We start from the raw sequence: 57,671 nt of genomic DNA, 5'->3' as shown, positions 1-57,671 counted from the left end.
ACCTCTAACTTCATATTTAGAGAAATCTCTTGCCACACCTTTAGGAAAAGTAAATTTACCTTTTTGTGTGTAAAGTACTTGTTCCAATGTCATCGCACCATACAAGCATCCATTATAACCATTGGCAATAATATGAATTCCTTTATCATCTGCCTGTAATAAATACCCTTCTTTTCCAAGTGAGTATACATCTTTTGTTGCTGACTCAATGACAATGTCATTTCCATTCCCATTTTGTCCACTAACAATCGAAAGTTCCATTCCTGTAATCTCTTTTAAATCTTTTTGTAGACGTTTTGCAATTTTATTCACATTCAAATTTGCATGATCTTTTACAATGATGCGAGAGTCTTTGCTAAGTTGCACTTCTCCATTATATCCATACCACTCCTGTATACTTGGTATGACTTTTGGTTCAGCATTCTGTTTTTCTACTTTTGGAAAAAGTTCAGCATGCTTCTGTGTTTTTTTCGGCACAGACACTTGGAAAGTTTTTTGCGCTTTATCATTTTCATCTTCTTTATTTACAACTTCTAACATAATTTCCATATTGTTATAGTCGTAGATATTGTAATCTGTAATCTTTCCATCATCGGCAATAACCTGTGGGAATTCACTTCCTTTCACATGAATTTCATACCCTTCAGGCACTGTCGGAAGTGGAACTTCTGCCATATCTGCTGTGATTTGTTCCAATCCTTTTATAGCATCAATAACTTCCTGTGCCGATTCTGCTTCATTTGGTACTTGCACCTGCGTTCCATTAATCTCAATTTCACGCACAGAAACACTATTTCCTCCTGCGCTTGTATTTACTTTATTAAATTCAAAACGAACATATTTTTTTAGATTTTTTACATCGGTAATGCTTACCTTCTTATTCTCATCTTTTACATCACCGGAAGGTTCACATTTAAATGTTTTAATAGGCTCTCCCCAAGCATCATTTTTATTTTCTTTTGTCTTGATAACAAAATCTGTTGAAAATACTTTTTTAAAGAAAGTCACATCAATACTTGTAATATCTGTCACTTCATTTCCAAGATTGATTTCAAACCATTGCATTGTTTGATTTTGATTCGGAGTTGTTCCGTTCTTCATCTTAGGTGCTGACCATCTAGATGTATCGCTTGTTTTATCTCCATCTACAGCCAATTCTGCTTTAAACTGTTGTGCTTCTGCTTCTACACCTGAAGCTTCTACTCGTTTTCCCTTAGCAATATTTCCTGTAATTGTGTTTGGTTTATCTGGACTATCCAATTCCCCATGCACTTCGCATTCATAAATACCAATACTTCTTTTTAATGCATTTTGATTTGCAGAAGTAAAACGAAGACGTACATATCTAGACACTTGTGTAGGTTTTCCATTCTTTTTCAAATCTACTGTTTTGATAATATTAGCAGCATCCCCTGATGGAATATCCAGTTTCCCTACCTCTGTCCATTTTGCCTGATCTCCGTTGCTATCTGAAGTTTCAATAACAAAATTTCCATATAACTTTGCAAAAAACTTTACTGTTATATCTGAAACCTTTGCTGCATTTCCTAAATCTACTTCCAACCATTGTTCTGTAAATGTATCGTCATCTCCACTTTGCCAACGACTATGCATACTCTCTGAAGTCTGATTATCCCCTTTACCATCAAATGCAAGACTCGGTAATCTCGCTGGATTTCCATCTGTTTGTCCTAAATATTTTGAAGCTCTTGCTGGTCTATTTAAAGCAATATTTTTTTCTGTCACACGTTTCGTCATGGCTTCTTGTTCTTGCGTAATCTCTTCTCCTGCTGCCTGTACCATATGAATGGAAGATAGATTTCCCATAGTTAACGTAGCCGCTAATAAAAGTGCCAACACTTTTTTCTTCTTCATTTCCCTTCCTCACTTTCCATATTGCTATCTTATTTAAGTCTATTTACTTTATCACAACCTTGTTTTTATCTTTTTTTCTTTTGTAAGAACGCAATAATTGCCATACTCACCATTCCTCCCAATCCAGCTATTCCTGGAACAGATGTATCTGCTGTTTTCGGTACATTTCCTTGCTCTTCTTGCAACATATTCCCCTGTGTTTTTTCGTCTTTTGGTGGATTTTTTATTTCCACCTCTTTCATTTCAGCAATAGATTTATTTAATTTCATTATAATTGTATCCAATTCTTCTACTGTTACGTTCTCTTTAGCCACTACAACTTTTCCTTCTTTAATGACTTTACGCAATACCGCTATACTTTCTTCTGTATATTTATTTGTATTATCATATTTTTCTGCTTTTTTAAGCAACGTATTGACTTCTTCTATCTTCCTTTGAATTTCTTTAGAAACTTGTGGTTTTTCAGGTTCTATCTTTTCTTCCATTGCAGAAATAGTAGTATTCAGTTTTTCAATAACTCTATCCAATTCTTCTACTGTTACACCTTCTATTTGTACTGTCTTTTCTGCTTCATTAATAACTTTACGTAATATTTCTACACTTTCTTCTGTATACTTATCCACATCTTCAAATTCTTTGGCTTTAGCAATAACCTCTTTTGTTTCCTTTAATTTTATTTCCAATGCTTTCACATCTTCAAATTTCATTCCATTTATTTTCGCAAATTTTTCTGCTTCACTATTTCTTTGTCCGCAAACAATTACTTCTTTCAAATCCACAGCATTGAAAGATTCTTTCGCAATATTTGTTACAGATGCAGGTATGTAAATTTTCTTCAAACCTGTACATCCACTAAATGTATATGGTGGAATATTTTTCATTCCGTCTTCTAGAATAACTTCTTTTAAATTCTGTTTTCCATTCAAAGCAATATTATCTAAAACAACAGTTCCAGGAATATAAATTTTATTTTTTCCCTCTGGAACTGTAAGAAGCATTGTTTTTTCTTTATTATAAATCGCCCCATCATAAGAAGAAAAAGTTTTATTTCCTTCTTCCACTAAAATCTCACCTAACTGTGGCGTTTTAAATGTTTCTTTTGAATCATATTCTCTTACTTCTTTTGGTATAACAAAACTTCTTTCTTCCTTTGCAAAAGGATACATTAAAATTCTAGAAAAATCTTTTGTAAATAACACTCCATCTTTAGAAGCATAATATGTGTTTTCTTGAGGAACTTTTATACTCTTTAACATTTTAGATTGACTTTCCACATCCACATTTGTAACTTTTTCAGTTAATATAATATTCTCAAGTGCATATTTTTCATCAAACACTGTATATGCCACTGATGTAACATCAGTTCCATTATATTTCTTTGGAACAGTTAATGTTTTTATCCCATTTTTCACACCTATAACAGCCATTCCTTTATGAAATCCCAAAATAACTCCATTCTCATCTGTGGTAAAAACTTGTTGTACATCTAAAACCATATGATCCTTAGCAAATTGTTCAAATCCATAATCAAACCATTTTTCATCACTACTTCCCCATGTACTATCGGAAAAAAACCATTTTCCATTCGCATATACCATATTCCATTCATGAGCACCTGCTGATGTATTTCCTGTAACTAATACAGATGGAATTCCCTCAAGATTTAACATAGCTTTATACAAATTAGAATATCCTCCACAAACCGCAACCTTATATTTAAAAACATCGTATGGTCTTAATCCTACATTTTGATCCTGTGGTCTTGCATATCTAATGTTTTTCATAATCCACTCATAAATTTTTTTTGCTTTCTGATAATCATCTTTTTCATTTTTAATAATATTCTGATCTAAAAATGATTTAATCTCCCTTGCCTCTTCTTCTGTCATTTTAGCAATAGACTGATCCCACGTCTTAAATGTATCAGGCTTTAGTGATTTTACAAATTCTAATGCTAATCTATTATATTCTTTTGGAGAAATGTTTTTTTTCTCATTTGACATCGTTTGCATATACTCTGTTTTTGCATATACTTCCCTTTGATTAGGTATTGTCGTTACTGAAATACTTACTGCAGATACCATGATTCCTAATGTTAGCCATATTTTTTTTCTTTTCATAAATTTTCTCTCTTTCTTATTCCATTTCAATTTCCATCAATTAGTAATTATGACGAAATTATGCATCAATTCTCATACTCTTCATGATACAACGCACACCAAAATAGGTCAATCTGATAATATATACAAAAAAATAATAATTTTCAATCATTTTACCCGTATATATTGTGCAATACAAACATATTCCTCCAAAAAAAGCGTCACGTAATAAATGAACTCATTTATTGCGCAACGCTCTTTTCATATCTAACTAAAAATTATTTTCTTTTTCTTTTAAAAATGACAACTGCACCTATTCCAAAAATTGCTACAACCATCATAGTAATAGGAATTACAACATTCGCTGAATCTCCTGTTTTAACTGGATGAGAACTTGTAGTTGTATTATGTTGTTGTCCGCTATTTGAGGTATTTCCTTCAATTTTATCTGCATTTGGTTTATTTGGCTTTTCAGGATTTGGTTTACTAGCTGGCGATACTGTAATATCAATTTTTACACTCTTTCCAGCATATGTTACTGTCACCTGTTTATCTGTTTCTGTTAAAGACTTATCAAGAGTTGGGGTAAATGCAAAATCTTTTGCTGTTGCTTCTGAATAAGCAACCTCTTCTTCTGTCTTATCATTATAAACAAGTGTCAAAACAAGTCCTGATGGAGAGAATTTTTCTCCAACTAAATAATTCTTTTTCGGATTTTCTTTCACAAAAATACTAGATATCTGTTTTGGTGTTTTTGTAATTGAAAATTCTTTAGAAACTTTTCCAGAATAATCAATCATACCTTCTACAATTACTTTCGCTTTGCTTCCATTTGTAGAAAAAACTGTGTTATTTTCATAACCTACTTTATAATCAATTCCCCATTTTAGAATATTTCCTTCTTTATCCGTTACTTTTACTGCTGGTTTTACTGGATTTTCCGCATTAACTACCGGAACTTCAATTTCACCTTTATCATTTAATCCAAGAACCTCAACTTTAATTCCATTTTCTGGTTTTGAAAGATCTATTGTTTCTTTTACTGTTCGCGCACGAAGTTCTGCAGCCGCCATATGTTTATCTGGCTTACTATCTAACCATGTGTGTACCCCTACTAAACGAACTTGCTTTACAGTAATCGGTTCAAAAGTAGCTAATTTCCATGAAGAATCTTCTTTATCCCATGTTCCTGTCTCTGCTGTAGAACCGTCTGGTTTTAAAATTGGAGCTACTTTCCAATCTGCATCATCAGTTGCTTTGTATTCTACCTTATATTCTGTTACAGAACCATTATTTCCATCTTTTGTTCTTGGAAGATAACGAAGCGCATCAATTTTAACTGGTTTTTCAAAATTAAAACCTATCCAACGTTTTTCAAGAGGCGTATCTGGATTGCCGTTTGACCAGTCTGTATGCCAATGTGTATCTGCTTTTCCATCAATTACATATTCTTTAGAACCTTCATTTTGTGTTGGATTTGGAAGTTCATTTCCAGCAATTACCCTACCTTTTAATTTGCTAATCGGATAATCTAAATTTGAAGAATCTGGTCTCTGATTTGCTTCTTGATTCAATTTGATTTCAAAAACATTTCTAGTTGCATGATCTTCTGATTCAATAATTACTCTTACTACTTCTTTATATTCTGGAAGAATTGTTACCGCAGCATTATCAGCACCCTTTACATTTTCTAAATTAGCAACAAGTGCCGGTGTGGAATATGTTCCTTTTTCTAAAACATCACTTGGTAATACTTCTCCATTTAATGTTAATGATTCTAATTTTGCAGTTGCATTTGTAACAAATTTTTCGTTAGCCTTTTTCAACTCTACTTCTGTAATTGCAGTACACGGCTTACGATTTCCGAGATTTTCTTCTTTATTTGTTAAACAGATTTTAACAAATGTAGCACCATATGGTGAACTAAAAGAATATTTGTATGGTTTTACCCCTGTATTTGCTACAGGTCCGGCAACTTCTTGTCCCATTGTTTCATTAGCTTCTACCTTTATCCAACTATTGGCTTCACCGGAAGCAGATACATATATTTCTGTTTTTCCTGCATCTGGATATCTAGCAGACCAACTATCTTTTGCAAAGTGAATGACTACTTCACCTAACGCAAATGTTGTATCATAACGGAATGTTAATTCTGCCTTGTTTACTCCATCCGCACCTTGTGAATTTGCATAGTTTGACCACAGACTTGGATTTGGTGTGTTTTCTCCTACAGCCTGATATTTTGTATTTCCATCATGAATTGCAGCCAATGTATCTGATATCTTCTTGCAATTTTCTTTTACTTCCGCTGCATCTTTAGAAACACTGCTGCCAATATCAAATTGTGCCTTTTGTACGCGAATAGATGCTGTTACTGGCAATTCTTGTCCTAAGACATTTGCTTTTCCTTTCACAACAACTGTTTGCTCTTTGTTATATACTTCATCCTTCGGTTCATCCCAGTTCACCTCAAATGTTGTAGTTAACACTTCGCCATTTGCAAGTACAACTGGTCTACGTTCTGGAAGTACTGGTTTTTTCCCAAGTGGTGTTGTCGCAGAATAATTTAGCATACCACCTATTTCATCAATCACATTTACATTTACAGAAACTTTTCCAGCATCTTCTACGACACCTTTTACAACAAATGTTCCTGTCTGTGTAAGTTTATCTGCAGGAATTTTATCCCATGTAACTTTTTTACTTGCTTTTGTTCCATCCGAATAACGAACTTCAATTGTATCTGCAAGTTTTGGTTCTACATTTGCTTTCACATAATAGTTCTTTGCCATGTAATAGCTATCTATCTGTTTTTCTACACTATCGCTTTTCACCGGTGTTGTTTTCACCTTCACTTCAGAAGATTTTAATCCTTCTGCTGATGCAGTCACTGTAAATTCTCCTGCTTTTTTTGTGGATTTTACGATTGCAAGTACTTTTCCACTAAATGCTCTTCTATTATCTGCTTTGTAAGAGTCATGATCTGGAGAACTTCCATTGTCTACACCTACTAAAACTCCATCTCCCTTTACAGTAAATTTCACACGGTCATCTGCATCTGGAACTATATTTCCTTTTGCATCTGTTACATCAACTGTAATGTAAGAAAGATCTTTTCCATCTGCTACGATTTCTTTTCGATCTGCACTAACAGATAAATTCGCTTCTTTTTCTGCTGTTTTTACTACAGAACGTCCCTGTGTTTTTTCAATTTTCTTTCCACTTTCATCATAAGCAATCGCTTCCAAAGTTCCTGCTGCATACGGAACTTCCCAAGTCATGTATAAATTTTCATGACTATCTCTTGTTCCTTTTACCTTTTTATAAGTATATCCATCTTTCGTTGTTTTTGTTTCAAATTCTTTTGTACCTAAACTTTTTCCATTTAACTTCAATTCTACCTTAGCTGCATCAGAATATACAACAACTTCTACGTTTCCTTTGTTGTCTACTACAAGACCATCTTTATTCCATGTTGGAAGAACATGAAGTGTATTTACCTTATCATTCCATTGACTTTGATAAAAATAATAACTATCTTTTGGGAAACCTGCTGTATCAATAATTCCAAAGTAAGAATTTTTCGGATTTGTTTCAAAATTGTTTGTGTCCATTTCTCCTGGATAAGTTCCATTCCAAGGAGTTGGTTCACCAATATAATCAAAACCTGTCCATACATATTCTCCTGCTACGAAATCTCTTGTGATAACATCATACCAAGCTTCGCTTGCCAAAGCTCCCCAACCTACCTTTGACTTATCATAGGAAGTCAACTGTCTTGTTTTTTCATATCGTCCACCTGTACCTTTATGGTAGTAAACGCCACGGCTATTTATAGATGATGCAGTTTCAGAACCATAAATTTTCCATGTCGGATGTGCTTTATGTGCCTCATCATACTGTTTGTCCTTTGAATAGTTTGTTCCAGAAGCCCCCCCTGCTTTTGTCAATAAATCGGCAATATTTGCATGCTCTCCAGTAGCTGCACCTTTTACCGCATTACTTCCGATTGTTACCATTCTTGTACTGTCAGCTTCCTGAGCCCATCTAATTAAATCTGGAGCTTTTTGCTGGAAGCCTGTTTTTCCACCTGTACCTTCTTGAATCTCATTTCCAAGAGACCACATGATAATAGAAGGTGCATTTTTTCCACGATTGATTGCTGCTTTCAAATCAAACTCAGCCCATGTCATATTGTCTTTCTTTCCAATAATTGTATTGCCTGATTCAATTTGTTTATTAAACCATACAGAGTAATCATTGTTATTATTGTTTTTTGCATGTTGCCATCCATCGAACATTTCATCAATCACAAGCATTCCTTTTTCATTGCAAATTTCAATTAAAGCAGAGGCTGCTGGATTATGTGTTACACGGATAGAGTTACATCCCATTTCTTTTAAAATATCTACTTGGCGTTCAATTGCGCGTCTATAAGCTGCTGCCCCAAGTGCCCCTTGATCATGATGCATACATACACCTTTTAATTTGATTTTATTACCATTTAAAAATGCACCGTGATCTTTATCCATACTAAAATAACGGAAACCATATTCTGTATCATATGTATCTACCACTTTATTCCCGACTTTTACCTCTGTATGAATAGTATAAAGTGCAGGATTTTCAGGACTCCATAGTGTAGGATTCTTTGCTTGCACATTAGCATCAATAACTGCTTCCGTACCTGCTGGAATATTTTTCGCATTTGTTGTAGAAGTACCGATGCTTTCCTTTGTACCTTTTTTGTAGATTGTATGTGTTAAAGTCACATTCGTCGCTTCTTTACTTTCATTTAATACGGTTGTTTTTACATTCGTAGTAACATTATTTCCCTTTTCTGTTTCTAATTTAGGTGTTTCTACTTTTGTTCCATTTAATCCAATATGCACTTTATCCATCACAGATAAATTTACGCTACGATAAATACCACTGCCAGAATACCAACGACTAGATGGTGTTTTATGCTCTACCTTAACTGCAACTACGTTTTCTTCTCCAATTTTAACCTTATCAGAAATATCAAAAGAAAATGGTGTGTAACCAAAAGGATGTGTACCTACTTTTTCACCATTGATATATACTGTTGCATTCATATATACTCCATCAAAATCAAGACGAAGTTCTTTTCCGGCAAATTCTTGTCCGACTACAAAATGTTTTCTATACCAGCCCGTTCCCCCTGAAAGATATCCACTTTCTGCATCTAGTGCTGTCGTATAATCTTGTTGAATACTATAATCATGGGGAATGGAAATACTCTCCCATTTGGAATCATCGAACGCATTTGCTTGTGCATCTCCTGCATCTCCCAAATAAAATTTCCAGTTGTCATCAAAATTTTGTGTTCGAATATTTACGTTATTATAATTATTCGCATACACAATTTCTAATTCTGAACTCATCTGTGTCTGTGAATCCGATTGAACTTTTACTTGCAAACCATTTGCAGCAAAACTTGTAAGTCCCGTCCCAGTAAATGCTAGTACTGTTGCTAAGACCGTCGCACTAACTCGTGCAAGTTTCTTCTTTTTCATCCATTTTTCCTCCTCTTCATATGCTTATGCACACCCCTTTTATTTTATCTATTTTGATAAAATTTTTCTATATGTTTTTTTATGATAAAGTGTAGATTTTTTACGCTTTATCATAAACTCAAATACAAAAAGAGGGAGATACCTCCCTCTTTTTTACCCAACCTTAAATTTAAACTTCTGAATTTCTTTTTCGCTAGAAACCTTTTCGATCATGCCTCCAAGCTTTCTTAATTTTTCTTCAAATCGTTCATATCCTCTTTGAATATACACAATATCATCTACTATTGTAATTCCGTCAGCCGCAAGTCCTGCTATGCAAAGTGCTGCTCCCGCTCTTAAATCTGGTGCGCTCACTCTTGCTCCCGAAAATCTTTCTACACCTTCTATTGTTGCAGAATTCCCTTCTACTTTGATGTTTGCACCCATTCGAGCTAATTCATCTAAATATTTAAAACGATTTTCAAAAATACTTTCTGTAATCGTACTTGTCCCTGAACAAAGTGCCAATGTCACACCCATTTGTGGCTGCATATCTGTTGGAAATCCTGGATATGGAAGTGTTTTCACTTGTGTATGTTTCAATCTTTCTTTCGCCACAACACGAACTGCATCATCAAACTCTTCTACTTCGCAACCAATTTCTACTAATTTTGCTGTAGTTGCTTCTAAATGTTTCGGGATGACATTCATTACCATAACATCTCCCTTTGTTGCTGCAGCTGCCATCATAAATGTTCCTGCTTCAATTTGATCTGGAATAATAGAATACTCTGTCTTATGCAATTTAGAAACACCTTTTATTTTAATTACATCTGTTCCTGCACCTCTAATATTTGCACCCATACTATTTAAGAAGTTTGCAACATCTACTACATGAGGCTCTTTTGCAACGTTTTCCATAATCGTCGTTCCTTCAGCCATAGCTGCTGCCATCATAACATTGATTGTTGCTCCTACACTAACAACATCAAAATATAAATGTGTTCCTTTCAACTGTTCCGCTTCAGCAATAATCTTTCCATGTTCAATAACTACTTCTGCACCAATTGCTTTGAATCCCTTTAAATGCTGATCAATTGGTCTACTTCCAATATTACAGCCCCCAGGAAGAGCTACTTCTGCTTTATTGTATTTCCCAAGTAATGCTCCTAAAAGATAATAGGATGCACGAATTTTCTTAATATAATCATACTCAATGCTAAAATCTCTTACTCCACTACCATTAATCTTTACTGTATGACGGTCTACTCTTTGAATTGTAGCACCTATACCTGCCATTGCTTCTAACAACACATTAATGTCGTTTACATCTGGCAAATTATCAATTGTAACTGTTTCATCTGTCATTATTGCAGCTGCAAGTATTGCAAGTGCTGCATTTTTAGCACCACCAATTTGTACCTCCCCAACTAGTGGTGTTCCTCCCTTTATAATATATTGCTCCATATTGCACCTCGATTACTGGATATTTATTCCTATTTCTATCTTAATTTTCTTTTTAACTAGTCTTTCTAATTTTGAGCATAGTATGTTTTTATTATAACATAAAATCTTTATTTGTAAAATATTTTTCCAACGGAAAGAAAAAAGAAATTCGACAGTAATCTACTACTTTTTCTATAGATTACTGTCTTTTCTTTTTATTCTATCACACCTCATATCAATCGTCTATATCAATAAAATCTTCTTCTACGTCTTCGATGCTCATTTCTCTTTTTCATCAATTCATGCAATAACAAAACCTCTACAATATTTCTAATATTTTCTCGATTATTTAGTTTTTTTTGTTGCATTTCCAACTCATCTTCGATATCTTCTCTCCGATCCATTGCTTCTACCCGTTCACAAATTCGATTACACATCAATCGAATCCCTAACATATCTGGATACTCATCATAAATCATGCTCCCCTCATACTCCATTCGTTCACATTCATCTTCCACAAATGGAAGTATTTTTTTCACCGTGATTGGATAGAGACTTTTCATGTATTCTATATCTTGCCTTTCTTTTCTTTCGTCATCGTATTCAAAAGGCATCGGATATGTCATATAATAAGGTAATTTATAATCCATTACTTTTCTTCCCTTCACATTTTCTCTAATGTATTATATGTTTTTTAACAAAAATCGTGCTTCCATTGAACCGACGAGGCTCTATAAAAAATACATTTCTCTCTTTTTTAATATTTTGGTCAAAAAAATTGATGCTTAAACAAATTTCTTTGTTAAAGCACCAATCTTTCTTTATTTTACACCATTAATTCTAGCAATAGCTCTTTTCAATGCTGCTTCTGCTCGAGCAACATCAATCGAATTACTTTTACTGTTAAGACGTTCCTCAGCACGTTTTTTTGCTTCTTCTGCACGGGCAACATCAATTTCTTCTGGCCATTGTGCGTCTTCTGCAAGAACAGTAATTTTTTCTTGAAGAATTTCTAAAAAACCTCCAAGAATAACGGCTTTCTTCATTTCCGTTCCCTGATGAATTTTCATTACACAAGGCTCTAATATAGTTGTTAACGGAATATGATTTTTATAAACTCCCATTTCTCCTTCTACAGATACAAATTCAAGGAAGGACGATTCTCCCTCATAAAACACCTCATCAGGAGAAATAATTCTCAATTCAAATACATTCTCTGCCATAGGAAACACCTCCTACTGCACGCGTGCTAATACATCGTCAATATTACCTGCATTTAAGAAATATCCTTCTGGAACATCATCATGTTTTCCTTCTAGAATTTCTTTAAATCCCTGAATTGTCTCACTAATTGGAACATATCTTCCTTCAAATCCTGTAAACTGTGTTGCTACGAAGAATGGTTGTGATAAGAATCTCTGAATTTTTCTTGCACGAGATACTGTCAATTTATCTTCTTCTGACAATTCATCCATACCAAGCATTGCAATAATATCTTGTAATTCTTTATACTTCTGAAGAATTTCCTGCACACCACGAGCAACTTTATAATGCTCTTCTCCTACAATATGAGGATCTAACATACGAGATGAAGATTCCAATGGATCTACAGCTGGATAAATACCAAGTTCTGTAATCGCACGAGATAATACAACTTTCGCATCCAAGTGGGCGAATGTTGTTGCTGGTGCTGGGTCAGTTAAGTCATCGGCAGGCACATATACAGCCTGTACAGATGTAATAGAACCATTCTTTGTTGAAGTGATACGTTCTTGTAATGCTCCCATTTCTGTCTGTAATGTAGGTTGATATCCTACTGCCGAAGGCATACGTCCAAGCAACGCAGAAACTTCCGAACCTGCCTGTGTAAAACGGAAAATATTATCAATAAATAAAAGAACATCTTTTCCACCTTTATCACGGAAATATTCTGCCATTGTCAACCCTGTAAGACCTACACGCATACGAGCTCCAGGTGGCTCATTCATTTGCCCAAATACCATGGCCGTTTTATTGATAACCCCTGATTCCATCATTTCATAGTAAAGGTCATTTCCTTCACGAGTTCTCTCTCCTACACCTGTAAACACAGAGTATCCACCATGTTCTGTAGCAATATTTGTAATCAATTCTTGAATTAATACTGTTTTTCCTACACCTGCACCACCAAACAGACCGATTTTACCACCTTTCTGATAAGGGCAAAGCAAGTCGATTACCTTGATACCTGTTTCAAGCATCTCAGCTTCTGTTGCCTGTTCTTCAAATGCAGGAGCCTTTCTATGAATCGGTGCATACTCTACATCTGTCGGTGCAGGTTTCTCATCGATTGCTTCTCCAAGTACGTTAAAGATACGTCCTAATGTATTTTCACCTACTGGAACAGAAATAGGCGCGCCTGTTGCGACTGCTTCCATACCTCTAATAAGTCCATCTGTTGGACCCATGGCGATACATCTTACCGTATCATCACCCAAATGTTGTGCAACTTCCACAACTAATTTTTCACCATTACTTCTTGTAATATCAATGGCTTCATTAATTTCAGGAAGATTTCCATCAGCATATTTAATATCTAATACCGCACCAATAATTTGAGTGATTTTACCTATATTTCTTTCTGCCATTTTTTCACTCCTACCTTTTTCTAAAGATAAACGCCGCTGCTATAGTGCATCCGCACCGGCTATAATCTCTGTTAATTCTTGTGTAATAGCACCCTGACGGGCTCTATTATATTTTAATGCCAAGTCCTCAATTATTTCTTCCGCATTATTTGTTGCAGAATCCATTGCTTGCATACGAGCACCATTTTCACTTGCAACTGCTTCAACAAATGCACCATATAAAATACTTGTCATATACTTCGGAACAAGAAGGCTAATTGCCCTTTCTTCCTCTGGCTCAAAATTCATTAATACGTTATTGTTTTCTGACGCATTTTCTTCTGCTACAGTTGACGTGTCAACTGGAAGTAATTTTCTTAATGTCGGAATATGTGTTACCGTATTTTTGAAAAATGTATACGCTACATAAATTTCACCAATGTCTCCATTAGCAAAATCTGTAAGCAGTCTTTTACTTAGTGCCTGTGCATCTGCATAAGCCGGTTCTTCTATCATATCAGAACAATCAAGAACAACTTCATAGCCTTTTCTTACAAGGCTCTCTGCTCCTTTTTTACCAACAAGATATAACCGAACATCTTCCTTTGCGATGCCACTTTCCGTAATGAGTTTTACTACATTTGAGTTGTATCCTCCAGCAAGTCCTCTATTAGAAGTAACAACAACAATACCGACTTTCTTTGAATCTCCTGCTTTCAAATATGGGTGTTCTATATTTCCCGCTTTTGCAAGCATAGATGTCACTGTAGAATACATACACTCAAAGTATGCTTTTGAATTCTCTGCACGCATTCTTGCTTTTTGCAATTTTACGGTAGAAATAAGTTTCATGGCTTTTGTAATCTGTTGTGTACTTTGTACACTGCTTTTACGCCGTTTTATTTCTCTCATTGATGCCATGACAATTCTCCTCTATTTAGAATTCTTTTTTGAACTCATTGATTGCATTTACAAGTGTTTCTTCTGTTTTATCAGAAATCACTTTTTCCACTTTAATTGCCTCTGGAATTTCTGGATATTTTGTCTGAATAAATTCAAACAATCCTTTTTCAAATTCTAGAACACGCTCTACTGGAATATCTAATAAATATTTCTGTGTTGCAGCGTAAATAATAATAACCTGATATTCAACCGGCATTGGCTGATATTGAGGTTGTTTTAGCATTTCTTTAATACGTGCTCCCTGTGCAAGACGTTCTGTTGTATCCGCATCAAGTTCTGATCCAAACTGTGCGAATGCTGCCAACTCACGATATTGTGCAAGGTCAATACGAATTGGACCTGCAATTTTCTTCATCGCTTTAATCTGTGCCGAACCACCAACTCTCGATACAGAAATACCAGGGTTAATCGCTGGTCTAAAACCTGCATTAAACATTTCTGTTTCAAGGAAAATTTGTCCATCCGTAATCGAAATAACGTTTGTTGGAATATAAGCAGATACATCCCCTGCTTGCGTTTCAATAATTGGAAGGGCTGTAAGAGATCCTCCTCCCAACTCATCTGACAATCTTGCCGCTCTCTCTAAAAGTCTTGAATGAAGATAAAATACATCTCCAGGGTAAGCTTCACGTCCTGGTGGTCTTCTAAGAAGTAATGAAAGTGTACGGTATGCTGTCGCATGTTTAGACAAGTCGTCATACACGATCAATACGTCTTCTCCCTTTTCCATCCATTCTTCACCCATAGCACAACCTGCATATGGTGCGATATATTGAAGTGGAGCAAGTTCACTTGCTGTAGATGCAACAACAGTTGTATAATCCATTGCACCATATTCTTCAAATGTCTGTACAATATTTGCAACTGTTGACGCTTTCTGTCCAATTGCAACATAAATACATTTTACTCCTTGCCCTTTTTGATTGATAATCGTATCAATAGCGATTGCAGTTTTACCTGTCTGTCTATCCCCGATGATCAACTCACGCTGTCCCCTTCCAATTGGTACCATAGAGTCAATCGCCTTGATTCCTGTCTGCAACGGTGTGTCTACTGATTTACGCGAAATAACACCTGAGGCAACTCTTTCAATCTGACGATATGCTTTTGCCTGAATAGGTCCTTTCCCATCAATAGGTTGTCCAAGTGCGTTTACAACACGACCTAACATACAATCTCCAACTGGAACTTCTACTACTCTTCCAGTTGTTTTTACGGTATCCCCTTCGTTAATGTTTCTGTTGTCTCCTAAAAGAACAGCACCAACATTATCTTCTTCAAGGTTTAACACCATACCGTATACTTCCCCAGGGAACTCCAAAAGTTCTCCCTGCATTGCGTTTTCTAGACCGTGGATACGCGCAATACCATCAGCTACTTGAATAACCGTTCCCACATCAGATACTTCTAAATCTGACGCATATCTTTTAATCTGTTCTTTAATGACAGAACTGATTTCTTCTGGTCTTAAATTCATGGAGCGAATCCACCTTTCTTTTATATTTTATATCTGAATACTTTTCAACTGCTTAGACAATTCATAAAGTTTTGTCTGAATACTGCTGTCTACAACCCTATCACCAATACGGATAACCATTCCGCCAATAAGACTTTCATCTACCGAATAATTCATTTCAAAATTCTCGTAACGGGTTGTTTCTAAAAGCCTTTGTTCCACTGCACTTTTTTGTACATCTGTTAATTCTATTGCAGTTGTAACAAATGCAGTACCTATTTTCTTTTCCTCTTTTACAAGTGCTATAAAATAGTCAAATACGGACGAAATGTCTTTTGAGTGCCCTTTTGCAATTAAAAGTGCAATCAGTCCGATAATTTCTTTTGATACATGACCTGTAAAAGTTTCTTCGATTAGTTTTATTTTTTCTTCTTTAATAATCTTTGGATTGTCCATTAATCTCTGAAGTTCTTGGTTTTCAGAAAAAACGGCTGTCAGCCCTTTTGCTTCTTCCGCAAAAGTGTCCACACGATTTTCTTCCATAGCTACAGAAAATAATGCATCTCCATATGTTTTAGAAACTAACTTAGCCATGTACTGTCACCCATTTCTTTTAATGTTTCTTCAATTAGACTCTCCTGTACACTTGTATCAATAGAAGCAGATACAACTTTTCCAGCCATCATAGAGGCGATTGTAATCATTTCTTGCTTCATTTCATCTAATGCACGTTTCTTTTCCAATTCAATTTCCGCATTTCCGCGTTCTATAATACGGGCTGCCTCTTCTTTTGCTTCAGCAATAATTTTTGCTTCGTTTTGCATTGCCTTTTTGCGTGTGGCACTTAAAATTTCTTGTGCCTCTTTATCCACTTCTTTTAGTTTCTTTTCGTACTCTTCCTTATATGCATTAGCATCTGTTCTTTCTTTCTTAGCCGTTTCTTGCTCATCTAAGACCCTTTGTCTTCGCTTTTCCAATAAGTTTCTTACTGGTTCAAACAAAAGATAGGATAAAAATGTAAACATAACAAGCATACTGATTGCCAATACTATCGCATCGAAAAGGAACTGTGCATCAAGGGTAAATAATCGTTCCAAGGTTCAGCCTCCTTCCTTATCTTATTTTCAATTTCCGTTATTCTTAAAGTTTACCTAATAATGGGTTAGCGAATAACAGGATAAGTGCGATAACCAAACTGTAAAGACCAGTTGTTTCCGCTACGGCCTGACCAAGTAACATTGTAGATGTAATGTCTGATTTTGCTCCTGGGTTTCTACCTACTGCTGATGCACCATGACCTGCTGCAACACCTTGTCCAATACCAGGTCCGATACCTGCGATCATTGCAAGACCAGCACCGATTGCTGAACACGCTAAAATTAATGCTTCATTTGAAATTCCATTCATAGTTAAATCCTCCTAAAATATGTTTTTGTTTTTCTTGTTACTTTTTGTCCGGTATCTTGTCACTGACAAATACCATTGTCAACATACAGAATACGTATGTTTGAATCGCTCCAGAAAAGATATCGAAATAAATGTGCAAGAATCCTGGCCATGCAATTGCGATATTGGATAATAATCCATAAAGCAAAGCCATAATTACTGTTCCCGATAATACATTTCCGAACAAACGCAATGATAATGAAAATGGCACCGCAATTTCTCCAATCAGATTTATTGGGAATAGAAACGGCAATGGCTTAAACAAATCTGTAAATGCACCAAATTTGTTGTACCTGATATTATTAAATTGAATCAAGAAAAATGTAATAATACCAAGTGGAAATGTAACACCATAATCCGCTGTTGGTGGTCTTAAACCAAGCAATCCTGAGATATTACTAAACAGAATAAATAGGAATAGTGTTCCAATATAGTTTCTATATGGTATTCCCTTTTTGCCCATACCACCATGCACCATACTATCTAACGTCTCAACGATGTATTCCACCACATTTTGAAATTTACTCGGTTTTCCATCAGTATCTTTTAACTTTATCCTTGCGACAAGAGCAAATATAATCAGCCCAACGCATATGATAAAAATACTGACATGAGTCGTTGTCAAGTATAAATCTTGGCCGAACAGTTTGAACTTTACAAGTGAATGAATCATAAAGTCCGCTTCTTTAGCCGCTAATATCCCTAGTCCATTTCCCACGTGCTTCAACCTCCTTTACTTAGATTTTTTTAATTTCAACAACACTTTATGTGTGTGAGGCTGCAAATAAGCCCCTATTTTTAATCCCAAAACACCGACTAGCAGTGTAATTGGATTCCCAACGTCAAAATAAACTGTAGCACCAAATATAATTGCTACACTTACATATCGCAGTGCATACATTTTTCTCATATGTTTTGCTGCTCCTGCTTCTCCCAAGTCCAAAGCATCTTCTATGGAACGTTTCATATGAAGTGCCATCCCGATTGCCACAACAACGCCTATCCATAATCCTAAAGACAAATAAGAAAGATTCCCTGTTGCAATAAAGCATACCGGAATCTGCACAACCGTTCCATATACAATGATACCCGCGATTAATTCCTTCAATGTTTCATCTGCTGAATTATTTATCATTTTCTTCATCCTCTGAATCTTCATTCGCGTGTCTGACTAAATAGTAAACATTTCTTCCCCCAGCTAAAACTCCCATAATGACAAGGGGGATAAAAATTGGCAATGAAAACTTTTCTTCAAGATAAGAACCTATCCATGCACACATCAAAATAGGAACAATCATGCTTATTCCAACCTGTGTAATCAACGCAAATGTTCTATGTACACTCTTTTTATATTTCATAAAGTCTCCTCCAATTTCTTGCCTGTTATTGTTATAACACTTTTTATACTCAAAGTCCACAGTTAAAGGATGATAACTTTATTCCCTCCACTCTAAGCGATGAAGATGTCCTTCTTTCTCCATATTAGCAAAACCATTTTGTCGAAGAGCTTCATATAAAACAATTGCTACAGAATTTCCCAAATTCAACGATCGAATGTCATGTGACATCGGAATACGAATACTTTCTTCTTGATGTTCTACTAAAATCTCTTCTGGAATTCCTGCACTTTCTTTGCCAAACATTATATAGCAGTCTGGTTCATATGTAACATCTGTGTACACATTTTTCGCTTTCGTTGTTGCCATATAAATTTTTGCATTTGGATTTTTTTCTAAAAATTCTTCAAAATTAATGTATGTTGTCACATCTAAATCATTCCAATAATCCATACCCGCTCTTTTTAACGCCTTTTCATTTAGTCGAAATCCTAACGGTTCTATCAAATGTAGTCTTGTATTTGTCGCTACACAAGTCCTTCCAATATTACCTGTATTTGCAGGTATCTCTGGTTCAAATAAAACGATATTAAGCATTTATTTCTGTCCTTTCTCTCAATCGATTGATAAATTTTTCCAATCTTCCAATTGCTTCTTTTAAGTCTTCTAGTGAATACGCATAAGAAATACGTAAAAATCCTTCTCCACATTCTCCAAACGCTGTTCCTGGAACAACTGCAACCTTCTCTTCTTCTAAAAATTTCATAGCAAATTCTTCTGAGGTCATACCAAACTCTTTAATACTTGGGAAAATATAAAATGCCCCATAAGGTTCAAAACAATCTAACTTCATCCGTTTAAACTCATTAACAAGAAAACGTCTCCTTTGATTATAGGCAGTTCTCATTTTTTCCACTTCGTCTTCACAATTTTTCAACGCTTCTACGGCTGCATACTGGCTATTTGTAGGCGCACACATAATTGCATACTGGTGAATTTTTACCATTTGTTCTATAATATTTTTCGGTCCACAGGCATATCCTAGCCGCCATCCTGTCATAGCAAATCCCTTTGAAAATCCATTAATTACAATTGTTCTTTCTTTCATTCCCGGAAAACTTGCTATTGACACATGGTCCCCTTGGTAACTCAGTTCTGAATAAATCTCATCTGATAAAACAAACAAATCATGCTCTACTACAAATTTCGCAATCGGTTCTAAATCTTTTTTGGTCATTATAGAACCTGTTGGATTATTAGGAAACGGCAATACAAGTATTTTCGTCTTTTCTGTCACAACTTCTTCAAGTTCTTCTACCGTTAGTTTGAATTCATTCTTTCGTTGTAAAGGTATAATCACTGGAACACCATCTGCCAATACTGTACAAGGTAAATACGAAACATAACTTGGCTGTGGAATTAAAACTTCATCTCCCTTATCCAGCATAGCGCGTAAAGCAATATCAATCCCTTCACTTCCACCTACAGTCACAATAATTTCATCTTTAAAATCATATTCTACATTTATTTTTCTTGATAAATATCTGCTTATTTCTTGCTTTAATTCTTTTAACCCTGCATTTGATGTATAAAAGGTTCTTCCCTTTTCAAGAGAGTAAATACCTTCTTCACGTATTTTCCACGGTGTATCAAAATCCGGTTCACCTACTCCCAAAGAAATAGCATCATCCATCTCACTAACCAAATCAAAAAATCTTCGAATTCCTGATGGTGCAATATTTACAATTTTTTCTGATAATGGATTTCTCATTATGGCATCACCGGTATCCTTTCTCCTTTAGATTTATTCACCAATATAGTTGAATGATCTTTATATTTCTTTAAAATAAAATGTGTCGCTGTACTTATTACCGATTCTATTGGCGAAAGTTTTTCCGAAACAAACATGGATACTTCTTTCAATGTTTTCCCTTCCAAAGTAACAAGCAAATCGTATCCTCCTGAGATAAGGTAAACTGCAGAAACTTCCGGATAATTATAAATTCTTTCTGCAATACGATCAAACCCTTGATTTCTCTGTGGTGTAACACGAACTTCAATTAATGCTGTAATCTTCTCCACTCCAGCTTTATCCCAATCAATTAATGTATGATAACCACATATAATTTTTTCTTTCTCCATATCGGCAATTTCATTTGCAACGGTAACCTCATCCGTCCCTAAAAGAATTGCCAATTCTTTCAATTCCACTCTACTATGTGTTTCAATATAACTCAGTATTTCTTTTCTCATTGTCTTCTCCTTTATACTCCATAAATTTTCAACAATTCATCCTGCGCCGGTCTATCAATATATCTTTTTTCCTCTTGATTAAAAATCACTCTTTCTTTTACAGCTGTGGTTCTTCCAATCACCTCGGCATGAATTCCATTTTTAAGTAACAACTCCACTAACTCTTTTCCATTCTCTGTCATTAAAAGCGTACTCCCTGCTGACGTCATTTGATACGGATTCAACTGAAAATATTCACATACTTCTATTGTTTCCTGCTTGACTGGGATTTTCTTTAAATCTATTTCCACACCTATATCTGACGCTTCCGCCATATTCCATAATGCCGCAAGAATACCTCCATCTGTAATCTGATGCATCGCTGAAACCCCATATTTTTTTGCTAATTTTAATTCTTTATCTGCAAATAAATTTTCTTCAAGAAGATTTATCTGCGCCATAAATGTAGGGACAAACCGTTGTTCCAATTCTTCCTTTTTTTCTCGCACAATCCGAAGTGTTCCTTCTAAGGCAATCCATTTTGTCATAATAATATCTTGATTTGCCTTTCCCATAGAACTTTGAATAAGTTCTCCCTCTTCGAGCATTCCAACTCCAACAACTGTAATAACAGCTTTTGTAATTGCAGGACTCACCTGTGCTTTTACATTCAAAATCTGTATGTTTTGTCTTTCTGCAATCTTCTCTGCAAACTCCACCATAGATTTTAAACGGGATTCATATGCGTAAGGTGGCAGTAAAATACTTAAATTCACGCCAATCGGAGATGCTCCTCTTGTATACAAATCATTTAATGCCTGTGCAAAAGCAAACATTGCAATATCTTTTTCATTCCCATATAATGTGACGTTTGTAAAAATCGTCTGGTAACCATTCGGAACAGTAATTCCAGAACACATTTCTTCCACGGATGGTTCTATGATTGCTTCTTTTCTTTTCGTCTTTAATTGTTTTAATATAGACCGTCTAATAACTGTCTGTGATACATTCCCTATCTTCATCTGTACTATCCTTTTTATTTTTCCCTTATGGTGTAGTCTGTGGTGCTGTAGGAGGCACTGGCTGTTGAGGTACTGTTGGGTTTTGCGGTTGCGGTGTTGGAATCGGAACCTGTGCAGCCGCTTCTTTAGCTTTTACATCTGCAATAGCTGTTCTTATTCTACTTTCATCTTGTGTTCTAATCGCATCTTGTATTTGTTTCGTATATGCAGGATTTGTAGACGCTGTCCCTACTGAAACTGTTGTCACCGAAGGATTATAAGAACTTTTATTGAAAATATCTCTGCTAACTTCTTTTCCCCCCTCATAAACCACTTTCCAAAGTCGTGCAATCATTCCTTTATGTGTGCCTTTCTTTTCTGATAAATATCCAATAGCAGCACCCGTTTGTGCCACATATTTTTTCTTAGGCGCTTCTGTAGAAATCACCTCACTAATATACTCTACTTTTCTATCCGCTTTTCGTGTTTCTTTTCCATAAATTGTGAAAACTACATTTCCATTTGCAACATATCCCTCAATAAAAATCGGAGTCTGCAAATTATTTTTAAACCGAAAATCTTTATAATTTCCTGCAATAGCTGCATCTCTTGAAGGCTTCACATAACTAACCGTCATGGAGTGTGGCTGTCTACTTGTCACTTCCAGCTCCGATTCAATAACGGCATTATATAAAGTTGTAGATACTTGACAAATTCCACCAGCAATACTTTGCACAAGTTCTCCATTCTCAAATGCTCCAGCCTCAACATAACCATTACTTTTTTCAAAAGGTTGCATTGCCTTTCCTACTGAAAATTCTTCCCCGGGCATAATAACTGAGCCATGAATTTTCTGTACTCCATTTTTTATATTAACCACTCTTGTTTGTCCACTTCCACAATACGTAGAAAATGTTCCAAGAGGATCTTTAATACTTTCCAAATCTTTCTTCTGTACACGTGGGTTCTTTACGTCAGAAACAACTTCTATTTTTCCTTCTTTCCCATTCCAATCTTTGTTTAAATATCGATTGATTGCATCAATTGTCTTATCTGAGTTTAACTCTTTCCCTTGTTGATCTTTTGTTAAAACAAAGGCTCCATCTTTTCTTGCAATCGTTGCGTCTACTGCTTTTGGAAGGATTCCTTTTAACTTTTCCGTTAAAACTTTCTTGGCTTTCTCTTTTTCTATTTGATAAACTGGTTTTAATACTGTATTCTTTTTCTTTAAATCCTTTATTTCAATATAGCGACTGAATACATTGCCTTTCTTTCCATAATCAATGGCATTTTTAATCAAATCTTCTTCTTTAAAAATATCAAATCCAAGTTCTCCTAATAAAACTTCTGTTTTCTTATCTCCGGCTAATAGAAAAATTTTCTGTTTCTCATATAACTTTGCTTGCCGATCTACAGCATTCAGAGCCTGTTTCTCATTCATACCAGAAACATTTGTCCTCCCAATAAACACTCCTTCACATATTTTCTCTTTTGCTTGTTTATTGACTTGATGATATAACATAGCGTATATCACTCCATAAACAAACAAAAAACACACGAAAATCAAGCCACATATTTTGGCTATTTTCCGGTGTTTTTTCTCTTGTTCATTCCTTCTTTTGCTATCTTTGATTCCTTTACGCATAAACCAACCCTCTCCCTCGATTTTGGTTTTCTTTACATGATATATGGTAATACAGATGTTGCCAACATCGCAACAATAACTACCAATATGACAACAGATACAATTTTCTTAAACTTTTTATCATAGAAATTCATCTTTTATTACCCCTTCTCTTCTAAAGAATACTTTCATTTTATACTCTTTAGCACCTTTTTGCAAGAAACAATAGTCACAATTCTACAAATGAAAAATCGTTGCTTGGTAGTTTAACTTGCTACGGTTTTGATAATCAAATAGAATCATCGTATCTTTTTTTCTGCCATCTCCTAGTACATCATACGTAAATTTCTCTATATGCGTCATTTTTCTCAATTGCCGTTTATCATACTTTTCATACCCACATAGATATTGATGTTCTTTTGACTCTTTTTCATAAAATTCACTGAGCCATTCTTTATCTACTGTATTTTCCCCCGCAAATATAGGACGACTTTTTATATTTTCTCGAAGATATAGATCAAACACAAGTAATTGTCGATATAAATCTCTTTTTTCTTTCACATATTTTTCCACAAAGCCAAGCAAAATTTCATATCGTGTAATTCTTGAATGACTTACTGTATGAAACGCATGCTCCTCATAATATTCTCCCAACTTTTCAAAAAAAGTAAACGGGGTCAAAAATTCTTTAACTAAATGTTTCACGGTATAAGAAAACTGTCCACTATTATAATAACTTTCTACCATTTCCTCTATTCTTTTTAATTTCAAAACATCTTCATATGGCAACCATTTTGTGTAAAGAACTTCATATGGTGGAAGACTTTTATAAACTAATCCATACTCTTTTGTATGTTCTTCCATATAAGAACCTTTGAGCACCTTCAAAAATCCCAACTGCAATTGCTCTGGCGAAAGAGCATACACATCATTAAACGATTGTCCAAAACTTTCATAGTTTTCATATGGAAGCCCTGCAATCAAATCTAAATGTTGGTGAATATTCTTTCCAGAATTCACTTGTTGCACTGCGCAAGCCACTTTCTCAAACCGCATTGTTCTTTTTATTTCTTTAATTGTCTTTGGATTTGTCGATTGCACTCCAATTTCTAATTGAACTAGCCCCTCTCGCATTGTTCCAAGGAGTTCCAACTCTTCTTCATTTAACAAGTCTGCCGATATTTCAAAATGGAAATTTGTTATCCCATTATCATGTTCTGCTATATATTTCCAAATTGTTAATGCATGATCGTGCTTACAATTAAACGTTCTATCTACAAATTTAACTTGGGGAACTTCATGATCAAGGAAAAACTGCAATTCTTTCTTCACTAATTCCAAGTCACGAAACCGAAGACACTTATCAACTGATGACAAGCAATAACTACATGAAAATGGACATCCTCTACTTGTTTCATAATAGATAATTTTATTCTTAAATTCATCCATATCTTCATATACAAACGGAACTTTACTTAAATCCATGATTTCACGCCATGGATTTTCTATAATCTTTCCCCATTGATTTCTATAAGAAATTCCTTTTATATCTTGAAGGTAGCTTTCTTCTTTCTTGTCTATATAATAAGAAACAATATCCAAAAATGTTTCCTCTCCTTCACCTTTTATGACTCCGGTTACCTCAGGCAGTTCTTCTAATACTTTCGATGCATCATAGGAAACTTCTGGTCCTCCAAGCCAAATGGGTAAATCAGGTAAAATTTTATGTATTTCACGAATAAGCGTTTCCACATAAGATATATTCCAAATATAACAGGAAAAGCAAAGTACATCTGGCTTTTGTTTATAAAGATCCATCAAAATTTCGTCTAACTGCTGATTAATTGTATACTCTAAAAGTGAAATATTGTCTGCATATTTTTTTGCATATGCTTTTAAGCTATAAACCGCCAAATTAGAATGGATATATTTTGCATTGATTGCCGTCAGTATAATCTTCATCATTTCCTCCTACTATTAAAAAAGAGCCCTCACGGACTCTGTAACTCTCCTTTTTTCGTGCATTACACTTCGAACTCATTTCATGAACGTTACCTTTGTAGTTAACTCAGCCCAGGCACCCTTACGGCACCCAGAAGGTTCCACTTAGTGCTGCTCCGTTCCCGACCTGACACGGTTCATGGATTCCTGTCGCGTAAGACCCAAACATCAACGCCACTTTCAAAGGGCAGCCTCACAAAATAAAGCCCTCCGTGTAATATCACCCCCACTATAGCGGATTGTGGGTACAAGGTACCGCTAACACCCCGGCTGCACGAGACTATATTATACCCTGTTTCACCTACAAATGTCAATGCTTCTGCTTCGCTTTTCTCAGTTCTTTAAAAAAATTTTTCATCAAAAGACTGCATTCTGCTTCTAATACTCCTGTTTCCAATTCTACTTGATGATTAAACTCCTCCATTTGAAGCAGATTTAGTATCGAACCAGCACATCCTGCTTTTGCATTCATACAACCAACTACTACTTTTTTCATTCTAGATTGCACAATTGCTCCAGAACACATTTGACAAGGTTCTAAGGTTACATACATTGTACAATCTTCAAGTCTCCAATCTCCAATCTTTTTGCTTGCCTTTTTTATAGCAATCATTTCTGCATGAGCAAGCGGATTTTTATCTGTAGTCCTTCTATTATATCCCCTACTGATAATCTTATTTTCACACACAATTACACACCCAATTGGTACTTCATTCATCTCATATGCCTTTTTCGCTTGCTTAATTGCCTCTTTCATATATTTTTCATCTTGATTCATTCGTTTCTTTTAATCCTCCTACAAAAATACCCAAAATCTTCTCTCAGATTCTTTTCATCCTCGGTGAGTTCTATGTCTTTGTTTTCCATTATTCTAAATTCTGTAAATCCAAAGGCATTTGCCGCCTGTACTTCTCTAGCATGATTTACTCCCGGAACACCGATATATAATTCTCCTTCTTCTTCAATCCAAAGTAAATGATGATAATTGTAAAATCCATGAAGAAGGAAATTGTTGTTCGCTAATTTCCATTCTCTTCTAGGCAGTCTTGCTAAATCTCGCCGTTGAATTTTTTCATAAATATCTTTCTTCTTTTCTATCTCATCTTCTTCTATCTCCATCTCCTTCAATGGCTCTGTTAAAATCATATCTACATTTATTACTTCCCCATTCCAAGTCGCCATATATCTCTTATGTTCCTCATCTTCAAGAATAATTCCACAAACTTCCTTTTCTATCTCTTTCTTAGAAACTGTTAATATATATTGTATGAATGGTTTCTTCTTTTCTATTTCTCCTTGAAAAACACCTTCATAGGAATCCTCTTTTCTACAAACCAAATATACTTTTAGTTTTTTTATTGAAGAAAAGAAAATTCCTCTAGCTTGTATCTGTATTCTTTCCTCCTGGATTCCTTGTTCCACCTTTACAAATCCTATATTTTTGATTCTTTCACTTTGCTGATATTCGTATAAATACTGTGTAAATCGTTTCAATCACAATCCCTCTATCTTGTCTATTTATACATATATCTATTCTATAAGGTACTTTTATATGCTTGCTTTCCTATCTATGAAAAATAGAATGTACAAAAGCACATTCTACTTTATAATTGATTAATCTAAATAAATCGGCGGCTCGTAATCCTTCCCAAGTAATTTTTTCTTCCGCTCTTGAAAACCTAAAAATGCCCATTCCGTCATATCTGTCCATTTATGTTCTGATCTATCATACACTTGTACATAACCGATGCGCTTTGGATGCATACGAACACTATTATTTTCATATTCTCGCCTTGTGTAAGGATTTATCTCTCCCACAACACTCTGCTCTTCAGGTTTTTCCATTTGCTGTATAGAAGATTTTTGATATCTCGGCTTCTTAAATCCTTTAAATGTTCCTGACGACGATGAAAGTTTCTTATCTATATGCTTTTCAGGCAATTTTTCTTTAGCCTGATTTGATTTAACCTCTTCTAGATCGACTAAATCCTCAATAGTTACTTCTCTTTCAATCTGTTTTGCTTTCTTCGTTTTAACAACTGGTTTACTTTCTTCAAGAATACTTAACTGAAACGGGCAACCTAAAACCTCCGCAATCTGACGCATATCTTGTTCTTGAAAATTATCTCGATTTAAGCGTTGTGTTAAATTTTGTCTGGACATTTTCTTTCCAGTTTTCTCTTCCATCAACTCTGCCAAGTCTTTGATTGTCATTCCATTACGGTTCAAAACAATTTTTACTTGCTCACCAAATGTGAGATTTATCATTGGTTTTCCCTCCTCATAAATCATCTAAGATTCATTGTAAACATAATTATTTATTTCGTCAATCTTCAGCTCCTACTCTTCTCCCAAATATTCCTCCAATGTGATTCCACGCTCCATAATTTTTTTCGCATCTTCTTTCCCCACATAGCGATAATGCCATGGCTCATAAATAATTCCTGTCACATTTGTTTTATCTAAAGGATAACGAAGAATAAATCCATATTTATAACAATTTTTAGAAAGCCATTTTGCTTCAGGAGTATCTTTTTGTTTTTCGTCCAAATTTGGGTATTTTGCCGCAACAATATCCACAGCCAACCCTAAATTATGCTCACTCTTCCCCGGATACGCTGTTGATTTGATTGTTTCTTCTAAAGCATTCCAATAACTTTTACCCGAACGTACTTCATTTCCCATATATAAATTATATAATTCTTTCTGTTTTTCTACAGAGCGATACGCGGAACAAATTGCCAAATTCATTCCGTCCTTTTTTGCATCAGCCAACATTTTTCTTAAAGGTTCTGCAATACGAGAATCTACTTGATACTCTCCAACAATTGTTTCCAGTTTAGGAATATATCCTTCCTGTATTGGATTTGTATCGTTTACCAAAGTCAAATACCACGGCCTTTTTTTAGGTGACTTTATTTTCATTTCCCATAATTGTTCTTCTAATTTTTTCTCATTCTTTGCATATTTTATCGTCAACGCTTCTCTGTCTTTCTTCGCTCTTTCATCTGCAAAAGATTTTCCTGCAAAAAATCCGATCATAGCACCAATCAGTAAAATTATACTTATTCCGGCTGCAATCCACTCTTTCTTACTTACTCGAATATTTTTCAAAAATTCTTCTATTTTCTGCAACTTTCCTTTCATTATTTATCTCCAGTATCTACTCAAATCTATTTTCTCTAGGTTCTTTGCAAACCTATTACTTGTTGAACATATTGCCACTCGATAAGGCAACTGAATTTCATACTCTTTGAAATAAAACGTTTCACGAATTTCTTTTGGTTGATTCGATAATCTTGCTCCTTTTTCATCACATAAAATTTCAAATGTATCCAACCCCAACTTCATTCCATACCGAGTCGCTTTCATAAAACTTTCTTTTAATACCCAATAACGATAAAAAGCAACTTTTTTCTCCTCCTCAGTTTTTCTGCTTAAAATAAACTTCTCTTCTGACGCAAAAAAATAACGTTTTATCAATTTAGTATGTAATTCTTTTATTTGTTCTATATCACACCCAACCTTAACGCTCTTTTCTCCACTATCTTCTAGCGAACAAAGGACCATTTTCCCTGAATGAGAAAGATTAAAAGGTGTTTCCGTAGAAACACCACATTTTTTTCTTACACTTTCATATAATAACCACGCACCTACACTTAATGCTTTATCTTCCAAGGGCAAAATTTTATCTGCCTTTTTTTTTCGAAATATAGGTAATTGTTCATAACACTTCCAATAAACGGATGCTTCCAATAAAGGAGACACATCCGCAATCCACGTTTTTATCATTTCAACAAATACTTCCTTAATTTATTCCAAACAACAATTTGAAAATAATCATGTGCCTTATCATAAATAAACAATCCTAATTGTCCTGCTCCCCAAACGATAAAAAGAAATGAATTTGTCATGTCCTTTGCTATTAATAATTGAGGAAGAAAAATAAGGGTCGGAACATACATCAAGTTAAAAACAATATATTTTCCACACCACAACAACATTTTTTTATTTCCAAATTTATTCCACAAAATTTCTGCAAAACATAGATACAATCCCATACCTGCAAAAGTTACACAATACATTTTATTTGGTGCAACTAAAAATCCTACCAACATAGTTGCTACAAGAAAAGAAAATCCATATCGTATTCCCCATTCTCTAATGGCAATTCCAACACAAAAACTTGCCCCACATATAAAAAACAACGTACTTGTTTCAATGATTGAGCCAAGCACAATAAGTACTACTGAAAAAGCCACCAAAACTCCCAATGTCGCTATTTTTTTTGCTCTTACATGCATGTGCACAAATCGCCTCCCATACATTCACATAATGTGTCTGCACACCATAAATCACAACATAAATTCCCTGTTCCATAAGATTGACGTCCATATCCGTATCCTGTATTCTGATATCTTTGTCCTTGCCATTGCATCTGGTTCACCATATTCACATACTCTGGATTATTTGGTTCCATAGCCACAGCTTGCTGCGCATGCTGCATTGCTACAATGTTATTCCCCATTCCATAGTTTGCTGCTGCACTATAATAATACCACTGTGCATTTCGTACACCAATCCCATTCAATACATTTAACGCCTCTCTATAACGTCTTGCATTAATGTAATTAGCTGCAGCTTGCATCTGTACAGTTGCCTCCCCACTGTTGCTAGAGTAGGAATACTCAGATCTTTGCCCTGAAAATCCACCACGATAACCACCATTGACTCTCTCTTTCATAATTTGATCATATGCTTCCTGTACTTCTTTAAATTTTTCTTCCGCCAAATCAGATAACGGATTATTTGTATATGAATCTGGATGATACTTTCGACTCATTTCTCTATATGCCTTCTTCACTTCATCATCAGTGGCATTTGGAGAAACTCCTAATACCTCATATGGATTTGCTATCATTGTTCTATTCCTTTCTCATTCTCTTTGTTTTTCTTTTGTTTTTCATCATATTTATTCCAGACACCTACATAAAGAATATTTCTTAAAATATCACTATATTCAATACACGGTAGCCTCTCAAATGCACTACTACATTCTGCAAGCACAAGTGTTAACATTTGCCCACATTTTTCCTCATACTGTTCATCATTACTCAAAGCCAAAAGCGGATTATAACTTCCATTTTCTCTATCTTTCTCTAAATCATCATATGCATCCAAAATATAAATATATTTTCCTAAATAAAATCCTAGTTTTTTTAATGTATTCTTCCACATGTCTTTTTTATATAAAAGAAGTTCTCCCATTAATTCTCCAAAATATCCTGAAACAAGATCAATATTTTCTTCCTTCTTTTTTTCTGCTTTATTCAAACAGATAAGACACCTACGAATTTTTTCGCATTTGGCTGGATATTTTTCTCTTATTTTCATATATGTCTTGTGAAGCATTCTCATCCCTGTAAAGCCAACTTTACTTTTCTCATCTTTCCAATCATCTGCAAAATGAAAATATGTTAAAACAATATTCATATCAGCAGCATACTCTGTTATCTCATTAAATAACATATCATGTTTTTTTATCGGATGTACAATACAATGATTTCGTTGATGTGTCGGCTTTTCCTCATAGAGAGAAGTTAGCAAAAGTACAAGAAAAGTCATATCATATGTCAACGTCATCTGTCCTAAAAAACCATATTTTTCTTTCAAAACTCTACATAATCCACAATAATATGCTCTATATGTATAATAGTCTTTCATTTTCAATTCTGGTTTACAAACGGTTACATATCCAAACATTTCTTTCTCTCCTTTCCTTAAAAATAGCCTACACTAATTGTCATTATAGCATATCCCTTTCTCATGAGGGAGAAAGAAATTCTAAAAAATCTGTGAACAGTTCTTACAGAAAAATTTCTCTTTCTTTTAACTATTTGCAAAAAAGAAGCACCGCCCCCACAGCTCTATGGCTGCAAAAACAGTGCTTCCTGAATGCGCGATCAGGGGTTCGAACCCTGGACACCCTGATTAAGAGTCAGGTGCTCTGCCAACTGAGCTAATCGCGCATCTTGCATTATTAACTTATTTCATCTTTAACGCAAGAAATATTATATAACAAATTCATACTTTTTTCAAGAGATTTTTTGAGTTTTTTTACATTTTAATCTTTCCCATCGTGAATCCTCTCCCTTTTACCTCATTCACTTGGTTAATTACCATAAATGCCTTGCTATCTATTTCCAAAACCATTTCATTTAACTTTGGAAGTTCACGATTAGAAACGACTGTAAATATAGCAAAACCATCTTTACGTAAATATCCTGTTTCTGTTTTATAAAGAGTTGTTCCTCGATCTAACTTTGTATGAATCATTGTATTAATCTTTTCATATTCATCACTAATAATTTTTACTTGCATTTGATTTTTTCCCATCAAAAGCACTTTATCTACAAGAACAGTATAAATAATTACAAGAAGAATACCATACAAGCTCTTTTCTGTATTTCTGAAAAACATTTGTCCAATTAAAATAGAAAAATCAAATACATATAGCCCTACAGATACTGGAATTCCCATTTTCTTGTTAAAAATCAACGGTGGAATATCCATTCCTCCAGTGGAAGCCCCTGCTTTAATAACCATTCCAATCCCAACTCCTATGCAAATTCCAGAAAAAATTGTACATAACATTAAATCATCTGTTAAATGTTCTAACATTTTCACTTTCTGAAAAACACCTAGAATTATCGGAAAATAAAATGTACTGATAAGTGAAGTAAGTGCGAATGATTTTCCTAAAATCCAAATCGCCAAAATAAACATTATAATATTAAAAGCAGCTGCAAAAAATTCAATCGGAATATTAAAATAATGATTTGCAATCAATCCTAGTCCCGTCGTCCCTCCAGTAATAAGTCCTGTCGGAAGGACAAACGCTGCTATGCCCGCTGCATAAATTGTATTTCCCAAAATAACGAAAAAAAATCTTTTTAAATCAAAAATATCTCTAAGTTCTTTTTTTATCTCTGCTTTCATAGACTTCTCCTTTTAACACTTTATCAGACTAAATTTATCTAAAACGCAAGAAAAACAGGTACATAACCTGTTTTTCTATATTTTACAAAACCGAAAAAATTCTTTTTATCATTAACCTTTTATCGATTAAACCACTCATTCTTCCCACTTCTTCGCCATTCTTCCTAATCAAAAATGTGGGAACAATATCCACTCCATAATTTTTTTGTAAATCTTCGTCCTCGTTTTTCACTTCAACCTTTGTTACCTGTAAATCATCTTTGTATTCCACTGCAATTTCATCTATAATTGGCATCATCATATTACACTTTGCACACCAATTTCCAAAAACTACAATCAATTCCAATTTCATACTCCCACCCCCATTTTAGCATTTACAACGGGGATTTAATATCTGTATTACCTCATCAAACGAACGCTTTATACAAGTAAATTTTCTATTTAATTTCGGTCTGTCATATAATATACATTTTACTTTATTTTTTATTTTTATCTTGCTTTTCATCACACATCCCCCTTTTTATTAGGATATGCAATTTAACTTGTCCTATTTCCTTATTGCAATTAGTTTATGAATAGGATTCCCTTGTGATGAAAACTTCTGCTCATATTCTGTCATTATATTTCCTTGATTCATTTTTGCATCATTGTGGAGATCAAATGTGTACTCTTTTACCATCCATCCATCTGCTTCTTCTGCTTGCTCTAATGAAAATTCAAATAAAGCACGATTGTCTGTCTTAAATTCTATCATTCCAATCTTAGCTAACACTTTTTCATATCGATTCAAAAATTCTTTTGATGTAAGACGTCTTCTCGCATGTCTTGCTTTTGGCCATGGATCTGAAAAATTCAAATAAATCTTATCTATTTCCTCTTGAGCAAATACTTCTGCAATATCATTTGCATCCATACAAATAAAACGAATATTGTCTAAATTTGCAAATTCTTCTGATTCATATTTTTCTAAAGCTCTTAAAAGAACACTAGAATATCTCTCTACCCCAATATAATTTATATCAGGATTTTGTTTTGCCAACGCCAAAAGAAATTGTCCTTTTCCCATACCTATTTCAATATGTACCGGATTATTATTTCCAAATAATTCGCGCCATTTTCCTTTATATTCTCTCTCATTTTTAATTGCTACGGGATTGGCATCTATCGTTTCTCTTGCTCCCGGAATATTTCTTAATCTCATGATTTCTCCTCTTGCTTCTATTAAAATTCAAATATAGCAACACCATATGGCGAAAGTGGATATGCAAAAGAATACGGTTTACCATCACACTCTCCCTTGGTTGCTTTATATACAGTTGGACGCTTTTTCCCTGATCCGCCGTACTGCTTTTCATCACTATCAAGAACTAACTTATACTGTTTTCTTCGCATAACTCCAACACGATAGTCTTTCCACTCCATAGGAGTAAAGTTGCATACAAACAACAAATTTTTCTTATCATTTTTAGAATGTCTGATAAAACTATAAATGCTTCTATTACCATCATTCGCATTAATCCATTCAAAACCTTCTGGATGATTATCACATTCATACATCGCTTTATTCTTACGATACAATTGTAATAAATCGCGAGTAAAATTTCGAATCGCTTGATGATTCTCTTCAAGAAGTAGATACCAATCTAATTCTCTTTCCTCACTCCACTCCCGAAGTTGTCCAAAATCTTGTCCCATAAATAAAAGTTTTTTACCTGGATGCCCCATCATGAAAGCATATCCTACTTTCAAATTGGCAAACTTGTCAAATCCTAGCCCTGGCATTTTATTTAACATTGAACATTTTAAATGCACTACCTCATCATGTGATAATACCAAAATATATTTTTCGCTATACGCATACGTCATTGAAAATGTCATCAAATGATGATTTGGACGCCTAAAATATGGATCTAATTTCATATATTCTGTAAAATCATGCATCCATCCCATATTCCATTTTAGACTAAATCCCAATCCATCTTCTTCTGGATTACCAGTTACTTTCGGCCATGCTGTCGATTCCTCAGCAATCATAAGTGTTCCTGGATTTCTGCCAAGTACAACAGAATTTAAATGTTTAAAAAATTCAATAGCTTCTAAATTCTCATTTCCCCCATACTTATTTGCAATCCATTGCCCATGTTCTTTGCCGTAATCCAAATATAACATTGATGCAACTGCATCGACTCGAAGCCCATCCACATGAAAATGTTCTATCCAAAATAACGCATTTGCAATCAAGAAATTCTGCACTTCTGATTTTCCATAGTCAAAAATTTTAGTACCCCAATCAGGATGTTCTCCTTTTCTAGAGTCTGCATATTCAAAAGTAGGTGTTCCATCGAAATCTGCCAATCCATGCGCATCTTTAGGAAAATGGGCTGGTACCCAATCTAAAATGACACCGATTTTATTTTTATGAAAATAATTTATCATATATGCAAAATCTTCTGGTGTCCCATATCGAGATGTTGGTGCATAATAGCCTGTCACCTGATACCCCCACGAACCATCAAATGGATATTCTGCTATTCCCATTAACTCAATATGTGTATAACCCATTTCTTTCATATAAGTAACGGCTTCTTTTGCAAACTCACGATAGGTGAAAAATCCATTATCCTTTTCGTATCCGTTATGTCTTCTCCATGAGCCCATGTGTACTTCATAAATAGATACAGGATTTTCTTGATGATTCCATAACTTTCTCTTTTCAAGCCAATCTTTATCCGTCCATTTTAGATTTGTAATATCTGTAATGCGAGATGCTGTTCCCGGACGCACTTCTGCATAATTCGCAAAAGGATCAGCCTTATAAAGAAAATCTCCCGTATATGTTTCTATGCAAAACTTATAGAGCATTCCTTCTTTTACTTTAGGTATAAAACAAGTATAAATTCCCAATGGTTCTCCTCTTTCCATTGGATTCTTTTCTCTGTCCCAATCATTAAATTCTCCAACAACTGAAACTGCTTTTGCACGAGGTGCCCAAACCGAAAAATATACTCCTTCTTCTGCTCCTCGCTTTACCCTATGTGCTCCCATTTTTTTATAAATCTCGTAATGAGTTCCTTGTCCAAATAAATAGTGGTCTAACTCACCGATTTCGTATGAATATCTTGTTTTTTTATTTGTCATATATTCACCTTCCCGCATATTTTCCTTCTCTTCATTATACTTTAGTCCTAATTAAAAAGAAAGGGTTTTTATACCCTTTCTTTTTAAAACCACTATTTAAAATCCTGTTCTGTCAAGATTACTCTATCTGCATTATCTGTATGCTTACCAAATAAACGTTTAAAGAAATGCTTCAAATTTACGCGTTGTGCTTTTTCAATTGCATGATCGAGAATTTCTTTTACTTCTGTAACAGTTACAGCATGATCTTCTTTTTGCAGAATATCAATTCTACTATATAGCGCCAAAATACCCATTTCATCAATCTTATACCCATTTTCTTTTGCATAAGTTTGTCCAAATGTAACTAGTTCATCATTAATGAAAATTGGAAGTTCCAATTTAGAAGTGAATTTTCTTCTAAATCTAGTATTCTCTGAAAGAAGTTTTTCCAAAGGTTTTCTCTGTTCTTCTAACACAACAAGAAGTTCTCCCGTCTGTTCTTCCATTCTCTCATTCAACTCTTCAATCGTATCACGATTCATCTTTCCTGCTTTTTCAACAATTAATGCTCCACCTTTTAATTTTCCAAGAACTGTTGATAAATCTTTTCTATTCAAAGCATCTCCTGTCACAATAGCAACTTTTCCTTGTTTTAATCTTCGTGCTTTTTGAATCGCTTTCACCACATTAACTGCCAAAACAGTTTTTCCTGTTCCTTGACGTCCTACAACAAGAATATTTCCTGTGCGCGATGTTCCATATCTCGTATTACAATTTTTATCATTTTCAAGTACTTCTACAATCTGCTCACTCATTCCTCTTACTGGAACAAAATAAGAAAATAATTTCTTCTGTTCTTCTGTAAGTCCTGCCTTCAAACCAATTTCGCTTTGTGCTTCTAAATCGTATTTGCCCTGTACAATAAATCCTGTATCAAATGACACTCCTTCTGAGTCCTCATTTGTTTCTGCTTTCATTTCATTTTGTAATTGCTCAAGTTCTGCATCTTTTTCTGTTTCTTGTTCTTCTTCCTCTTGGAAAGAAATATCAAATTGTTTTTCGATAATATCATCATCATCTGCAAAATCTTCAACGAAATCATTAGCAACTTCTTCCTCAGGTTGTACCACTAATTCTTCTGCAGATTCTTCTACAACTTCCTTTTCAACCTCATCTGTAGATACTTCCACCACTTCTTCAACTGGTTCTACTATCTCTACAGATTCTTCTACAACTTCCTCTTCTAGTTCTTCTGATTCACTTGCTTCGTCTGTATTTTCCTCTTGTACAACAACTGATTCAGTTGGTTCCATTTCTTGTGCAACTTCATCTATCTCAACACTATCTGTTTCCTTCATTTCCCTTTCCAAATCATCTAACAACTGCTGGATATCATCTGGAATAATCGGTGTTGTGTTAAACATACTCTGTTCCACACGTTCTTTTCTTCTCGCCTCACGTTCAGCCTCTGCTTGTTGTTTTTTCTTTTCGATTTCTTTCTCTACATTTCTCTGTGTTTCTTCCCAATTTTGAAGAATACCCTCTAACTTTTCTTGTGCCGACATAGACTCTTCTTCGTTTTGTTTTGCAGTCACATGAACTGCTGCAGCTACTCCTTTTGCAACCGCTTCTTCTAATGTTGATCCTACTACTGTTTCTTTAATAATACTGTCTTCTTCCTGCTTTTCTTCTGCAGGCTCTTCTACTTTTTCTTCCTGTTTCTCTTCTACAGGTTCTTCTACTTTTTCTTCCTGCTTCTCTTCTACAGGTTCTTCCACTTTTTCTTCCTGTTTCTCTTCTACAGGTTCTTCTACTTTTTCTTCCTGTTTCTCTTCTACAGGTTCTTCTACTTTTTCTTCCTGTTTCTCTTCTACAGGTTCTTCTACTTTTTCTTCCTGTTTCTCTTCTACAGGTTCTTCTACTTTTTCTTCCTGCTTCTCTTCTACAGGTTCTTCTGCTTTTTCTTCCTGCTTTTCTTCTGCAGGTTCTTCTACTTTTTCTTCCGTCATTGATTCAATCACGTCTTTAGAAATCTCGATTTTGCGCGTTGCTTCCAAATTTTCTTTTGCTTTCTTAGCTTCTTCTTTTCTCTGCATAAATCGATCATATTTTTCTTGCTGCAACGGAGTAAGTGGTTTATGTTTTATTTTCAATTCCATTGCTTTCAGTACATACTTACCTTCACTAAACCACAAAATCAAATCATCACATTCTTCAAGACATTCTACTATCATTCCTGCTTCTTCATATAATTTAGCAAGTTCATATGCCCATTTTTCAACATACTCCATTTTCTTAAAATCAACAAGTGCTTCTATCTGTTCTTCAACTGGTGCATTTTCTGCTTTCAAAAGTTTATATTTCAAAATATATTGATTTGGATCTTTTGGTGCAATAGAAAGAAATTCTTTATAACAATCCATTGCTTCTTGTAAATCATTGATTTTAATCGCTAATGTTCCCAAACGATAGACAATCTTTCTACTACCCGGAGAACGATCGTACGCAATAAATAAAATATCTCTACTCTTTTGGTTCTCCCCATTATACTCATATATTTCACTTACGTTACTGAGCATGGACAAACTTTTCACTCTATGCCAGTCGATTGTGTCTGCAATTTCCATTGCCTTTTTATACTGTTTTTTTGCCATGTAGTCGAGCATTTGCTCTGTTTTTACACGATATTCATGCTTATCCAACGTTTTTCACCTCTATTAATTATTTTTTACTTTAGATTCTATAGTTCCATAATTAAAATTTTACTAGTATAGTTTAGCACAAGGGCCTGTCAATGTCAAAAAAATAGCCATTATTAATCTCAAGATAATAATGGCTATTTTCATATTCAATTATATTTTTTATATATAGTCGGAGGGATTTTTTGATTCTTGTTCCTAATTATCCTTATTTTATATATAATTCAAAATCAAATATCATTTCCAATATCTAGTGTTCATAAACTATAACTCTATCTGATGTTTCTTTACACATCATACAAACGATTTTGTTATGTGGTATCTTTTCAATATATCTGCAAATCTGAATCTTTTTTATTTATTCCGGTATTTTCTACTTCTCCGAATTTCTGATTTTACTTTCTTACCGGTCTATCTATGGTTAAGGCTTTCAACATAGGAACTTTCATCTGCCATACCACTGATATATTGAATTAAATTTTCTATCGTGTCCATTGGAGTAAGCCTCCTTCCTTTCTAAAAACTCTTTTGTTATTTGTTGATTGTATAATACCATTCCGCTCTTATTTTGTCAATACTTTTTTGCTTTTTATTTTTTATTTTTATATTATTATAATTTTATTTATTTATTTTAAAAATATTCAGACTTTTTACGTTTCTACTATTTGACAGAACAAACACTATTCTTTATAATAAAAAACGTCACTTTATCATAGTAATTCAGAAAAATTTGCGAGGTGTATTATGAACAAACAAATCGAACACGAACAAACATTTACAACTAAAACTCTTGTACGTATCGGATTAATGACCGCACTCTTATGTATTGTTTCTCCATTTGCTTTTCCGATTCCTTTTAGTCCAGTTCCAATTTCTTTTGCAACTTTTATTCTTTACCTTGGAACATATACACTAGGGAAAAAATACGGAACAATCAGTTGCCTAATCTATTTATTACTAGGCATTATCGGTCTTCCTGTTTTCTCTGGATTTTCAGGTGGAATTGGAAAACTCGCCGGACCAACAGGAGGTTATTTAATCGGCTATCTTTTATTAGCATTTATTGGAGGATGGTTTGTTGAAAATTATGATGGACATGTATTTCCATCTGCAATTGGATTAATTCTCGGAACTACACTCACATATACTTTTGGAACGATTTGGTTATCCCAACAATTGTCTCTTTCTTTTTCACAAGGATTAGCAATCGGTGTTTTACCATACCTCTTAGGTGATTCAATAAAAATAATTGCAGCCTTAATTATCGGACCTATTCTCAAAAATAGACTGCAACATATTAGATAACAAATAGACAGGCATTACAACCTTAATTAATTATAATGCCTGTCTATTTTTCTGTTGTATCCACTGGTTTGTTCTCCTTCCCTTTTAATAGTTTCTCTAAAGGAAACAGTCTATGGAATAAAAAAGGAATTTACTCTTCCTACTTGAAAATGTACTTCTTCGTCTTCTGGGTATTCTTTAAAATCTATCTCACCACTTTCCTTACAAATTTTCTATTTCCTTTTCAGTTAACTTCCTTTTCTTTGTTTGTATATTAACACCCAATCATTCATTTGTCAATATATTTCTTTGTTTATTTTTTATTTTCCATTTTTTATTTGTATTTATTATTTTTATTAGATTATTTTTGTACTGCCACCAAAAAATCGGTAAATATGGCGTTTCACCCTATTTACCGATTTTCTACATTTTAACCTTTATAGTAATTTATCAAACAACCCTTTAAAATAATTTCTCTCTCGTTGTCTGTTAGTTCTCCTAAAGTCAATTCTAATTCTTTCCATTCTTCTCCTACAACATACGCTTTGACAATGTTGTGTTTCTCTTCGATTGCCTTACAAATTTGTGGGAAGAAAATATAATCACCATTTCTAAAACTCAATTCCGTATCTTTTTCATCTGTTAAAAGAGGAAGCATTCCCCAATTGATAAGATTTGAACGGTACCTCTTTGTAGCATATTCATTTGCAATATTTGCCCAACCACCTAAAACTTTTTGGCAAGAGGCTGCTTGTTCACGCGCAGATCCATCTCCAGGCTTTACAGCAAAAATTGTACTTCCAATACCAATTGTCATCTTATCCAACTCAGGATTTTTTTCAAAAATTTTATCCATCACTGGTTTTAATTCTTCCAACTCTTCAAGCGGGCATCTTCCTTCTTCAATCGCTTTTTGGGCTTTTTGCACTTCTTTCGCTCGTCCAACATAAGCAGGATCTTTTCTTGAAAGGGCAAATTCAGCAAGTCCCAATGGATTTGAACGATACGAAGACGTTTCTCCCGATGGAATTAACTCATCTGTTGTAGTAACCGGATCATGAATTTCCGAAACAACTTTTATCACTAAATTCTCAGGTAATGCGGACATTTTTGGCCAATCTTTAATATTTGGTCCAAATTTAATTTTCACAGATGGATCAGCCTCTCCTTTGCTATCAAATACACGATTTGCATAAATAGAAGAATCAAAATGATATTTCGGTGTCTGATATTCTCTATCAACTACTTCGGTTGCTGGAGTTAAATATCCTTTGTTAAGTGCTGTTGCTGCAATAGAGCGAGCATCCATAAGTGCTACCGATGAAATTTGTCCACTTTGTAATTTAGATCCCTCACGGTTAGGGAAATTTCTTGTTGAATGTCTTATACTAAAAGCATTATTTGCCGGCGTATCTCCTGCACCAAAGCATGGACCACAAAATGCTGTTTTCATAATTGCTCCCGCTGCCAACAAATCTGCTGCCGCCCCATTTTTTACCAATTCCATATAAATTGGTGTACTTGCTGGATATACACTAAACGTAAATTCATCTGCACCAATATTGTGTCCCTTCATAATATGAGCAGCTTCACAAATATTTTCAAAACCACCACCTGCACACCCTGCAATAATTCCTTGCTCTACATACAATTTCCCATTCCGTATTTTATCTTGTAAAGAATATTCTACGGCACCATCCAAACTTACAAGCGCTTTTTGTTCTACATCATGTAAAATGTCTTTTAAGTTCGCATTTACTTCATCAATGGTATAAACATTACTTGGGTGAAACGGCATTGCAATCATTGGTTTTATTTTACTTAAATCCACATAAACCATACCATCGTAATAGGCAACCTCACCTGGATTCAATTCTTTAAATTCTTCCCCACGTCCATGTGTTTCATAAAATTCTCTGATTATATCATCCGTTTTCCAAATAGACGACAAACAAGTTGTTTCTGTTGTCATTACATCAATTCCGATTCGGAAATCTGCACTCAGCTGATCAACCCCCGGACCAACAAATTCCATAACTTTATTATTTACATATCCATTAGCAAATGTTGCCCCAATGATAGCTAACGCAACATCTTGAGGGCCAACTCCTGGTTGTACTTTACCATCTAAATAAATTCCAATAACTTCTGGCATCTTAATGTCATATGTTTTATTCAACAACTGCTTTACAAGTTCAGGTCCTCCTTCACCCATAGCCATTGTCCCTAATGCACCATAGCGTGTATGGCTATCTGAACCAAGAATCATTTTCCCACCACCAGAAAGCATTTCTCTTGCAAATTGATGGATAACCGCCTGATGAGGAGGAACGTATATCCCACCATATTTTTTTGCACAGGTCAGACCAAACATATGATCATCTTCATTAATTGTGCCACCTACCGCACAAAGGCTGTTATGACAATTCGTTAATACATATGGAACAGGAAATTTCTCAAGTCCGGATGCTCTTGCAGTCTGAATAATTCCTACAAATGTAATATCATGAGAAGTTAATTTATCAAATTTAATCTTCAAATATTCCATATTAGAAGAAGTATTATGTTGTTTCAAAATATTATATGCAATTGTATTTTTACGAGCTTCTTCTTTTCCTATCTGCGCCTCTTCTGAGATTTGATTCCCATTTAGCAGATACATACCTTGTGGATATAATTTTACCATTTCTTTTCCTCCTTTGTATTCGTTAATACTGTTCTTTGCAATGATTTCAAATGATTAGAAACCATAAGTGCAATTTTAAATGTCAATGCATCATCAAAAATGCGCACATCTAATCCTGTTTTTTTCTGTATTTTTTCTAAGCGATATACGAGTGTATTTCTGTGTAAAAATAATTGTCTTGCTGTCTCTGATATATTTAAATTATTTTCAAAAAATTTATGAACTGTTGTCAATGTTTCTTCATCAAACTCCATCTCTTTTCCCTCGAAAATCTCTGTAAGAAACATATCGCAAAGCGAAATCGGAAGTTGATGAATTAAACGTCCTATTCCTAATTGATTATATGCAAGTATATTCTTTTCTTCATAAAAAATTCTTCCCACATCCAATGCCATTCCAGCTTCTTTATATGATTTGGACACATCTTTTATCTCATCTACAATAGTTCCATACCCAATTCGAACATTTACCATTGCCTCTGTATTTAAAATATCTACAATATCTTTCGCAATTTTATTAAGTTCTAAATATCCTTCTCTTTCTTCTAACATTTTTACTAAAATAATATGTCCTTCATCCACTGCCGTAACAAAATCTTTTGTACTTGTTTCATAAAGACCTTTCATCACTTCTAAAATCAGGTTATCTTTTGGATTTTTGGGTTCTATTACAACAACTGCTCGTCGTGCCTCTATAGGAATATGCATTTTTTTCGCACGATTATAGACATCGATAAGAAGCAGATTATCTAATAAAAGATTTTGGATAAAATGATTACGATTCATCTTTTCCTGATATAACTGAAGATACCCTTCTAACTGCTTTACCCCTAAACGCCCCGCCATTTTCATCTCCTCTGACGTTGAATGCAAAGTAAGAATATATATTAATTCTTCCTCTAAATAAACACAAAAAAAACTAACGTTATTTTCTTCCCATTCTTCCTCCTGTGGCATCTTTTGTATAAAAACAGATAGTCCCTCTTCTACTTCTTTTGAATAAGCAAGACAATTTCCATACACATTCCACACCGAACATTCTGTTCCTGTTATGTTTTGAATATCACAAACCGTCTTTTTTAATATCTGTACCGGTAACACCCTGACACACCCTTTCTTCCGTTATGAAAAAGACGGAGTTATAAAAACTCCGTCTTTTATCTCTGTTGGAGAAATATCTTTTACAGTCTTTTTAATAATTCTTCTCGTTCTTTCTCAAAGCCCGGCTTTCCAAGTAAAGCAAACATATTTCTCTTATAACTCTCTACTCCCGGTTGATCAAATGGATTCACCCCTGAAATGTAACCGCTAACACCGCAAGCAAATTCAAAGAAGTAGAACAATTGACCTAAGTAGTATTCATTTTGTTCTGGAATATTTACCATAAGGTTTGGCACATTACCGTCTGTATGTGCTAAAATTGTTCCATTCATTGCACTCTTATTAATAAAATCTACTGTTTTTCCTGCAAGATAATTCAACCCATCTAAATCAACAGGTTCTTCTTTTAAAACAATTTCTTCTACAGATTTTTCTACATTTAACACAGTTTCAAACATAATGCGACTTCCATCTTGAATAAACTGTCCCATAGAATGTAAATCTGTTGTTAAATCTACAGATGCAGGGAAAATTCCTTTCTGGTCTTTCCCTTCACTTTCTCCATACAATTGTTTCCACCATTCAGATACATAATGAAGGCTTGGTTCATAATTAGCCAATACCTCAACAGCTTTCCCTTTACGATGTAAAATATTACGAACAGCTGCATATTTAAGAGCATCATTTTCTGCAAAATCACTTTCAAGTGCAAGTCTTCTTCCTTCTTGTGCACCTTCCATTAATTTTGTAATATCTGCACCACTTACTGCAATTGGAAGTAAACCAACTGCTGTAAGCACTGAAAAACGTCCTCCTACATCATCTGGTACAACAAAACTTTCATATCCTTCTTCTGTTGCAAGATTTTTGAGTGCTCCTTTTGCCTTGTCTGTTGTTGCGTAAATTCTCTTTCCTGCTTCTTCTTTTCCGTATTTTTTCTCTAATAATTCTTTAAATACACGGAATGCAATAGCAGGTTCTGTAGTTGTTCCAGACTTAGAAATCATGTTAATAGAAAAGTCACGATCACCGATAACATCAATTAAATGTTTTATATATGTACTGCTAATATTATTTCCAACATAATAAATCTCAGGTGTCTTTCTTACTTCTTTTGACACCATATTATAAAAACTATGTCTCAAAAATTCGATTGCTGCTCTTGCTCCTAGATATGAACCACCGATTCCAATTACAAGTAGCACTTCTGAATCGTTTTGAATCTTCTCTGCCGCCTTCTGAATGCGTTCAAATTCTTCTTTGTCATAATCTACTGGCAAATCAATCCAACCCAAAAAATCATTTCCAGCACCTTCTCTACTTACAAGAAGTTCTCTTGCATCTGAAACTAATTTTCCCATATATTCTACTTCATGTTCTTTTATAAAAGCACTTGCTTTTGAATAGTCAAATGTCACTTTATTGTTCATGATTCTCAATCCTCTCTCTGAAAAATACTATATAAGTGTATTTTATCAAATTAATTCTTGTTTATCAAGCCAAAAACTCCTCTAAAATTTCCCGAAGTATCACTTCCTGAGGAACTTTCTTTTCTTCTTTTTCTTCTTCCACTTCTTCTGCTAGAACCTTTTCTACTTCTTCCATTTTGATTTCTTCTTTTTCCTCTTCTACTTCTTCATTTTCGTCTATTTCTTCAGGAGTTTTCATCATCTCTTCCATTTTCTGCAACTGCAAAGCCTGTTGTTTTTGATAACGAGGAGCACATATGTTTTGTAAATAATCTACCATGTATACTTGAATTGTATCCATCTGATGATTTTCGTCCGTAGAAATGTATGCAAGGAATAATACAACCATTCCCACTCCTGCTAACATAGTGTATCGAAATATTATTTCTGTATCGCTTCCAAATCGATAGTTCAAAAAAGCACCCACACATCCAACAACTCCGCAAAACCATACGGACTGTTTCTCCAAATATCTCCATGTATGTAAATGTAATCCACATACACAGTATTCAAAAATATATTTTTCCACAAATGCATGTATGTTTTCCACTTTTTCGCTAACCATAATAGTATGTTCGAATTTTGCTTTTACAAGTTTCATTAGTTTATGTGTGCTTTTCCCCATTTCACTTGACGCCTTCACAAGTTTTCTTAAAGTGACTGCGGTTATGATCTTTCCTAGTATTCCAATAGCAATAATTACGCCCATTATCCAAAGTATGACATTTGTTTCCACAATTTTTTTTAACATATAAAAGCCCTCCTTCTTTTATCTAGCGCTATTATAGCGTAAATAAAAAAATTTGGGCGAAGTTTCGTTTTACAATTTTCTACATAAAATGTCGTTTCAACTTACCTATTGCAAAGTTCTTTTTAACTTAACTTTTTCATCAAACCACGTATAAGCCTTACAGAATGTACAATTGCCAATCTTTCAAACTCTGGATAATCCATCACTGCACTGTTGTCAGCTTTGTCCGAAATTGCTCGAATAATGACACACGAAATTTTATTTAAATATGCCGCATGAGCAATAGCCGCACCTTCCATCTCTGTACACATCGCCTGGAAGTTTGATACAATTCGTTCTTTCACTTCTGCAGAAGAAACAAATTGATCCCCACTTACAATTCTTCCTGTAAAAGTATGAATATCTGGATTTTCTTCTTCATTAACTTCTTTCGCTAACTCTACTAATTTTTTATCAGAAGGGAAGGAAAAAGTATCCATTCTTGGTATCTGACCAATAGGATCTCCAAAAATGCTTGCATCCATATCATGTTGTACAGCATCCGTTGAAATAACCATATCACCTATGTCAATTCTAGCATCTAAAGATCCTGCTATACCTGTATTGATTAATGTATCAACTTGAAATACGTCTATTAAAATCTGTGCACAAAGAGCCGCATTAACTTTCCCAATTCCACTTTTTACAATGACAACCTCTTGTCCACACAATTCTCCTTTGTAAAACACCATGCCCGCTTTTTCTATAATTTCATCCACTTTCATTTCTTCTTGTAAAAGAGAGACTTCCTCTTGCATTGCACCTATAATTCCAATCATAATCTATTCTCCTCTTAAGTAAATTCTTTTTCTTTTTAGTATAACAGAATTTTTATTTCTTACCTAGTTTTTTTTTAACACCTTTGTTATAATAGCAAAAGCAAAGGAGGTTATTACTATGGAATATAAACCACATGGCGTCTGTTCACAGAAAATTACATTTACAATTCAAGAGAATGCCGTTCATGCTGTTCAATTTACTGGGGGTTGCTCTGGAAATTTGCAGGGCATTGCGAAATTGATTGAAGGAATGGATGTAAATGAAGCTATTTCTCGCATTGAAGGAATCAAATGCGGTTTCAAATCTACATCTTGTCCGGATCAACTTGCACAAGCTTTAAAGGAAGCAACAGGACGTTAATCAAAAAAACTATTGGCAGTTTCTTTGTCGATAGTTTTTATTTATATATAGACAGAGTTGTTTTGTCTCAACTCCATAGAAATGATATAGTTTGTTTTGAAATATTAATTCTTCCATTAATATTTTACAGATTTGTTCTTCCAGAGGGACTACTGCAACCATTGCAGGATTCCGGTAGTTTAGTGTAAAGACATGAGATAGAAAACTACTTGAATCTTCGTTAACAGTTTCTCTTCCGCAACTGCTGCAATGGTTGCAGCAGTCCCCCTGAATTGAAAACTAGTCTACATAAATTGCATTCGTATTAGAATCTCCCACATCTGAATTTGCAGAATGGACACTTCGTACCCGATAATAATATCCTCTTGGAACTTTCAGAATCTTTGACGATGTAATAGAATGGGTATTTTTATCACTCGCACGCCAAGATGTATAACTTACCCACTTTCCCTTTACTTCACGTTCTATCATCACACTCACTTTAATATCAGCAACTGTCTTTTGGGCAATGGTTGTTCCCGTTACTTTAATTTTTCCTTTCCCAATTTTACCAAGACTCGAAATACCTTTTTGTAAATACTGTCCTCTAGGTTCTATAATCCCCTCACTTAAAGTATTCTCCTCTGCAACTGACATATTTGGGACAGTTGTAATTGCCTGCACTTCTTCCACTGTTCCACTTGTAACAGCAAAAGAAAATAATAACGCCATTGCTGTTATTACGATTTTCTTTTTCATTTCTTCTCCTCCTTGTGTTGTCCTACACTATATATACAATCCAAGAAGGAAAATCTGACGCCATTTTTTAAAAAAAGTGTAAATTTTTAATAATTTTTTCAAATTCCATCTGATTCATAATTGCTACAAGGAAATATTTACTTTTTTTATAAGTGAACTGTGCTGTATATTCTTTCTCTCCCGTATCTAAAACTTTATATTCTTTAATTACCACTCTTGTCTTAGGTAATGACATAATATACTCCCGTTGAAATTCATCTGAGATTTCTATACCTGTTGAACTTTCCACATAGCGTGATACAATTTGAAGACTCATCACTTTATTATCAACTGAATAACAGAGTATCGCTTCTTGTATCTCCTGATCCACTATTGCATTTAAAAATTGTGTATTCTGTGGTCTATACACCATTCGTATCGGTTCTTCACCTAATATCTGTTTTATTTTTTCCAAAGCTTGCTCCTCTGTAATTTCACCTACTACTTTAGCATCTCCAGACTCAATATATGTTTTCTCCTCTCCCCCAAAATTTTTTTCAAAAATATCTACAAAAAATCGTTTTCCACCTACACTTGTTATGCCAATTCCAACAACAAGAGCGAATGTAGCCGCCATACCTACTAATCGCTGTATTCTTTTTCTTCTTTGTTTTACACTTTCTCTTTTCTTCCGTATTTCTCTTCCAATACGCAGCGCTTCCTGATCCTCTTCGGGTAAAGATTTCCTTAACTGTTCTTCTTCATACTCCTTGATTTTCTTCATCAAGGAAATATGTGCTCTTTCAGGCATTTCTTCTTCTTGTAGTTCTGGCTGATTTTCTATAATTGCTCTTATGGCATCCGCTTCTTTTTGTAATTCTTCATCAGAATATTTTTCAATTGGATCTTCTTTTTTATTCATATATTACCTCATCTTCTATTGTCTATTTTTCATTTCCCTTGACCTTTTTTTGAAATCTGTTTAATATAAATCTTATATATTATATTTCGGAGGGAAATTTATGAAACGAATTATACTTACTGGGGGAGGTACTGCCGGACACGTTACCCCCAACATTGCTTTGCTACCACGTTTAAAAGAGTTAAATTATGATATTGATTATATTGGCTCTTACAACGGCATCGAGAAAGAGTTGATTGAACAATTAGATGTCAATTATCATGGTATATCGTCCGGAAAACTACGTCGTTATTTTAGTTTAAAAAACTTTTCAGATCCTTTTCGTATTTTAAAAGGATTACATGAAGCAAATAAATTAATGACATCTTTAAAACCAGATGTCGTCTTTTCTAAAGGAGGGTTTGTATCTGTTCCCGTTGTTTTAGCCGCAAAACGTCATCATATTCCAGTCATTATTCATGAATCAGATATGACTCCAGGACTAGCAAATAAACTTTCAATCCCTTCCGCAACAAAAGTATGTTGCAACTTTCCTGAAACATTAAAATATTTACCGGAAGAAAAAGCAATTCTTACCGGATCTCCTATTCGACAAGAACTTTTATTAGGGGATAGAAAAAACGCATTAGAATTTTGTGGTCTTACAGAGGATAAACCTATTATCTTAATTATCGGTGGAAGTTTAGGATCCGCTGTAGTAAACGATGCAATTCGTGCTATTTTACCTGAACTTTTACAAAACTTCCAAGTCATTCATCTTTGTGGAAAAAACAAAGTAGATTCATCCTTTAATCATTTAAAAGGCTATGTTCAATTTGAATATGTTCAAAATGAATTAAAAGATATTTTCGCCTTAACAGATATTGTTATCTCTCGTGCAGGTGCTAATGCTATTTGCGAACTTCTTGCCCTTCGCAAACCGAATTTATTAATTCCTCTATCTGCCAACGCAAGTCGTGGAGATCAAATTTTAAATGCACGTTCTTTTGAACGACAAGGTTTTAGTATTGTAATTGAAGAAGAAGATTTAAGTAACGAAAAACTTCTAGCTTCAATCCACAGTTTATATGATAACCGTGATTCTTACACCAATGCTATGAGCAAATCTTTACAACAAAATTCGATTGATACTATCATTAACTTAATCGAAGATGCTACTCTATAAAGATTGAAAAAAATAGAATGTGCGATGCACATTCTATTTTTAAGTCAATGCACTTCTTTCTTATTCAAAAATTTTCTCGTATTGTTCTCTATAATTGCGTTTGATCCATTGTCTTGCTCTATAAATAATCGCATAGATAACATCTTTACTTACGTCCAATTCATCTGCTATTTCTGTAGATGTTTTTCCTAAGCAATAAATACCACTGACTACTTCATACCATCTTTCATTTTCTTTATGCAATTCAAGAAAGATTTCCTTACTTAAAACACCAAAATCTTTCTTACGTTCTTGTTCTATCATGTCATATTCTACGCTATCAGTTAACAACTCTTCCACGTCTTGTAAATACTCTATACTCCGCATTTCTGCATTGCTTTTATGAATCCAATTTAATGACCTATTCTTTGTAACAGTAAGCAACCAATTTTCTGCTTTACCTTCATCTATTTCCTCAATTTTTACATATAACTCCATAAAAATTTCTTGCGTAATCTCTTCTGCAATTTCCCGTCTTTTGGTGTAATACAATGCTGTTCGAAATACCTTGTTTCTATTTCTTCCATATATACTGTCGAATTTTATATTGCCGGTAAATTCCATTTCTACACTTTCCATCTCATTCATTCTTTTATCTTTCCCTGTTTGTACTATGATTTATCGAAGTTTTGAGAGAATCTCCTCTTTTACTTCCTCACTCAATGTACCTGGCTTCCACTGAATTCCCACATCATCTCCCTCATATCGTGGAATTAAGTGTAAATGAAAATGATGTACCGTCTGTCCTGCTACTTCTCCATTATTCTGCACAAGATTATATCCATCACAATGCAATATTTCTTTCATTTTAGAAACAACTTCCTTTGCAACAGGCAATACCTTGGCTGCCAACTCGTCATCCAATTCAAAAAGATTTGCATAATGCTCCTTTGGCAAAATTAACGCATGTCCTTTAGAAGCAGGTGACAAATCCAAAATCACTCGAAAATCTTCATCTTCATATACAGTTGCAGATGGAATTTCACCATTAGCTATTTTACAAAATATACAATTATTCTCTTTCATTTTATTTCCTCTTTTCTTTTTCTATGATTTATTTGTCGAAATTTGTTCTATCTTTTTTATTGAATCCATCCTATTGCAATGTTAAACTTTTTGCAGGAGGATATAGATATGTTCACATTAGACGATGAAAAACAATTACACCAATTGATGAATGAAAATTCCGACAATTATGTACTACTTCAAAAATTATTGGATTTTCAACAACTTACCATAAGCAAAATTAGCCACGAAATAAGAAATCCTCTTACCCTTATTTCAAGCAACTTACAATTAATTCAAAAGCAACATCCTGAGGTCCTTCAATTCACTCATTGGAATCAAATGCTACAAGATCTTGCTTTTACCAAAACATTGTTAGAAGAATTGTCATCCTATAACAATGGTTCTCGTTTACATAAAACTATAATTCACTCTTCCGATTTTTTCAAAAAACTGATTTTATCTTTTGCAACAACATTAACTGATACTTCTATTGAACTAACAGCAAAAATCGAGCCAAACCTTCCATACATATTCGGCGATTCTATAAAACTACAAGAAGTATTTCTCAATTTATTGGCAAATGCCCATGATGCTGTAAATTCTACTGGGAAAATCTTCTTTTCCGCTCAACATAAAGATAATTCCATTCTTTTACTTATAAAAGACAATGGTTGTGGAATCTCCAAAAATCATCTTTCTGAGATTTTCACACCTTTTACCACATACAAAAAAAATGGTACAGGACTTGGACTTGCGATTGTCAAAACAGTTATAGAAGCCCATGGTGGAACAATTTCTGTCCAATCAATTCCACATCGTAGTACTTCTTTCACTCTTACTCTTCCTGTATAAAATAAATGCAAGCAAAATTCCTGCTACTAACCCTCCAATATGAGCCATATTATCCACACCGGTACTTGTAAAACCATGGTACAAACTACAAACAACCATAAATACCATTCCTCTTCCATTTAACGTTTTTAAATGTCCATGATTTTGGGCAATAATAATAAGCAATGCTCCTATAATTCCAAAAATTGCTCCTGAAGCACCTGCAGATACAACAAATTTCCCTGTCCTTAAATCCATCATTGCCGATAAAATATTCCCTGCCACACCACTCAAAAAATATAGCAAAAGATATTTAAAACTACCTAGTTCTTCTTCCAATATACTTCCAAGGAAAAATAGCATAATCATATTATTCATCAAATGTGGAAAACCAAAATGTAAAAATATGCTGGTTATTAATCGGTAGTATTCCTGATTACCAAACGCAAACGGAACAAACATCGCACCATGTTTTAGCATATAACTAGCATCCTCAGTCATTCCATAAAAGGATAGCCATATAAATACAAGAACATTTATTCCGATTATACCAATTGTTATGATTGGCTTTTTCTTCATTGGCATTCTATTCCTCCTTCTACCAATTAAAATCATCTATTTTCTATTTTAAATTTTATATATATTATAGCCTTTCTCACCTATTTACACAACTAGATTTTTCATCTGTACTTCCACACCACTTCATCATTTTATCCATTTTATGAATCATTTTCCCACTCTCCCCATTTTCCCACTCTATTTTTACCTATTTTTTCTTTCCACTGTCTCCACCTTTTTCCTAAAATATTCTCTTGTTTTTCTTCTTCTTCATCAAAATCAATCCAATCATCCTCACACTCTTCTTCTATTACTTGCTCTGTTCTAATTTCATTTTCACTTGTTGCCAATGCCTGTCCAATAATTTTCTCCAAACTATAATTTTCTTCCATAGTTGCCTTATGTAATTCATAAGCAAGTAAAATGGCCGATTGTTCCTTATGGTTGATTTTACTAACAAAATATTCTGTGAGACAATGAAACCGATAACAAAACTTTTCTTCTTCTATTGGTAAATAACAAAAGTAGTAGTTTCCCTCTTCATAGAAAATGTATTCTGGTTCTAGTAAAATACAATTTACATTTAAGAGATAATTTTCTATTTGACTAAGAAGTTTTAAAAATTGCTGTAAAAACTTTTCTAACTCCCGCTTTTCAATTGACATTTTTTCATAAATGGATTTCATGCAAACTTTTCCACTAATCTCATAATTATACTGACTATTTCCATCTATTCCTTGTCCACTAACCTGTAAAAGTCCTTCAATTTTATTCTCCTGCATCATTTTCATTTGATAATCTTCTTCATAAAATTCTGGCCTTTCTAAAATCAAATACATATGATTCCAATCTTGTTTGTATTTACTTTCCATAAATTTTCCTTTTCTTTCTTATATATTTTTCTGGTGTTTTAATTTCTTTTTCTTGATGGACTTTTAAAATGACTTTTCTTTTTTTTACAGTTGCATCTACTGATAAAATATTATTTTTACACTGCACTGTTACTTTTGGTTTAGAAAAAAAAATCATTTTCCCTCTCACACGGTCTCGAAAAAATTTACTCATTTTCTCTTCTATATTTTCTTCATTCCATTTCATCTTTTGACTTCCAACAATTGTCGTTTCATACCCAGCACCAAGAAGTATATTTTTATCATGGAAATAAAATAACATGTATACTCCTAATATAAAACTCAAAAAAATCACTGGCAAAATATATGCTGCTTCAACCATAAGACTTCCTTTCATCATTTTCATATATACATCACTCCTATATAGCATATGGTCAAAAAGGGAACAAATGGTATTGTTTTGTCTTTATATCCTCCTTTCCCTATAAAAAAGAATAAAGAAAAAATTCCAACTACCACAAACGCAAATGTAACTACCCAAATGGTAATAAAAAATCCTGCATAACTTCCAAGTAAGCAAATCAGCAAACTATCTCCGTATCCTAATGACTCATTTGTCACTTTACTAATAACAAGGCATATTCCACCAATTCCAATTCCTCCAATCACATCTAATAACATTCTATTCCTGCAAACCATATAAGAAAAAAGAACTCCGATTGCTCCCATCCCCAATAACCATATCGGTATTTTTTTTACACGCAAATCCCACAAAGAACAAACACAAAGGAATATTATCGCCCACATTTTGAACATGCCCCTTTCCCAAATGCCTCTGAAATAGGTATTGCATATACTTTTCTCTTTAATCCACTACATCCAATAGATTTATGATATCGATTTCCATGATTCGTTATATATACATTCAATCCTGCTTTTCTTCCACATTTTTCACAACTTTTGTATTTTTCACCATTTTTGTTTCGCAACTTTGTCACATCCTTTTTTTCAACCATATGTATGGACAAATCTAAATATGTACATTGACTACTTTTATGATAAACCATACCGGTTTCCGTAATATAAACAACATCTTCTTTATCTTGACTAAAAAATCCTTTCTCATATCCTGTCCAACCTTTTAAATTAAACTCTTCCTTGCAAGATAATGATAGTTTTCCAAACGTATAAATAGGTAATTTTACTTTATATTCTACACACATTTGAACAATTTTGCTTTTCCTTGAAATGCATGTCTTACTTAAATCTAACCCTCTTTTTCCTTCAACGATTATGCTTCGATCTAACCTTTGGCTTCCGATATGATTTACTATTTTTTCTTCCAATTCTTTACTAGAAACAAAAGCTTTCCCATAAGTTTCTGCTGCTACTTCTCTTCCAACTTCATCTAGAGCTGACCGTATGGTCAACTGGATAGATGCAATTTCTAAAAGATAACATAAACAACAAATTGCCAAAAAGAACAATGGAAGAACCAATACAGTTTCTACCGTAATACTTCCTTGAAAAGAGGTGAATAGGGATGCCCTCTCTATCTGTTTTGGGAAATATGATGTTATGGTTTGTGTCTTAGTAGAGTCTTCCTCCTTCCTTACGTTATTTATTTTTTCTTTTTTTAATATGTTTTGGGAATTTATAAATAGAAAGGACATCCTTATTCACCTCTTCTTTCTTTATTGATATCCATATAGAACTGGGAATCTATAGGTGATTTTTTCTCGAATTGTACAAATACTTTTTATTTCCAATTTACTTATACAAGAATCAACTCTAAAAAATTCTCCTCTTTTTTGTCGCATATTCATCTCAATAACATCGAGCCCTCTCATAGTAACCTCTTTTTCCTTTTGTAAAAAAAGTAACATACGCAAATATTCTCGATATGATAATCCACGCTCACTTTTTTTGACATTGATCTCTTCTTTTCCTAACTTTAATAGCGATGATAATTGCAATTTCCAATTTTCTTTATTTTTTAGTACTTCAACTTTCTCTCCTGATAACAAAGCACGAACCTCCATAATACTCTCTCCAAACGCCCATGCAAATAAGATTGCCTGTTTAATCACACCAATCAATGCTGGAAGTGCAATTACTCCTGCTAAAGTGGCTGCCATTGTCTCTGCTTCTGCCTTTTTCACACTATCACTTAAAAGGAACCCATAATTAACCGGGAAACGCATTCCAACAAGTTTTGTTACAACTATATCTAGATTCTCCTTGTCACTTTTTTTCCCTCCAATTACATATTCTAATTCGTAAGATAATTTCTTTTTTTCATCCGGATTATCTATTGCAGAAAATTTTTCCAATAAATATGATGTAAAATATAACTTAGCCATTGTGTCACTTTTTACTTTTTGGGTCTTAAAAGTTCCTCTACCCTTGCGCAATTTCCTATTGGAAGGTACTTCTTTTAATGAAATCATTTTTTCTGATATGTTCAATTCTTTTGGAACAACCAAAGAAAGTATTCCTTTTTCTTTGATTACTGAAAATAATTCCAATGGATTATCTTCAGTCGGAAGCTCTTGCTCAGCTTCCGCTAAAGATTGGTTTAAACTTCCAGTCACCTCTTTTCCTTCTTCTTCATATTTTCCTTTTTCTTTTTCTTGATCCACCCATTTCGTGGTTACTCCAGAAAATTCTTCCATATAATCTGCACCATTTTTCTGTCTCATATATTGAATTACCTGTTCCCGAAAAGCTCTCCCGAAATCGTCACTTAAAAATTGTATTTTTTCTATTTTATATGTTCCTTTTCCTGCACCATAAAATTTAAGTCTATCCACCAATTTTTTCTCTGTAAAAGAATTACTCTCATAAGTACCATCTAGCGCAAATATATCGTATTCTTTTAATAAATCTTTCTGATATTCTGCAAAAACAGACTCGATTGCTCTATTCACATCTGCTCTTCTTTTGTTTTTTGTTACTTGCACAGTTGCACTTTCAATAATTGTGGCTGTTAAAGATAAAAACAAAAGAAATAAAATACTTAAAAAAGCCGTAAGCTCACCTTTTTTCATCTTCCTTTCCTCTATATACCAGAACTCTCACTTGTAATTTTTTCAAAAATAGATTGAACAATTTCTGTTAACTGCGTTTTAAAGATAATAACAAGTCCAATTAGTACTACAAGAATCAATATCACTTCCACCACACCAATTCCTTTATCATTTTTTAACGTATTCCAAAATAATCTTATTCTATTCATATGTTTCCCTCCTAAATAGATATGGATAGAAATGCAGGTACAATCACAATAGCCAATACAACCACTAACATCATACTCATTGGCAATAACAATTTTGTTCCTGCTATTTCTCCGTATTGTTTCGCTCTTTGTTTTCTTGTTTCTAATGCTTCTTTTGCTTCTTTTTCCAACAATTCCGTCAGACCTTTTGAACCTTTTCGTACATTTTGAGATAAAATGGTACCCAACTTCATATAAGAAGAATTTCCACACCTCTTCCCAAAACGCTCATAGCATTCTGCTTCTGTTACTCCTCCTTTCATTTCTCGCATGGTGCAATACATTTCTTCATATGCAAAACGAACTTCTTGCTTCTTCCGTTTCTCATACTGAAATATCATTTTCTGCCACGCATTTTTTATTGTCATACCAGCCCCAATAAGCAATGCTAGCTGACTAACAATTTCTGGGTAATCAACTGTCATCTGCTCTTTTCTCTTTGTTTCTTCTTTCTTTTTTCCCTCCCTTTCTCTAGTATAAATTGCAACCGTACAAGTTCCTCCAAGTAATAATATGTAAAGAAATTTATACTCCATTTCTTTCTGCCATATAATTTTTTCCCCTCTCACTTTCTCTGGAAGAAGCATCTTATTGTCATTTTTACTTCTTCTATCTGAAGAATGTACTTTATTTTGAATTTCCATTAATACTTGTTCTTTTTTACTCAAAGTTTTTGGATAAACCATAACATTCATAATATATATACATTCTTCTTCTCCATAAGAAAGACAACCTCTTATTTCTACTTTTTCTCCTTTGGAAGAAAGATTTTTCTCCTGAATTTCACCTTGTGCATTTATAATTTTGTTCTTATCTGTTTCCCAAGCAATTTCAATTGGAGAATCCGGTATCTTTGTAATAAAATTCAAATTCGTTTCCACATGGTCTGCACTTTTATTCTTTGCCAAAACAATTTTTTCTAATTTATCCATTGTTTGTTTAAAAACTTTCCGAATTTCAGAAACAGTATATTCTTCTTCTCCAACTTCAATTTCTACTGGTTCCTTTTTCAGTATATTTTCTACGGTCACCCTATAGTGTTCTTGCTTCTCGCCTCTTCCTTGTCCATTTCTTTGTACACTACTTACATACAAACAATTCGTTTCTACAATCAAACAAATCACAGTACAAACAAGAGTTAAACCACCTGCCAAAAACATTTTCTTCTTTGTTTTTCTTTCCACACTACACCTCTATTTCCAATATTTTCCTACCCCATTGATACGCTATAAAATACACTAGCAAACAAACTGTCATTACAATTTTCCCAACTATACTTCCATAAAGAGTAGACAGAAATTCTGGAAAACTCACTTTCAAATAAACAATAATTCCCATCGGTATTGTCGCCATAATTTTAAATTCCATTTGTTTTGCTACAATAAGCGTATATATTTCTTGTTGTACTTCTATT

56 protein-coding genes, 1 tRNA gene and 1 other RNA gene (2 of these 58 cut by a window edge) are annotated in these 57,671 nt (G+C 34.1%); 4 read left to right on the top strand and 54 right to left on the bottom strand.

Translation table 11 applies throughout. The annotated features are described in order from the left end of the window. The 36 genes from ACY2U7_RS01290 to ACY2U7_RS01115 all read right to left on the bottom strand — a co-directional run. On the bottom strand, nt 1–1,875 hold the 5' end (the start) of the coding sequence (locus ACY2U7_RS01290; protein WP_461815713.1) for a discoidin domain-containing protein. It extends 2,916 nt beyond the left edge of the window; only the first 1,875 of its 4,791 coding nucleotides appear in the window; it begins with the start codon at nt 1,873–1,875; its stop codon lies beyond the left edge, outside the window. 65 nt (nt 1,876–1,940) lie between these two features. Continuing rightward, complete coding sequence (locus ACY2U7_RS01285) at nt 1,941–3,995, bottom strand: transglutaminase domain-containing protein (protein ID WP_461815712.1); 2,055 nt, start codon at nt 3,993–3,995, stop codon at nt 1,941–1,943. A gap of 257 nt (nt 3,996–4,252) precedes the next feature. Further along, nucleotides 4,253–9,511 carry a glycoside hydrolase family 2 TIM barrel-domain containing protein gene (locus ACY2U7_RS01280; RefSeq protein WP_461815711.1) on the bottom strand — a complete coding sequence of 1,753 codons (5,259 nt, stop codon included), beginning with the start codon at nt 9,509–9,511 and terminating at the stop codon, nt 4,253–4,255. Between the two features lie 153 nt (nt 9,512–9,664). Beyond that, nucleotides 9,665–10,957 (bottom strand): UDP-N-acetylglucosamine 1-carboxyvinyltransferase, encoded by a 1,293-nt coding sequence (gene murA / locus ACY2U7_RS01275; RefSeq protein WP_461815710.1) that lies wholly within the window; start codon nt 10,955–10,957, stop codon nt 9,665–9,667. Nucleotides 10,958–11,184: 227 nt separating this feature from the next. Further along, on the bottom strand, nt 11,185–11,586 hold the full coding sequence (locus tag ACY2U7_RS01270; RefSeq protein ID WP_461815709.1) for a hypothetical protein: 402 nt from the start codon (nt 11,584–11,586) through the stop codon (nt 11,185–11,187). Between the two features lie 171 nt (nt 11,587–11,757). Further along, nucleotides 11,758–12,159 carry an ATP synthase F1 subunit epsilon gene (atpC, locus tag ACY2U7_RS01265; RefSeq protein WP_461812486.1) on the bottom strand — a complete coding sequence of 134 codons (402 nt, stop codon included), beginning with the start codon at nt 12,157–12,159 and terminating at the stop codon, nt 11,758–11,760. 12 nt (nt 12,160–12,171) lie between these two features. Further along, entirely contained in the window at nt 12,172–13,563 is a 1,392-nt protein-coding gene (gene atpD / locus ACY2U7_RS01260; protein ID WP_461812485.1) for a F0F1 ATP synthase subunit beta, read from the bottom strand. A gap of 39 nt (nt 13,564–13,602) precedes the next feature. Next, nucleotides 13,603–14,463: an ATP synthase F1 subunit gamma gene (gene atpG, locus ACY2U7_RS01255; protein ID WP_461812484.1), complete on the bottom strand. Its 861-nt coding sequence runs from the start codon at nt 14,461–14,463 to the stop codon at nt 13,603–13,605. A gap of 16 nt (nt 14,464–14,479) precedes the next feature. Beyond that, nucleotides 14,480–15,982: a F0F1 ATP synthase subunit alpha gene (gene atpA / locus ACY2U7_RS01250; RefSeq protein WP_461812483.1), complete on the bottom strand. Its 1,503-nt coding sequence runs from the start codon at nt 15,980–15,982 to the stop codon at nt 14,480–14,482. A 27-nt stretch (nt 15,983–16,009) separates the two neighbouring features. Next, nucleotides 16,010–16,555 (bottom strand): ATP synthase F1 subunit delta, encoded by a 546-nt coding sequence (gene atpH / locus ACY2U7_RS01245; protein WP_461812482.1) that lies wholly within the window; start codon nt 16,553–16,555, stop codon nt 16,010–16,012. Continuing rightward, nucleotides 16,543–17,058, bottom strand: a complete 516-nt coding sequence (atpF, locus tag ACY2U7_RS01240; RefSeq protein ID WP_461812481.1) for a F0F1 ATP synthase subunit B — start codon at nt 17,056–17,058, stop codon at nt 16,543–16,545. The genes atpH and atpF overlap by 13 nt, the downstream gene beginning before the upstream one ends. A 43-nt stretch (nt 17,059–17,101) precedes the next feature. After that, nucleotides 17,102–17,368, bottom strand: coding sequence for an ATP synthase F0 subunit C (atpE, locus tag ACY2U7_RS01235; protein ID WP_009461770.1), 267 nt, complete (start codon nt 17,366–17,368; stop codon nt 17,102–17,104). A gap of 37 nt (nt 17,369–17,405) precedes the next feature. Next, complete coding sequence (gene atpB, locus ACY2U7_RS01230) at nt 17,406–18,125, bottom strand: F0F1 ATP synthase subunit A (protein ID WP_461812480.1); 720 nt, start codon at nt 18,123–18,125, stop codon at nt 17,406–17,408. A gap of 15 nt (nt 18,126–18,140) precedes the next feature. Further along, a complete protein-coding gene (locus tag ACY2U7_RS01225; RefSeq protein WP_461812479.1) occupies nt 18,141–18,542 on the bottom strand; it encodes a hypothetical protein in 402 nt (133 codons plus the stop codon). Further along, nucleotides 18,532–18,765 carry an AtpZ/AtpI family protein gene (locus ACY2U7_RS01220; RefSeq protein WP_461812478.1) on the bottom strand — a complete coding sequence of 78 codons (234 nt, stop codon included), beginning with the start codon at nt 18,763–18,765 and terminating at the stop codon, nt 18,532–18,534. The genes ACY2U7_RS01225 and ACY2U7_RS01220 overlap by 11 nt, the downstream gene beginning before the upstream one ends. A gap of 78 nt (nt 18,766–18,843) precedes the next feature. Beyond that, on the bottom strand, nt 18,844–19,341 hold the full coding sequence (trmL, locus tag ACY2U7_RS01215; RefSeq protein WP_461812477.1) for a tRNA (uridine(34)/cytosine(34)/5-carboxymethylaminomethyluridine(34)-2'-O)-methyltransferase TrmL: 498 nt from the start codon (nt 19,339–19,341) through the stop codon (nt 18,844–18,846). Then, nucleotides 19,334–20,515 (bottom strand): aminotransferase class I/II-fold pyridoxal phosphate-dependent enzyme, encoded by a 1,182-nt coding sequence (locus tag ACY2U7_RS01210; RefSeq protein WP_461812476.1) that lies wholly within the window; start codon nt 20,513–20,515, stop codon nt 19,334–19,336. Before ACY2U7_RS01210 ends, trmL begins: the two co-directional genes overlap by 8 nt. Beyond that, the gene (locus ACY2U7_RS01205; RefSeq protein ID WP_461812475.1) at nt 20,515–20,997 is read right to left on the bottom strand and encodes an Lrp/AsnC family transcriptional regulator; all 483 of its coding nucleotides are present in this window, start codon (nt 20,995–20,997) and stop codon (nt 20,515–20,517) included. Before ACY2U7_RS01205 ends, ACY2U7_RS01210 begins: the two co-directional genes overlap by 1 nt. An 11-nt stretch (nt 20,998–21,008) precedes the next feature. Next, the gene (locus ACY2U7_RS01200) at nt 21,009–21,998 is read right to left on the bottom strand and encodes an AIR synthase-related protein (protein WP_461815708.1); all 990 of its coding nucleotides are present in this window, start codon (nt 21,996–21,998) and stop codon (nt 21,009–21,011) included. Between the two features lie 25 nt (nt 21,999–22,023). Beyond that, nucleotides 22,024–23,622, bottom strand: coding sequence for a VanW family protein (locus ACY2U7_RS01195; RefSeq protein ID WP_461815707.1), 1,599 nt, complete (start codon nt 23,620–23,622; stop codon nt 22,024–22,026). A gap of 216 nt (nt 23,623–23,838) precedes the next feature. Beyond that, the gene (locus tag ACY2U7_RS01190) at nt 23,839–25,563 is read right to left on the bottom strand and encodes a B12-binding domain-containing radical SAM protein (RefSeq protein ID WP_461815761.1); all 1,725 of its coding nucleotides are present in this window, start codon (nt 25,561–25,563) and stop codon (nt 23,839–23,841) included. Nucleotides 25,564–25,618: 55 nt separating this feature from the next. Then, nucleotides 25,619–25,880, bottom strand: an RNA gene (gene ffs / locus ACY2U7_RS01185) — signal recognition particle sRNA large type. A 32-nt stretch (nt 25,881–25,912) separates the two neighbouring features. After that, nucleotides 25,913–26,380: a tRNA adenosine(34) deaminase TadA gene (tadA, locus tag ACY2U7_RS01180; RefSeq protein WP_461812471.1), complete on the bottom strand. Its 468-nt coding sequence runs from the start codon at nt 26,378–26,380 to the stop codon at nt 25,913–25,915. After that, the gene (locus ACY2U7_RS01175; protein WP_461812470.1) at nt 26,377–27,096 is read right to left on the bottom strand and encodes a DUF6128 domain-containing protein; all 720 of its coding nucleotides are present in this window, start codon (nt 27,094–27,096) and stop codon (nt 26,377–26,379) included. Before ACY2U7_RS01175 ends, tadA begins: the two co-directional genes overlap by 4 nt. Nucleotides 27,097–27,216: 120 nt before the next feature. Beyond that, entirely contained in the window at nt 27,217–27,870 is a 654-nt protein-coding gene (locus ACY2U7_RS01170; RefSeq protein WP_461815706.1) for a hypothetical protein, read from the bottom strand. 72 nt (nt 27,871–27,942) lie between these two features. After that, on the bottom strand, nt 27,943–28,749 hold the full coding sequence (locus ACY2U7_RS01165; protein WP_461812468.1) for a M15 family metallopeptidase: 807 nt from the start codon (nt 28,747–28,749) through the stop codon (nt 27,943–27,945). A 3-nt stretch (nt 28,750–28,752) separates the two neighbouring features. Then, the gene (locus ACY2U7_RS01160) at nt 28,753–29,394 is read right to left on the bottom strand and encodes a 4'-phosphopantetheinyl transferase family protein (protein WP_461812467.1); all 642 of its coding nucleotides are present in this window, start codon (nt 29,392–29,394) and stop codon (nt 28,753–28,755) included. Further along, a complete protein-coding gene (locus ACY2U7_RS01155) occupies nt 29,391–29,906 on the bottom strand; it encodes a hypothetical protein (protein WP_461812489.1) in 516 nt (171 codons plus the stop codon). Before ACY2U7_RS01155 ends, ACY2U7_RS01160 begins: the two co-directional genes overlap by 4 nt. After that, nucleotides 29,897–30,523: a J domain-containing protein gene (locus ACY2U7_RS01150; protein ID WP_461815705.1), complete on the bottom strand. Its 627-nt coding sequence runs from the start codon at nt 30,521–30,523 to the stop codon at nt 29,897–29,899. The genes ACY2U7_RS01155 and ACY2U7_RS01150 overlap by 10 nt, the downstream gene beginning before the upstream one ends. Then, nucleotides 30,520–31,365 carry a DUF5685 family protein gene (locus tag ACY2U7_RS01145; protein ID WP_461815704.1) on the bottom strand — a complete coding sequence of 282 codons (846 nt, stop codon included), beginning with the start codon at nt 31,363–31,365 and terminating at the stop codon, nt 30,520–30,522. The genes ACY2U7_RS01150 and ACY2U7_RS01145 overlap by 4 nt, the downstream gene beginning before the upstream one ends. A gap of 193 nt (nt 31,366–31,558) precedes the next feature. Continuing rightward, nucleotides 31,559–31,631: transfer RNA gene (locus tag ACY2U7_RS01140), tRNA-Lys, on the bottom strand. A gap of 88 nt (nt 31,632–31,719) precedes the next feature. Next, nucleotides 31,720–32,601 (bottom strand): YitT family protein, encoded by an 882-nt coding sequence (locus ACY2U7_RS01135; protein ID WP_461812464.1) that lies wholly within the window; start codon nt 32,599–32,601, stop codon nt 31,720–31,722. Nucleotides 32,602–32,683: 82 nt separating this feature from the next. After that, the gene (locus tag ACY2U7_RS01130; protein WP_461812463.1) at nt 32,684–32,953 is read right to left on the bottom strand and encodes a thioredoxin family protein; all 270 of its coding nucleotides are present in this window, start codon (nt 32,951–32,953) and stop codon (nt 32,684–32,686) included. Nucleotides 32,954–33,148: 195 nt separating this feature from the next. Next, the gene (gene trmB / locus ACY2U7_RS01125; RefSeq protein WP_461812462.1) at nt 33,149–33,802 is read right to left on the bottom strand and encodes a tRNA (guanosine(46)-N7)-methyltransferase TrmB; all 654 of its coding nucleotides are present in this window, start codon (nt 33,800–33,802) and stop codon (nt 33,149–33,151) included. Between the two features lie 20 nt (nt 33,803–33,822). Beyond that, entirely contained in the window at nt 33,823–35,739 is a 1,917-nt protein-coding gene (gene glgB / locus ACY2U7_RS01120; protein WP_461815703.1) for a 1,4-alpha-glucan branching protein GlgB, read from the bottom strand. Between the two features lie 92 nt (nt 35,740–35,831). Continuing rightward, a complete protein-coding gene (locus ACY2U7_RS01115) occupies nt 35,832–38,423 on the bottom strand; it encodes a hypothetical protein (RefSeq protein WP_461815702.1) in 2,592 nt (863 codons plus the stop codon). Nucleotides 38,424–39,164: 741 nt separating this feature from the next. On the opposite strand from ACY2U7_RS01115, the gene ACY2U7_RS01110 reads away from it, so the two are divergent. Beyond that, a complete protein-coding gene (locus ACY2U7_RS01110) occupies nt 39,165–39,725 on the top strand; it encodes a biotin transporter BioY (RefSeq protein ID WP_461812459.1) in 561 nt (186 codons plus the stop codon). 409 nt (nt 39,726–40,134) lie between these two features. Here ACY2U7_RS01110 and ACY2U7_RS01105 read toward each other — a convergent pair whose 3' ends face one another. The 5 genes from ACY2U7_RS01105 to ACY2U7_RS01085 form a co-directional block, all read right to left on the bottom strand. Next, nucleotides 40,135–42,390 carry a hydratase gene (locus ACY2U7_RS01105; RefSeq protein ID WP_461815701.1) on the bottom strand — a complete coding sequence of 752 codons (2,256 nt, stop codon included), beginning with the start codon at nt 42,388–42,390 and terminating at the stop codon, nt 40,135–40,137. Beyond that, a complete protein-coding gene (locus ACY2U7_RS01100; protein WP_461812457.1) occupies nt 42,384–43,490 on the bottom strand; it encodes a PucR family transcriptional regulator in 1,107 nt (368 codons plus the stop codon). The genes ACY2U7_RS01105 and ACY2U7_RS01100 overlap by 7 nt, the downstream gene beginning before the upstream one ends. A gap of 80 nt (nt 43,491–43,570) precedes the next feature. Next, the gene (locus ACY2U7_RS01095; RefSeq protein ID WP_461812456.1) at nt 43,571–44,920 is read right to left on the bottom strand and encodes a glucose-6-phosphate isomerase; all 1,350 of its coding nucleotides are present in this window, start codon (nt 44,918–44,920) and stop codon (nt 43,571–43,573) included. Between the two features lie 64 nt (nt 44,921–44,984). Next, nucleotides 44,985–45,710: a hypothetical protein gene (locus tag ACY2U7_RS01090; RefSeq protein WP_461812455.1), complete on the bottom strand. Its 726-nt coding sequence runs from the start codon at nt 45,708–45,710 to the stop codon at nt 44,985–44,987. Between the two features lie 122 nt (nt 45,711–45,832). After that, nucleotides 45,833–46,528 carry a 5'-methylthioadenosine/adenosylhomocysteine nucleosidase gene (locus ACY2U7_RS01085; protein ID WP_461815700.1) on the bottom strand — a complete coding sequence of 232 codons (696 nt, stop codon included), beginning with the start codon at nt 46,526–46,528 and terminating at the stop codon, nt 45,833–45,835. A 118-nt stretch (nt 46,529–46,646) separates the two neighbouring features. Between ACY2U7_RS01085 and ACY2U7_RS01080 the strand changes: the two genes are divergently transcribed. After that, nucleotides 46,647–46,889 (top strand): TIGR03905 family TSCPD domain-containing protein, encoded by a 243-nt coding sequence (locus tag ACY2U7_RS01080; RefSeq protein WP_461815699.1) that lies wholly within the window; start codon nt 46,647–46,649, stop codon nt 46,887–46,889. Between the two features lie 279 nt (nt 46,890–47,168). On the opposite strand, the gene ACY2U7_RS01075 is transcribed toward ACY2U7_RS01080, so the two are convergent. Together ACY2U7_RS01075 and ACY2U7_RS01070 are read right to left on the bottom strand one after the other, a co-directional pair. Then, nucleotides 47,169–47,627, bottom strand: coding sequence for a DUF6147 family protein (locus tag ACY2U7_RS01075; protein WP_461815698.1), 459 nt, complete (start codon nt 47,625–47,627; stop codon nt 47,169–47,171). Between the two features lie 67 nt (nt 47,628–47,694). Next, entirely contained in the window at nt 47,695–48,528 is an 834-nt protein-coding gene (locus ACY2U7_RS01070; RefSeq protein ID WP_461815697.1) for a hypothetical protein, read from the bottom strand. A gap of 100 nt (nt 48,529–48,628) precedes the next feature. Here ACY2U7_RS01070 and murG point away from each other — a divergent pair, with 100 nt between their 5' ends. Next, the gene (gene murG, locus ACY2U7_RS01065) at nt 48,629–49,693 is read left to right on the top strand and encodes an undecaprenyldiphospho-muramoylpentapeptide beta-N-acetylglucosaminyltransferase (protein ID WP_461815696.1); all 1,065 of its coding nucleotides are present in this window, start codon (nt 48,629–48,631) and stop codon (nt 49,691–49,693) included. Nucleotides 49,694–49,753: 60 nt separating this feature from the next. Here murG and ACY2U7_RS01060 read toward each other — a convergent pair whose 3' ends face one another. Together ACY2U7_RS01060 and ACY2U7_RS01055 are read right to left on the bottom strand one after the other, a co-directional pair. After that, a complete protein-coding gene (locus tag ACY2U7_RS01060; protein ID WP_461811600.1) occupies nt 49,754–50,320 on the bottom strand; it encodes an RNA polymerase sigma factor in 567 nt (188 codons plus the stop codon). Between the two features lie 30 nt (nt 50,321–50,350). After that, nucleotides 50,351–50,758, bottom strand: a complete 408-nt coding sequence (locus ACY2U7_RS01055) for an HIT family protein (RefSeq protein ID WP_461811601.1) — start codon at nt 50,756–50,758, stop codon at nt 50,351–50,353. 108 nt (nt 50,759–50,866) lie between these two features. On the opposite strand from ACY2U7_RS01055, the gene ACY2U7_RS01050 reads away from it, so the two are divergent. After that, nucleotides 50,867–51,592, top strand: a complete 726-nt coding sequence (locus ACY2U7_RS01050; protein ID WP_461815695.1) for a sensor histidine kinase — start codon at nt 50,867–50,869, stop codon at nt 51,590–51,592. Here the strand turns inward: ACY2U7_RS01050 and ACY2U7_RS01045 are convergent. The 9 genes from ACY2U7_RS01045 to ACY2U7_RS01005 form a co-directional block, all read right to left on the bottom strand. Continuing rightward, nucleotides 51,545–52,156, bottom strand: a complete 612-nt coding sequence (locus ACY2U7_RS01045; RefSeq protein ID WP_461815694.1) for a rhomboid family intramembrane serine protease — start codon at nt 52,154–52,156, stop codon at nt 51,545–51,547. The genes ACY2U7_RS01050 and ACY2U7_RS01045 overlap by 48 nt on opposite strands. 134 nt (nt 52,157–52,290) lie before the next feature. Continuing rightward, complete coding sequence (locus ACY2U7_RS01040; protein WP_461815693.1) at nt 52,291–53,001, bottom strand: DUF6382 domain-containing protein; 711 nt, start codon at nt 52,999–53,001, stop codon at nt 52,291–52,293. Beyond that, a complete protein-coding gene (locus ACY2U7_RS01035; RefSeq protein WP_461811605.1) occupies nt 52,991–53,386 on the bottom strand; it encodes a TadE family protein in 396 nt (131 codons plus the stop codon). The genes ACY2U7_RS01040 and ACY2U7_RS01035 overlap by 11 nt, the downstream gene beginning before the upstream one ends. Then, nucleotides 53,383–53,787 (bottom strand): prepilin peptidase, encoded by a 405-nt coding sequence (locus ACY2U7_RS01030; RefSeq protein WP_461811606.1) that lies wholly within the window; start codon nt 53,785–53,787, stop codon nt 53,383–53,385. The genes ACY2U7_RS01035 and ACY2U7_RS01030 overlap by 4 nt, the downstream gene beginning before the upstream one ends. Beyond that, nucleotides 53,775–54,479, bottom strand: coding sequence for a pilus assembly protein (locus tag ACY2U7_RS01025; RefSeq protein WP_461815692.1), 705 nt, complete (start codon nt 54,477–54,479; stop codon nt 53,775–53,777). Before ACY2U7_RS01025 ends, ACY2U7_RS01030 begins: the two co-directional genes overlap by 13 nt. 195 nt (nt 54,480–54,674) lie before the next feature. Next, entirely contained in the window at nt 54,675–56,030 is a 1,356-nt protein-coding gene (locus ACY2U7_RS01020; RefSeq protein WP_461815691.1) for a DUF5702 domain-containing protein, read from the bottom strand. An 11-nt stretch (nt 56,031–56,041) separates the two neighbouring features. Continuing rightward, nucleotides 56,042–56,218 carry a Flp1 family type IVb pilin gene (locus tag ACY2U7_RS01015; protein WP_461811609.1) on the bottom strand — a complete coding sequence of 59 codons (177 nt, stop codon included), beginning with the start codon at nt 56,216–56,218 and terminating at the stop codon, nt 56,042–56,044. A gap of 11 nt (nt 56,219–56,229) precedes the next feature. Further along, a complete protein-coding gene (locus ACY2U7_RS01010) occupies nt 56,230–57,441 on the bottom strand; it encodes a type II secretion system F family protein (protein ID WP_461815690.1) in 1,212 nt (403 codons plus the stop codon). 1 nt (nt 57,442) lies between these two features. Next, nucleotides 57,443–57,671: the 3' end of a type II secretion system F family protein gene (locus ACY2U7_RS01005; RefSeq protein ID WP_461811611.1), read on the bottom strand. The gene runs 527 nt beyond the window's last position; 229 of the gene's 756 nt are visible here — the last part of the coding sequence; the start codon falls outside the window, past its right edge; its stop codon occupies nt 57,443–57,445.

This window comes from Faecalimonas sp. (assembly GCA_029264305.1).
GTDB lineage: Bacteria > Bacillota > Clostridia > Lachnospirales > Lachnospiraceae > Faecalimonas.
Note: the sequence above shows the minus strand (reverse complement) of the source record. Positions and strands in the feature narration are given on the sequence as shown.

Coding starts and splice junctions, on each gene's coding strand:
- ACY2U7_RS01280 (WP_461815711.1), bottom strand. CDS start 9,511: ATGAAAAAGAAGAAACTTGCACGAGTTAGTGCGACGGTCTTAGCAACA.
- ACY2U7_RS01050 (WP_461815695.1), top strand. CDS start 50,867: ATGTTCACATTAGACGATGAAAAACAATTACACCAATTGATGAATGAA.
- atpE (WP_009461770.1), bottom strand. CDS start 17,368: ATGAATGGAATTTCAAATGAAGCATTAATTTTAGCGTGTTCAGCAATC.
- trmL (WP_461812477.1), bottom strand. CDS start 19,341: ATGCTTAATATCGTTTTATTTGAACCAGAGATACCTGCAAATACAGGT.
- ACY2U7_RS01130 (WP_461812463.1), bottom strand. CDS start 32,953: ATGAAATTGGAATTGATTGTAGTTTTTGGAAATTGGTGTGCAAAGTGT.
- ACY2U7_RS01020 (WP_461815691.1), bottom strand. CDS start 56,030: ATGAAAAAAGGTGAGCTTACGGCTTTTTTAAGTATTTTATTTCTTTTG.
- ACY2U7_RS01070 (WP_461815697.1), bottom strand. CDS start 48,528: ATGAATAAAAAAGAAGATCCAATTGAAAAATATTCTGATGAAGAATTA.
- ACY2U7_RS01110 (WP_461812459.1), top strand. CDS start 39,165: ATGAACAAACAAATCGAACACGAACAAACATTTACAACTAAAACTCTT.
- ACY2U7_RS01210 (WP_461812476.1), bottom strand. CDS start 20,515: ATGAGAAATCCATTATCAGAAAAAATTGTAAATATTGCACCATCAGGA.
- ACY2U7_RS01165 (WP_461812468.1), bottom strand. CDS start 28,749: ATGAAAGGAAAGTTGCAGAAAATAGAAGAATTTTTGAAAAATATTCGA.
- ACY2U7_RS01195 (WP_461815707.1), bottom strand. CDS start 23,622: ATGCGTAAAGGAATCAAAGATAGCAAAAGAAGGAATGAACAAGAGAAA.
- trmB (WP_461812462.1), bottom strand. CDS start 33,802: ATGAGATTAAGAAATATTCCGGGAGCAAGAGAAACGATAGATGCCAAT.
- atpG (WP_461812484.1), bottom strand. CDS start 14,463: ATGGCATCAATGAGAGAAATAAAACGGCGTAAAAGCAGTGTACAAAGT.
- ACY2U7_RS01270 (WP_461815709.1), bottom strand. CDS start 11,586: ATGGATTATAAATTACCTTATTATATGACATATCCGATGCCTTTTGAA.
- ACY2U7_RS01225 (WP_461812479.1), bottom strand. CDS start 18,542: ATGATAAATAATTCAGCAGATGAAACATTGAAGGAATTAATCGCGGGT.
- murG (WP_461815696.1), top strand. CDS start 48,629: ATGAAACGAATTATACTTACTGGGGGAGGTACTGCCGGACACGTTACC.
- ACY2U7_RS01190 (WP_461815761.1), bottom strand. CDS start 25,563: ATGAAGATTATACTGACGGCAATCAATGCAAAATATATCCATTCTAAT.
- atpA (WP_461812483.1), bottom strand. CDS start 15,982: ATGAATTTAAGACCAGAAGAAATCAGTTCTGTCATTAAAGAACAGATT.
- atpH (WP_461812482.1), bottom strand. CDS start 16,555: ATGGCTAAGTTAGTTTCTAAAACATATGGAGATGCATTATTTTCTGTA.
- ACY2U7_RS01075 (WP_461815698.1), bottom strand. CDS start 47,627: ATGAAAAAGAAAATCGTAATAACAGCAATGGCGTTATTATTTTCTTTT.
- ACY2U7_RS01095 (WP_461812456.1), bottom strand. CDS start 44,920: ATGAACAATAAAGTGACATTTGACTATTCAAAAGCAAGTGCTTTTATA.
- ACY2U7_RS01205 (WP_461812475.1), bottom strand. CDS start 20,997: ATGAGAAAAGAAATACTGAGTTATATTGAAACACATAGTAGAGTGGAA.
- ACY2U7_RS01085 (WP_461815700.1), bottom strand. CDS start 46,528: ATGATTGGAATTATAGGTGCAATGCAAGAGGAAGTCTCTCTTTTACAA.
- tadA (WP_461812471.1), bottom strand. CDS start 26,380: ATGAATCAAGATGAAAAATATATGAAAGAGGCAATTAAGCAAGCGAAA.
- ACY2U7_RS01030 (WP_461811606.1), bottom strand. CDS start 53,787: ATGTGGGCGATAATATTCCTTTGTGTTTGTTCTTTGTGGGATTTGCGT.
- ACY2U7_RS01105 (WP_461815701.1), bottom strand. CDS start 42,390: ATGGTAAAATTATATCCACAAGGTATGTATCTGCTAAATGGGAATCAA.
- ACY2U7_RS01015 (WP_461811609.1), bottom strand. CDS start 56,218: ATGAATAGAATAAGATTATTTTGGAATACGTTAAAAAATGATAAAGGA.
- ACY2U7_RS01170 (WP_461815706.1), bottom strand. CDS start 27,870: ATGATAAATCTCACATTTGGTGAGCAAGTAAAAATTGTTTTGAACCGT.
- ACY2U7_RS01040 (WP_461815693.1), bottom strand. CDS start 53,001: ATGGAAAGTAAATACAAACAAGATTGGAATCATATGTATTTGATTTTA.
- ACY2U7_RS01060 (WP_461811600.1), bottom strand. CDS start 50,320: ATGAATGAGATGGAAAGTGTAGAAATGGAATTTACCGGCAATATAAAA.
- ACY2U7_RS01150 (WP_461815705.1), bottom strand. CDS start 30,523: ATGATAGCAAATCCATATGAGGTATTAGGAGTTTCTCCAAATGCCACT.
- ACY2U7_RS01145 (WP_461815704.1), bottom strand. CDS start 31,365: ATGTTTGGATATGTAACCGTTTGTAAACCAGAATTGAAAATGAAAGAC.
- glgB (WP_461815703.1), bottom strand. CDS start 35,739: ATGACAAATAAAAAAACAAGATATTCATACGAAATCGGTGAGTTAGAC.
- ACY2U7_RS01055 (WP_461811601.1), bottom strand. CDS start 50,758: ATGAAAGAGAATAATTGTATATTTTGTAAAATAGCTAATGGTGAAATT.
- ACY2U7_RS01200 (WP_461815708.1), bottom strand. CDS start 21,998: ATGAAGATAGGGAATGTATCACAGACAGTTATTAGACGGTCTATATTA.
- ACY2U7_RS01135 (WP_461812464.1), bottom strand. CDS start 32,601: ATGAAAGCAGAGATAAAAAAAGAACTTAGAGATATTTTTGATTTAAAA.
- atpD (WP_461812485.1), bottom strand. CDS start 13,563: ATGGCAGAAAGAAATATAGGTAAAATCACTCAAATTATTGGTGCGGTA.
- ACY2U7_RS01035 (WP_461811605.1), bottom strand. CDS start 53,386: ATGAAAATGATGAAAGGAAGTCTTATGGTTGAAGCAGCATATATTTTG.
- ACY2U7_RS01285 (WP_461815712.1), bottom strand. CDS start 3,995: ATGAAAAGAAAAAAAATATGGCTAACATTAGGAATCATGGTATCTGCA.
- murA (WP_461815710.1), bottom strand. CDS start 10,957: ATGGAGCAATATATTATAAAGGGAGGAACACCACTAGTTGGGGAGGTA.
- atpC (WP_461812486.1), bottom strand. CDS start 12,159: ATGGCAGAGAATGTATTTGAATTGAGAATTATTTCTCCTGATGAGGTG.
- ACY2U7_RS01160 (WP_461812467.1), bottom strand. CDS start 29,394: ATGATAAAAACGTGGATTGCGGATGTGTCTCCTTTATTGGAAGCATCC.
- ACY2U7_RS01220 (WP_461812478.1), bottom strand. CDS start 18,765: ATGAAATATAAAAAGAGTGTACATAGAACATTTGCGTTGATTACACAG.
- ACY2U7_RS01090 (WP_461812455.1), bottom strand. CDS start 45,710: ATGTTAAAAAAAATTGTGGAAACAAATGTCATACTTTGGATAATGGGC.
- ACY2U7_RS01155 (WP_461812489.1), bottom strand. CDS start 29,906: ATGCATGTAAGAGCAAAAAAAATAGCGACATTGGGAGTTTTGGTGGCT.
- ACY2U7_RS01045 (WP_461815694.1), bottom strand. CDS start 52,156: ATGCCAATGAAGAAAAAGCCAATCATAACAATTGGTATAATCGGAATA.
- ACY2U7_RS01080 (WP_461815699.1), top strand. CDS start 46,647: ATGGAATATAAACCACATGGCGTCTGTTCACAGAAAATTACATTTACA.